Source organism: Paramagnetospirillum marisnigri (assembly GCF_001650715.1).
GTDB lineage: Bacteria > Pseudomonadota > Alphaproteobacteria > Rhodospirillales > Magnetospirillaceae > Phaeospirillum > Phaeospirillum marisnigri.
In genome coordinates this window covers 1-43368 of record NZ_LWQT01000052.1, presented here as the reverse complement: position 1 = coordinate 43368, position 43368 = coordinate 1, and the positions used below count along the sequence as shown (strand labels likewise).

Annotated in this window: 41 protein-coding genes and 2 tRNA genes; 22 read left to right on the top strand and 21 right to left on the bottom strand. The window is 64.2% G+C overall.

Annotated features, from left to right (window positions below):
* Positions 1-171 precede the first annotated feature (171 nt).
* Positions 172-471, bottom strand: a complete 300-nt coding sequence (locus tag A6A04_RS09480; RefSeq protein ID WP_068492230.1) for a hypothetical protein — start codon at positions 469-471, stop codon at positions 172-174.
* Positions 472-769: 298 nt separating this feature from the next.
* Here A6A04_RS09480 and A6A04_RS09475 point away from each other — a divergent pair, with 298 nt between their 5' ends.
* Positions 770-1210, top strand: coding sequence for a DUF6641 family protein (locus A6A04_RS09475; RefSeq protein WP_245651150.1), 441 nt, complete (start codon positions 770-772; stop codon positions 1208-1210).
* Between the two features lie 143 nt (positions 1211-1353).
* Here A6A04_RS09475 and A6A04_RS09470 read toward each other — a convergent pair whose 3' ends face one another.
* The 3 genes from A6A04_RS09470 to A6A04_RS09460 form a co-directional block, all read right to left on the bottom strand.
* The gene (locus A6A04_RS09470; RefSeq protein WP_068492228.1) at positions 1354-2670 is read right to left on the bottom strand and encodes a tyrosine-type recombinase/integrase; all 1317 of its coding nucleotides are present in this window, start codon (positions 2668-2670) and stop codon (positions 1354-1356) included.
* Positions 2671-2797: 127 nt separating this feature from the next.
* Positions 2798-2873: transfer RNA gene (locus tag A6A04_RS09465), tRNA-Thr, on the bottom strand.
* A 69-nt stretch (positions 2874-2942) separates the two neighbouring features.
* Positions 2943-3359, bottom strand: a complete 417-nt coding sequence (locus A6A04_RS09460; protein ID WP_068492235.1) for a tellurite resistance TerB family protein — start codon at positions 3357-3359, stop codon at positions 2943-2945.
* A 102-nt stretch (positions 3360-3461) separates the two neighbouring features.
* Between A6A04_RS09460 and A6A04_RS09455 the strand changes: the two genes are divergently transcribed.
* The 4 genes from A6A04_RS09455 to A6A04_RS09440 are packed head-to-tail and all read left to right on the top strand — an operon-like array spanning position 3462 to position 7397.
* On the top strand, positions 3462-3833 hold the full coding sequence (locus tag A6A04_RS09455) for a response regulator transcription factor (protein ID WP_068492227.1): 372 nt from the start codon (positions 3462-3464) through the stop codon (positions 3831-3833).
* The gene (locus A6A04_RS09450) at positions 3830-4465 is read left to right on the top strand and encodes a chemotaxis protein CheC (RefSeq protein ID WP_068492226.1); all 636 of its coding nucleotides are present in this window, start codon (positions 3830-3832) and stop codon (positions 4463-4465) included. The genes A6A04_RS09455 and A6A04_RS09450 overlap by 4 nt, the downstream gene beginning before the upstream one ends.
* Positions 4462-6972, top strand: coding sequence for a sensor domain-containing protein (locus A6A04_RS09445; RefSeq protein ID WP_068492225.1), 2511 nt, complete (start codon positions 4462-4464; stop codon positions 6970-6972). The genes A6A04_RS09450 and A6A04_RS09445 overlap by 4 nt, the downstream gene beginning before the upstream one ends.
* Positions 6973-6992: 20 nt before the next feature.
* Entirely contained in the window at positions 6993-7397 is a 405-nt protein-coding gene (locus A6A04_RS09440) for a rhodanese-like domain-containing protein (RefSeq protein WP_068492224.1), read from the top strand.
* Between the two features lie 133 nt (positions 7398-7530).
* Here A6A04_RS09440 and A6A04_RS09435 read toward each other — a convergent pair whose 3' ends face one another.
* Entirely contained in the window at positions 7531-8289 is a 759-nt protein-coding gene (locus A6A04_RS09435) for a CbiX/SirB N-terminal domain-containing protein (protein WP_068492223.1), read from the bottom strand.
* On the bottom strand, positions 8286-9071 hold the full coding sequence (gene cobA / locus A6A04_RS09430; RefSeq protein ID WP_068492222.1) for a uroporphyrinogen-III C-methyltransferase: 786 nt from the start codon (positions 9069-9071) through the stop codon (positions 8286-8288). The genes A6A04_RS09435 and cobA overlap by 4 nt, the downstream gene beginning before the upstream one ends.
* A gap of 139 nt (positions 9072-9210) precedes the next feature.
* Between cobA and A6A04_RS09425 the strand changes: the two genes are divergently transcribed.
* Positions 9211-10221: an ion transporter gene (locus A6A04_RS09425; RefSeq protein WP_245651149.1), complete on the top strand. Its 1011-nt coding sequence runs from the start codon at positions 9211-9213 to the stop codon at positions 10219-10221.
* Positions 10222-10224: 3 nt separating this feature from the next.
* Here A6A04_RS09425 and A6A04_RS09420 read toward each other — a convergent pair whose 3' ends face one another.
* Entirely contained in the window at positions 10225-11925 is a 1701-nt protein-coding gene (locus A6A04_RS09420) for a hypothetical protein (protein ID WP_068492220.1), read from the bottom strand.
* A 181-nt stretch (positions 11926-12106) separates the two neighbouring features.
* On the opposite strand from A6A04_RS09420, the gene A6A04_RS09415 reads away from it, so the two are divergent.
* Both A6A04_RS09415 and A6A04_RS09410 read left to right on the top strand, forming a co-directional pair.
* Positions 12107-12448 carry a hypothetical protein gene (locus A6A04_RS09415; protein WP_245651148.1) on the top strand — a complete coding sequence of 114 codons (342 nt, stop codon included), beginning with the start codon at positions 12107-12109 and terminating at the stop codon, positions 12446-12448.
* Between the two features lie 6 nt (positions 12449-12454).
* Positions 12455-14227 carry an O-linked N-acetylglucosamine transferase, SPINDLY family protein gene (locus A6A04_RS09410; protein ID WP_068492219.1) on the top strand — a complete coding sequence of 591 codons (1773 nt, stop codon included), beginning with the start codon at positions 12455-12457 and terminating at the stop codon, positions 14225-14227.
* On the opposite strand, the gene A6A04_RS09405 is transcribed toward A6A04_RS09410, so the two are convergent.
* Together A6A04_RS09405 and A6A04_RS09400 are read right to left on the bottom strand one after the other, a co-directional pair.
* The gene (locus A6A04_RS09405; protein ID WP_068492218.1) at positions 14216-14443 is read right to left on the bottom strand and encodes a DUF6967 family protein; all 228 of its coding nucleotides are present in this window, start codon (positions 14441-14443) and stop codon (positions 14216-14218) included. The genes A6A04_RS09410 and A6A04_RS09405 overlap by 12 nt on opposite strands.
* Positions 14440-15312 carry a TauD/TfdA family dioxygenase gene (locus tag A6A04_RS09400; protein ID WP_068492217.1) on the bottom strand — a complete coding sequence of 291 codons (873 nt, stop codon included), beginning with the start codon at positions 15310-15312 and terminating at the stop codon, positions 14440-14442. The genes A6A04_RS09405 and A6A04_RS09400 overlap by 4 nt, the downstream gene beginning before the upstream one ends.
* A gap of 228 nt (positions 15313-15540) precedes the next feature.
* Here A6A04_RS09400 and dsrA point away from each other — a divergent pair, with 228 nt between their 5' ends.
* The 14 genes from dsrA (at position 15541) to A6A04_RS09330 (ending at position 27832) form a co-directional block, all read left to right on the top strand.
* Complete coding sequence (gene dsrA / locus A6A04_RS09395; RefSeq protein ID WP_068492216.1) at positions 15541-16791, top strand: dissimilatory-type sulfite reductase subunit alpha; 1251 nt, start codon at positions 15541-15543, stop codon at positions 16789-16791.
* Between the two features lie 16 nt (positions 16792-16807).
* Positions 16808-17878 carry a dissimilatory-type sulfite reductase subunit beta gene (gene dsrB, locus A6A04_RS09390; RefSeq protein WP_068492215.1) on the top strand — a complete coding sequence of 357 codons (1071 nt, stop codon included), beginning with the start codon at positions 16808-16810 and terminating at the stop codon, positions 17876-17878.
* Between the two features lie 11 nt (positions 17879-17889).
* Complete coding sequence (tusD, locus tag A6A04_RS09385) at positions 17890-18249, top strand: sulfurtransferase complex subunit TusD (protein ID WP_068492214.1); 360 nt, start codon at positions 17890-17892, stop codon at positions 18247-18249.
* Positions 18250-18253: 4 nt separating this feature from the next.
* Complete coding sequence (tusC, locus tag A6A04_RS09380) at positions 18254-18634, top strand: sulfurtransferase complex subunit TusC (protein ID WP_068492212.1); 381 nt, start codon at positions 18254-18256, stop codon at positions 18632-18634.
* Between the two features lie 13 nt (positions 18635-18647).
* Complete coding sequence (gene tusB / locus A6A04_RS09375) at positions 18648-18956, top strand: sulfurtransferase complex subunit TusB (protein WP_068492209.1); 309 nt, start codon at positions 18648-18650, stop codon at positions 18954-18956.
* Between the two features lie 41 nt (positions 18957-18997).
* The gene (locus tag A6A04_RS09370) at positions 18998-19330 is read left to right on the top strand and encodes a TusE/DsrC/DsvC family sulfur relay protein (protein ID WP_068492207.1); all 333 of its coding nucleotides are present in this window, start codon (positions 18998-19000) and stop codon (positions 19328-19330) included.
* 91 nt (positions 19331-19421) lie between these two features.
* The gene (locus A6A04_RS09365) at positions 19422-20150 is read left to right on the top strand and encodes a respiratory nitrate reductase subunit gamma (protein ID WP_082914822.1); all 729 of its coding nucleotides are present in this window, start codon (positions 19422-19424) and stop codon (positions 20148-20150) included.
* 1 nt (position 20151) lies between these two features.
* Positions 20152-21651, top strand: coding sequence for a sulfate reduction electron transfer complex DsrMKJOP subunit DsrK (gene dsrK / locus A6A04_RS09360; RefSeq protein WP_068492203.1), 1500 nt, complete (start codon positions 20152-20154; stop codon positions 21649-21651).
* Positions 21652-21794: 143 nt separating this feature from the next.
* Positions 21795-23750 (top strand): NAD(P)-binding protein, encoded by a 1956-nt coding sequence (locus A6A04_RS09355; protein ID WP_068492201.1) that lies wholly within the window; start codon positions 21795-21797, stop codon positions 23748-23750.
* A 71-nt stretch (positions 23751-23821) separates the two neighbouring features.
* Entirely contained in the window at positions 23822-24244 is a 423-nt protein-coding gene (locus tag A6A04_RS09350; protein WP_245651147.1) for a cytochrome c3 family protein, read from the top strand.
* Positions 24241-24942, top strand: a complete 702-nt coding sequence (gene dsrO, locus A6A04_RS09345) for a sulfate reduction electron transfer complex DsrMKJOP subunit DsrO (protein ID WP_068492199.1) — start codon at positions 24241-24243, stop codon at positions 24940-24942. The genes A6A04_RS09350 and dsrO overlap by 4 nt, the downstream gene beginning before the upstream one ends.
* Positions 24943-24946: 4 nt before the next feature.
* A complete protein-coding gene (gene nrfD, locus A6A04_RS09340) occupies positions 24947-26146 on the top strand; it encodes an NrfD/PsrC family molybdoenzyme membrane anchor subunit (protein ID WP_068492197.1) in 1200 nt (399 codons plus the stop codon).
* Between the two features lie 131 nt (positions 26147-26277).
* A complete protein-coding gene (locus tag A6A04_RS09335) occupies positions 26278-27522 on the top strand; it encodes a hypothetical protein (protein WP_068492232.1) in 1245 nt (414 codons plus the stop codon).
* 7 nt (positions 27523-27529) lie between these two features.
* Positions 27530-27832: a DUF6156 family protein gene (locus A6A04_RS09330; protein ID WP_068492231.1), complete on the top strand. Its 303-nt coding sequence runs from the start codon at positions 27530-27532 to the stop codon at positions 27830-27832.
* A gap of 4 nt (positions 27833-27836) precedes the next feature.
* Here the strand turns inward: A6A04_RS09330 and A6A04_RS09325 are convergent, their stop codons facing one another.
* The 12 genes from A6A04_RS09325 to A6A04_RS21620 all read right to left on the bottom strand — a co-directional run.
* Positions 27837-29411 (bottom strand): glycosyltransferase family 39 protein, encoded by a 1575-nt coding sequence (locus A6A04_RS09325; RefSeq protein ID WP_245651146.1) that lies wholly within the window; start codon positions 29409-29411, stop codon positions 27837-27839.
* A 74-nt stretch (positions 29412-29485) separates the two neighbouring features.
* Complete coding sequence (locus tag A6A04_RS09320) at positions 29486-30697, bottom strand: TIGR03862 family flavoprotein (RefSeq protein ID WP_068492193.1); 1212 nt, start codon at positions 30695-30697, stop codon at positions 29486-29488.
* A 164-nt stretch (positions 30698-30861) separates the two neighbouring features.
* On the bottom strand, positions 30862-35343 hold the full coding sequence (locus A6A04_RS09315) for a DNA-directed RNA polymerase subunit beta' (protein WP_068492192.1): 4482 nt from the start codon (positions 35341-35343) through the stop codon (positions 30862-30864).
* 69 nt (positions 35344-35412) lie between these two features.
* Positions 35413-39588, bottom strand: coding sequence for a DNA-directed RNA polymerase subunit beta (gene rpoB, locus A6A04_RS09310; protein WP_068492190.1), 4176 nt, complete (start codon positions 39586-39588; stop codon positions 35413-35415).
* Between the two features lie 197 nt (positions 39589-39785).
* On the bottom strand, positions 39786-40160 hold the full coding sequence (gene rplL, locus A6A04_RS09305; protein WP_068492188.1) for a 50S ribosomal protein L7/L12: 375 nt from the start codon (positions 40158-40160) through the stop codon (positions 39786-39788).
* Positions 40161-40214: 54 nt separating this feature from the next.
* A complete protein-coding gene (rplJ, locus tag A6A04_RS09300; RefSeq protein WP_068492186.1) occupies positions 40215-40730 on the bottom strand; it encodes a 50S ribosomal protein L10 in 516 nt (171 codons plus the stop codon).
* A gap of 347 nt (positions 40731-41077) precedes the next feature.
* On the bottom strand, positions 41078-41770 hold the full coding sequence (gene rplA / locus A6A04_RS09295; protein ID WP_068492183.1) for a 50S ribosomal protein L1: 693 nt from the start codon (positions 41768-41770) through the stop codon (positions 41078-41080).
* A gap of 4 nt (positions 41771-41774) precedes the next feature.
* Positions 41775-42203, bottom strand: a complete 429-nt coding sequence (rplK, locus tag A6A04_RS09290; RefSeq protein WP_068492182.1) for a 50S ribosomal protein L11 — start codon at positions 42201-42203, stop codon at positions 41775-41777.
* Positions 42204-42355: 152 nt separating this feature from the next.
* Positions 42356-42889: a transcription termination/antitermination protein NusG gene (gene nusG / locus A6A04_RS09285; protein WP_068492180.1), complete on the bottom strand. Its 534-nt coding sequence runs from the start codon at positions 42887-42889 to the stop codon at positions 42356-42358.
* Between the two features lie 7 nt (positions 42890-42896).
* Positions 42897-43094 carry a preprotein translocase subunit SecE gene (gene secE, locus A6A04_RS09280; RefSeq protein WP_068492178.1) on the bottom strand — a complete coding sequence of 66 codons (198 nt, stop codon included), beginning with the start codon at positions 43092-43094 and terminating at the stop codon, positions 42897-42899.
* A 49-nt stretch (positions 43095-43143) separates the two neighbouring features.
* Positions 43144-43219: transfer RNA gene (locus tag A6A04_RS09275), tRNA-Trp, on the bottom strand.
* A 72-nt stretch (positions 43220-43291) separates the two neighbouring features.
* Positions 43292-43368: EF-Tu C-terminal domain-related protein (locus A6A04_RS21620; protein WP_211104280.1), on the bottom strand; the 77-nt coding region annotated here is incomplete at its 5' end.

Genomic DNA, 43368 nt, shown 5'->3' with positions numbered 1-43368 from the left:
GGCAGGAAAGCAAAAGTCCCAGTTACGTGTTGTCTGGGAAAAAGCTTTCGACAAAGAAGCCAAGCGCCTTGGGGCAGCCGATCCTCTGAAGATCCGGCTTTCCTGAGTTGGGAGAAATTTCACGCATCGAATGCCTCTTGTGGGTCACCTGCTGCCGTTCTGCTCGTCAAATCACCCAGCTACCGCCTTCTCCATCAGTAATCCAGCCTCAAGGCCAGCGGCCATGACGGCATCGCCCATCGGCCCGCGCACTTCCTCGGGCAGCGTCACTGCTGTTCGCCATGAGCCATCGGGCGCTCGGTAATTGGGAAGGGTGATTTCGGTCTTGCTGCCATCGGCACGGACCTGAATGCCGTGGATGACGATGGACACGCCATCAATAACCAGTTCCACATCGGCCAGCGCCAGCAAGCGGCCAGCATGAACGGGCGTGATGGTTAAAACGGTTATGGTGGCCGTGCTGGTTTCCATAGGGGCAGCATAGCACGGAGGCAGTGCTGCGATAACTTGTCGGGAATCCCGACAAGTTGGCCGAGCCACAACATACATCATGTATGTTCATCGGCGTGTCGTGTTACACGACACTCGTCCCGTCAGATTACTCATGCGAGCCGTATGTCGGAAAACCCGACAGCGCCTCCTGTAGGTTAAACCTACACCCAGTCCCCCCAGGCCAACTTGTCGTGTTTCCCAACAAGTGCCTTTCGGTTGTCCAGCTCGGCTATCAGGCCATAGCATGTTCGTCATGTGTTCCCAATTGGAGGATGTGATGATGAGTGCATTGGACAAACTGAAGCTGAGCGAGAAGACCCGACGTGCTGTTGCGGCCACGCCTGAAGGGCGCCTGCGGCACAAGCTGGTGGAGGCCATCAACCAGCAGATCGCTGCTGCGGAAGCGATGCAGAAGGGCGAGAGCTTTGAAGTGCGACGCAAGCGCTGGACGAAGGACAGCGAGGGCAACAAGACCCTGCAAGACCGACTGGTCAAATTTCGCCCCTGGTACTGGCAGGAGACCAATGGCGCGTTCATGCTGGAAGTGCGCTACGGCAACAAGATCGTGGAGATTAAGCCGAAGAAGACGGCCATTGAGATCGGTGATGTGGCGGAACTGGTTCCCACGCTGACGCTGGTGCGCGATGCCGTGGTGGCTGGTGAACTGGACAAGCAGTTGGCCGCGATGAAGGGACGCTTCGGCAAGAAGCTCGGCTAAGTCCTAAACAGCCCCGTACAAGCGGGGCTGTTTCCATGAGTGCCGTACTGCATTCCCAACAATTCCCCGGCGTGTACGACGCGCAAAGGCCCGCTGCGACGGTGGCCTATATATAAGGTGCCTCTGTCGTGTAACACGACAACTCAGGGCTTCTTTTTCGGATTGGGCGGTCGCTTCACCTTCTTCAGCTTCTCCGCATCCAGCGTCAGCCAATCAATGTCCGTGTTGAATTCGTTGGCCCTGCTCACCGACGTGTCGTGTCCGTAATAGCGGTGGATCATGTCGGGGCTTGTGCCCATGTTGATGGCGACCAGCCGATCCGAGACGCCCTCGTTGAGCTTCAGCGTGGCATAGGTATGGCGCAGGCAATACGGGGTGAAATGGTCGCCTTGCACGTCGGTTTCCATCTTCAGCGCCTTCAACATGGTGTTGAACTGCCGCTTGAATGACACGACGGCCTCGCCAGTTTCCTGATTGGCCAAGACGAAATCGTCCTCGCCATTGAATTTGCTGACATAGCGAAAACCCGACAGCATCGGCCACACGAAACTGTCGCAACGCACCAGCCTCGTGCCCGTTTTTGTCTCTTTCACAATGGTCAAATAGGCGTGCGGTACGTCATCAACGATCTTGAGGGAGAAGTGCTTCCACTTGATCGGCTGATGCTCTTTCCCTGGCCGAAGTCCCGTGCCGAGAACGAGGTGGATGAATGCGCCGAACACCAGCCGTTCGTTGGTGAGCTTTTCCGACTGAGTGTCGGGGAAGCTGTTGCAGTAGTCCAAGATGGCCTTGGCCTGTTCCTTGGTGAATGAAGGGCGTCGCTTCACAGCGCCCTTATCTCCTCGTGTCGTCTTTTGCCCGATGTTCGGCATGCGCGAACCATCAAGGAAGTCGTGGTTGACCGCGAATTTGAAGATTTGCCGCAGCACAGTGTCTTCCGCGTCGCCCTTGCCCCTGCTGGCGACCTTCTTTTCCCGCGTATAGGTGCTGCCATCGGCCCGTCGGATTGTCTCTTCCCGCTGCTCGGCACCAGGGCCTGTCTGCCAAAACGCCGCTCGCCATATCTCGTAATCGGCCAAGGTTTTTTGGGTGATCTGCGTGATCTTGTGCTTGCCGAAATACGGGATGTGGTAGCGCTTCACGATCTTCGTGTAGTCGCTGATCTTGCGGGGCTTGTTGGTCGGATCGCGGCCAATGGCAGCAAGCCAAAGCTCGGCAACCGACTTGAAGGACTTGGTGTGGGGATCAAGCCCTTGTTCAGTCAGCACCTCGGCCCGCATCTTCTCTCGCCGCGCCCATTCCACGGCCTTGTCAAAGTTGCGCTCGCCCGTGCTGCGCACAATGGCGTTGCCATCCTCCCTGACAATCCGCGCTTGCCACATGCTGCTGTTGGGCCGCTGGTAGAGCGCTATCGCCCTGTCATCAAGGTAGAAATATTCCGTCTTCTTTTCACGGGGCATTTCACACCAATACAAGTAATAATTGTAGTCACAGCTCGCGCACTCGCTGTGAGCTTATGTGAAAAGAGTGTGAAATGCAAAAAGCCGCTTTTCAGCGGCCCTGCATCATTGATTTCATTGGGAAAAATGGTGCCGGCGAAGAGACTCGAACTCCCGACCCGCGCATTACGAATGCGCTGCTCTACCAACTGAGCTACGCCGGCACGCCATGTGGGGCGGACGTTAGCGCCGCCCGACCGGATTTGCAAGCGCCCAACCGGGGGCGGCGAAAATCAGCTATGGACCGGCCCCACGGCGAAGCGGGCCCGCGCGCCGCGTTCGATGGCGGCGGCCACCAGCCGGTCGAGATCGAGGCGATGGCGGAACAGTTCCAGCAGGCGGCGCACCTCCTGATGGGGTTCGCGATCGGCGGCGGCGACGTCGCAGGCCAGGGCATAGGCGGTTTCGCGCAGGCGCGGCGGCAGGGCCGCCTTGATGGCCTCCAGCGCCCGGTCAAGCCCGTCGTCGGCATCCAGGGTCTCGGCGCAGGCCGCCGTGGTCCGGGTCAGGATCGCCGGGTCATAGTCGCGGAAGACGGGCAGGAAATTGACGATTTCCCCGATCATCCGCAATTCGGCATCGGTCATATTGCCATCGGCGGCGGAAACCATGACCATGACGTAAATCAAGGCCGCGTGGTGACTGATCATGACTTCCATCTCCTTGGGTTACCTGGGACTTTACCCTTGCGGCGAGCCGATGCGTCAAGCATAGATTTTCATGGCTCAGATGGGGCCGCGGCGGAGAGCGAGATGTCCGAGACAATTGTATTGGTGGTGGATGACAGCCGGGTGTCGCGCATGATGACCAAGTCGGCCATCGAGCGGCTGCGGCCCGACTGGGTGGTGCTCGAAGCCGCCAGCGGCGAGGATGCGCTGAGCGCCGTCGCCCTGGACCGGCCCGACTTCATCCTGATGGATGTCAACATGCCGGGCATGGGGGGGCTGGAGGCGGCGCGGCAGCTGCGCCCGCGCCTGCCCAAGGCGGGCATCAGCCTCTTGACCGCCAATATCCAGGATTCCATTCGCGACCAGGCGGCGGCCATGGGGGTGGGCTTCATGTCCAAGCCGCTCCGCGACGAGGATTTGGCCGCCTTCCTGGCGGCGGGACGCCCCCCGTCATGACCGATTTCCTGGGCGAGGTCGAGCGCGACGCCGTTACCGAAATCCTCAATGTCGCCATCGGTCGGGCGGCCGCGGCACTGTCGCGGCTGGTCACGGCCGAGGTCACCTTGTCGGTGCCGATGGTGGAGTTCCTGACCCCCGCCCTGGCGGCCGAACGCATCGACGCCGCCACCGGCAAGCAGGTCTCGGTGGCGGTGCGCCAAACCTTCCGCAGCAGCTTCAGCGGCGACATCCTGCTGATCTTTCCCGAAGGCAAGAGCCTCGATCTGGTGCGCTCCATGCTGGGTGATTCAGTCCCGCTGGATTCGCTGACCGAGCTGGAACAGGAAGCCCTGCTGGAGGTCGGCAACATCATCCTCAACGGCTGCCTTGGCAGCCTTGCCAACCAATTGGATATCGACATCGACAGCTCCTTGCCCACCTATGTCAGGGGGCGGGGTGCCCGCATTCTCGACTCCAGCCATCCCGAGGCGGAACTGGTGATGGTGCTACAAGTGGATTTCTCGGTGGCGGCCAAGGGCCTCGGCGGCTATCTCGCCTTCGTGATGGACATTGTCTCGGCCCGTCATTTCTCCGAATCGGTCAATGCCTTCGTCGCCAGAACCCTGGCGGGTGGAGCCGCCCCCGCATGATTGGCGATCCCTTCCTGCACGCCCTGACCGATGCGGCCGAATGCGGTCTTGTCCTGGTGGACCGGGACGGGCGGGTGGGACTGTGGAATTCCTGGATGGTCAAGGCGTCGGGCGTCACGGCAGCCTCGGCGATCGGACAACGCCTGGATGAAGTGTTTCCCGATCTGGCCGGAACCCGGGTCACCGACGCGGTGGCCCAGGCGCTGAATTCAGGCCTGTCGGCCATGCTGACCTCGTCCTTGAACCGGGCGCTGTTTCCCCTGACCCGCGACACCAGGGGGCCGGAACGCCCCGAATCCATGCACCAGATCGTGGTGGTCAAGCCGCTGGATTCGGCCTCTGGACGGCGAGGCCTGATCCAGGTCTTCGACGTTACCGCCATGGCCTCGCGCGAGGCCATGCTGCGCCAGCAGGCCCGCACCATGGAAGCGCTGGCCGAGAACTACCGCCTGTCCGAACTGCACAACCGCGCCATTGTCGACCATACCGCCGACGCCATCATCACCTTCGGCGAGGATGGCGCCATCGGCACCTACAATCCGGCCTCGGAACGCATTTTCGGCTACGATCCCTACGAAATCGTAGGCAAGAGCATCGCCGTCCTGATCCCTGAACTGGCCGATGCCGAGCGCAAGCTGCAGACCGAACGCTACCTGGATCGCAGGACCGAGGTCATCGGCCTGCGCAAGATTCGCGCCCGCTTCCCCCTGGAACTCTCGCTGGCCGCCATGGAATTGGGTGGTCAGCGCCTGTTCGTCGCCATCGGCCACGACATCACCGCGCGCAAGGCCAACGAGGAGGAGTTGCGCACCCAGAAGGAATGGCTGACCACCCTGATCAACGCCCTGCCCGACCTGATCTGCTTCAAGGACGGCAAGGGCCGCTGGCTGGTGGCCAACCAGTTCTACCTGGATCTGGTGGGGCTGCACGGGGTCGACTATGTGGGACGCACCGCCCACGAACTGGCGCGGCTGTCGCGCAGCCAGCAGGAATTCCTGATCAGTACCCGCGATACCGACGAGCGGGCCTGGCGCGAGGGAAAGCCGGTCAATTACGAGAAGGCGCTGGACTCCCATGAAGGCGCCACCCGCGTCTTCGACATGACCAAGATCCCGCTGTTCAATGCCGATGGCAGCCGCCGCGGATTGGTGCTGGTGGGCCGCGACGTCACCGAGCGCAAGCTGGCCGCCGCCCGCATCCAGCATCTGGCCCATCACGATTCCCTGACCGACCTGCCCAACCGGGTGCTGTTCCAGGAACGGCTGCGCCAGGCCCTGGCCCAGGCCAAGCGCTCTGGCTGGCGGCTGGGCCTGCTGTTCCTCGACCTCGACAAGTTCAAGGACATCAACGACACATTGGGCCACCATGTGGGCGACCTGCTGCTGAAGGCGGTGGCCAAGCGCCTGAAGCGCTGCGTGCGCGAGACCGATACCGTCGCCCGCCTGGGCGGCGACGAATTCGCCGTCATCCTGACCAATATCGAGGACCCCGAGGGCGCCAGCCGGGTGGCGGAAAGCATCATCGCCACCATCGCCGATCCCTTCGGACTGGACGACCACGAGGTGCTGACCAGCACCTCCATCGGCATTACCGTCTTTCCCGACGACGCCACCGATGCCGACCAGTTGCTGAAGAACGCCGACCTGGCCATGTTCCGGTCAAAGGCCGAGGGGCGCAACAACTACCATTTCTACGTCTCGGAGATGGATGCCGAGGTCCAGGCCCGCAAGATCGTCGAGCGCGACATGCGCCAGGCCCTGGGCACCGAACAACTGCAATTGCACTATCAGCCGCTGGTGGAACTGTCCTCGGGACGCATCATCGGCTGCGAGGCGCTGTTGCGCTGGAACCACCCCACCCGGGGATGGGTGCCCCCGGCCGAATTCATCCCCATCATCGAGCGCACCGACCTGATCGGGCCGCTGGGGCGCTGGATTCTGCATCGGGCCTGCATCCAGGGCCGCGACTGGCTGCGCCAGGGACTGCCCGCCATGAAGATCGCCGTCAACCTGTCGCCCGCCCAGTTCAAGCAGACCCAAAGCGTCATTTCCATGGTCTCGGATATCCTGGGCCAGACCGGCGTCGCCCCCGAGATGCTGCAACTGGAAATCACCGAGGGCATCGCCATGCAGAACGTGGATGCCACCATCGAGGTGCTGCAGGGTCTGCGCGCCATGGGACTGGTCATCTCCATCGACGACTTCGGCACCGGCTATTCCTCGCTGAACTACCTGAAGCGCTTCCCGGTGGACAAGCTGAAGATCGACCGCTCCTTCGTGGTGGATATCGGTCTGCATCCCGATAATGCCGCCGTGGTGGAAGCCATCGTCAATCTGGGGCACTCGCTCGGCACCCGCGTCAATGTGGAAGGCGTCGAGACCCGCGAGCAATTGGACTTCCTGATGGCCCACAAGGTGGACGAGGCCCAGGGATACTACTTCGCCAAGGCCCTGCCCGCCGATGACTTCGCCACCCTGGTGCGCGAAAAGAGTCCCTGGCCCCTGTAATCCTTGAAAGCACCGCCATCATGAGAGCCGCTGTTTTCGCCCTGGTCGCCCTGCTGCTATCGGCGGCGCCAGCCTTCGCCCAATCCCTGACCCATGTGGACAATGCCGCCCTTCAGGCCCTGATGGCCAAGGGCGTGCCGCTGGTGGACATCCGCACCCCGCCGGAATGGGCCCAGACCGGCACCATCAAGGGCGCCCATCGCATCATGGCCTTCGACGAGCGCGGCAAGCTGGCCCCCGACTTCATCGAGAAACTGGCGGCGGTGGCCAAGCCCGGCGAGGAGGTGGCCCTGATCTGCCGCACCGGCAACCGCACCGGCTTCCTGGGCAAGGCCCTGACCGAGCAGGTGGGCTACACCAAGGTCTACAACGTGGAAAAGGGCATCGTCCGCTGGATGTCGGAGGGCCGCCCGGTGGAGCGCTGACGGCACTTCATGCCAACGGCCGATTGATGTGACCCTTGCGGGCAGGATGCCCGCGCTCCGGCAAAAGCGGCTTTTCCTGGAGCGCGGCCGTCCCGGCCGCAGTCAAACGAGTCCGTCATTTCGCCGACCGGTATCAGCCCTCAGCGTCCACCACCAGATCCAGGATCACCTCCACCAGATCGGGTTCGGCGCCCAGGCCGGTGGCCAGCACCACCCGATGGCCCCGGGCCTCCACCGGCCCCCGGCTTCCCCCCGTCAGTCCGAACAGCGGCGGAATGTCCTGGCTGGCGTGCATGCCCTGGGCAACCAGCAGGGGCAGGGCCACCACATCGCGGCGCGTGACCCTTTCAGCCCAGGTTTCGGCCTTGGGCTCTTGCTCCAGGAACACCAGTTCCACCTGGGCGAAGCGGTTCATGGCCGCCATGGCGGCCGCGATGGCGCGCGGAGTCTCTCCCGCCCCGCCCGGCCGCCCGGAGCCATGGGCGATCAGCAGCAGCGAGCTTTCGGCCACGACCATCCCGGCGGCGGTGGCAACGCCTTCGGCGCGGCAGGCCATGATGCCGGGAATCATCCGGTGGGTTCCCGCCGGGGCGGTATAGACGAAGCGGCGCCCCGCCCGTTCGGTCACCCGGCCGGTCAGCCCCATCCCGCGCGGAATCAAGCTGTCGGTGTAATAACCCTTGCCCGCGAAGACCGGGACCACATAGACGGTATCCGCCGAGGTCATGAATTCGGCCTCGGCCAGGGTCGGGGGTTGCTTCATGAATACGGCCGAAACCTCGGCGAACAGGCCGCGCGCCCTGATATCCTCGGCCAGGGCGAGGACCGGCGCGGCACCATCGGGATGGCGGGCCGAGCCATGCCCCACCAGTACCAGGGCGGCATTCTTCATGAGCCGCCGCCTTCCGTCATGAACCAGTCCAACTCTCCGGCCAGCGAGACCACCTTACCGATGACGATCAGGGTCGGCGCCTGCAACCCGGCCGCCCGGGTACGCTCCGGCAGATCGGCCAGGGTGCCGATCACCCGGCGCTGGCGCGGCGTGGTGCCGTTCTCGATGGCCGCCGCCGGGGTATCGCAAGGCAATCCGGCCTTGATCAGCTCGGCCGAGGTCTCGGGCAGGGACTGCAACCCCATATAGATCACCAGGGTGGTATCGGGATCGGCCAACTTGTCCCAGCGCAGATCCAGGCCCTTGCCCTCGCGCAGATGGCCGGGGACGAACTGCACCCCGGTGGCCAGGCCGCGATGGGTGAGCGGAATACCGCCATAGCTGGTGCAACCCGCCGCCGCGCTGATGCCGGGCACCACCTCGAAATGAATACCGTGGCGGGCCAGATGCAGGGCTTCCTCGCTGCCACGCCCAAACACGAAGGAATCGCCTCCTTTCAGCCGCACCACGTCGCGGCCCGACCGCGCCAGGGTCAGCAGCAACTCGTTGATCTCGTCCTGGACCAGATGATGATGCCCTAGCGCCTTGCCCGCATAGATGCGTTCGGCCGAGGCGGGGATCAGTTCCATGATCTCGCGGCTGACCAGGCGGTCATAGACCACCACCTGGGCCGATTGGATCAGGCGCAGGGCCTTGACCGTCAGCAGGTCGGGATCACCCGGACCGGCACCCACCAGGGCCACCCGCCCGTGCTGCCTTCCGTCTTGCCCTTGTTCAGCCATGCCGCTCCCCGTGGTCCTTTTATTACCTGTCCCTGATATGATCACAGCCGGAAAAAGGACGCCACCCCTTCCCCAACCCGACCCAGGTCGGATATTGTCGGGCTCAAGCCGCCCTCGCCCTCTATTTCCGGCCAGTTTCGTGACAACCGCCCATCCCGCGCATCATCACCCCAGCCACCGCCACGCCCATCGTCGCCGGACGTTGCGGCGCACGGTCTATCACATGCTGGGTGGCGAGGGCCATTCCGACCTTCTGGTCAAGGTGGTGGACTTCTTCCTGATCGCCCTGATCGTGCTGAATGTCGGCGCGGTGGTGATGGAATCGGTGGAACACCTGTCCATCGCCCATGGCCCCGCCTTTCACGCCTTCGATCTGATCTCGGTTGCCATCTTCAGCCTGGAATACCTGTTGCGGCTGTGGACGGCGGTGGAAATCGACGACCCCCGCTACCATCACCCCGTCTGGGGTCGGCTGCGCTGGGCGACCTCGCCCATGGCGATCATCGACCTGCTGGCGGTGCTGCCCTTCTATCTGGGCCTGATGGTGGAAATGGACCTGCGCGCCATCCGGGTGCTCCGCGTGCTCCGGGTATTCAAGCTGGGCCGCTATTCCATGGCCATGAGCGTCATGGGCGCGGTGGCCCGCCAGGAGGCGCGCTCCATCGGCGCCGTGCTGTTCGTCATGATGGTCATCCTGGTTCTGACGTCGAGCCTGATCTATCTGTTCGAGCACCGTGCCCAGCCCCATGTGTTCAGCGACATTCCCACCGCCATGTGGTGGGCGGTGGTGACGCTGACCACCCTGGGCTATGGCGACATGGTGCCGGTCACGCCGTTGGGACGGCTGTGCGGCGCCTTCACCGCCATCCTGGGGGTGGGCATGATCGCCCTGCCCGCCGGTGTGTTGGCATCGGGCTTTTCCGAGCAGATGCGCATCCGCCGCGAGGAATACCGGGAAGCGGTGGAAAAGGCGCTGGAGGACGGACGCCTGAACCGCAGCGAGAAACGGGTGCTGGAAAAAACCCGCCGCTCGCTCCAGCTGTCCGACGAAGAGGCTTCGTTGATTCTGCGCCAGGCGGTGGAAAGCGGCCATCTCTGCCCGCATTGCAACCAGCCGCTCCGCCAGCACCACCGCTCGGAAGAGGAATAGCCCTCAGCCGAAACCAGCTTTCACCAGCAGTTGGTGGAAGTCGCGCAATGCCTTCTGGGCGCGCAGGGGATCGGTGAAACCATCGATGAAATGGGCATCGAAATTGGGCTGACGCAACAGCGCCAGAATGCGCTGACGAGCCCGGGTCATGGCCTTGCCCTCGGGCAGCACGCCGGCGGCGCAGAACTGCACCAGCCGCACCGCGCGATCACGCAGCGGCGAATCGTGGTGATCCAGCTTCTCGACGATCTGTTCGTCGATCAGGTAACGCTCCAGGATGCCGTCGATATGCTCGGCCAGTTTCTGCTTGGTCTCGGGCGGGAAGGTCGAGGCCATCACCGCGTGATGGGCGTTGGTGGCGCGGATCATCCGTTCCTTGGGCGGCAGGGTGCGCTCGCAGAACTCGCCGATGACGCGGGCGCGGAACACCATGCCCAACAGGTCGGCAATGGCGGCGGCATGTTCGGTGCCATAGGGCGTGGTCAGCATGTCGCACAAATAGATCAGGCCGAAAGCCCGGTCGGGCAGGATGCGGAACATGCTTTCCAGCGCCGCCTTACGCCCGGCCGATCCCCCCTGCTCCACCAGCCTGGTATAGCGGGTGGTCAGGGCCTCGGCGGTGTCGGCGCCACAGGCGAAGCCGGTCGGCGTCATGGTGCGGTGCAGGACCCGCTTGAACTCCTCGCCCTCCTTCTCGGACTCGCTGCGGGACAGCGGGTTGGGCGAGCGGATCTGGCGATGGGCGCGGTCCAGCAGGCAAGCCTTGCTGACCGGCAGCTTATTCTCGGCGAACAGTCGGTTCAGAACCTCGGCGGATTCGCCCGCATCGGTCTTTTGCACCTTCATCTTGCCCGCCGCCAAATCGAACATGGCGATGATGGCGGCGCCCAGGCCCGGCTGCCAGCCCAGCACGTCCTGGACCACATTGGAGCCCAACACGTCGGCGATGACGCCATCGAGCATTTCCAGCGCATGGGGATCGTTATCCGCGACGGCCAAGTTGCACAGCCGTTCAAGCTTGCCCACCCAGTTGCGCACATTCATCAGATCGCGCGACAGCACCACCATGGCCAGATAGTCGCGGTCCTCGTTCTCGCCCATGGCGGCGATCTTGGCCATGACCTCGCTGAAGCTGCCTTCCAGCTTGGGCAGTTTCAGGCTTTCCACCCGGCGGGCGCGATTGGAAATCTCGTCGATGGACTTGAAGATATCCTGGCTGCGGCTCTTGGCGTCCTGCTCGCCGTCCTTGGTCTGCAATTGGGCGACCCGGTCCACCGCCGAGGGAACCAGCGAATCCTTCTCCTGGAGGCGCTTCAACTCCTTAAAGGAGTGCATCAGCTCGGTCGGCGTCAGGAACTGCTTGTCGAGATAGGTACGAAACACCCGGTTGACCACGCCGCGCGCGCTGTCGCCCATGAAGTCCTCGGGCTTCTCGCACTTGACCTCGGGAACGGAATCGATGGGGGAAATGCGGATCGGCCCGTCATCCTTGACGGTGCGGGTCTCGCAGAAGATTTCGGATTCCACCATGGTGCCATCGGCACGCAACCAGTTGCGGACGATCTTGGCGCCTTCGCATTTCTTATCGGCGAGCAGCTTCTTGGCGAGGCCGCGCGCCTCGTCTTCCTTATAGACGATGGTATTGGTGGACCACCGCCCGTCCTTGGAAACCTGAACCTCGAAACTGGCACGATCCGCGACCATTCTGGTGCTGCCCTGCTTGCTTCCCGTTTCTGACGAGGCCCCTTGAAGCGCCCGCGAAGAGTCTAGCAATACCCGTGAATGATACAAGTTGTCACGGGATTCTTCGTATATGTGGAGTGTTGCGCCAAGATCGGGGAAGGAGGAGAATCAGCGCTGCATGGCCAATGAGGGGACCTTAGGGATGAGCTACCGGATTTCCTATATCAGGGCGGCGGGCTGGACCCGGTTGGGTGTCGCCGCCGGAGTCTGCGCCGCCTCGGCCACTCCCATGCTGTGGGCACTGGGCAGTTTCGGCGCCTCGGACGAGGCGCTGCACCGCGCCATCATTTTCGCGGTGGCGGGATTGTGGTGCTTCATCGCCACCGGTCTGGCCCTGGGTTGGGCGATCCAGGGCTTCGTCATCCGCCAGAAGGCGGCGGAAGAGGACAGCGACGAGCCCCCGGCCGCCAGCAGCCACCGCCCGCCGCCCTCGCCGCCGCCATCGGGTCGCCCACCCCATCCGTCCAAGCCCAGCGGCCACTAGGCCGACATGAGCAAGCATCTGGCGCAGGCCGAGGCCCTCTCGGCGCGGGCCGGGCAGGCGGTCGCGGCCCGCAGGCTCGACGAGGCGGAGTCCCTGCTGCGCCGTGCCCTCAAGCTGGCACCGGGCGAGGCGGCGCTGTGGTGCAATCTGGGCTCGGTCCAGGGTATGGCCGGGCATCTGGACGAAGCCGAACGCAGCTTTCGCCGCGCCAGCCAATTGGCGCCTAGCCTGGGCGACATCTGGACCAATCTGGGCCGCATCCAGTTGATGCGGGGCGACTTCGCCAGCGCCGAGGCCGATGCCCGCAAGGGCGCGCAGTTGGCGCCGAACTCGGCGGTGGCCGCCAAGACCCTGGGCGACGTGCTGCTGTGCCAGGGGCGGGCCGATGCCGCCGCCCTGGAACTCGGCCGCGCCCTGACCCTACGGCCCGACTGGGTCGAGGCCCTCAACAGCCTCAGTTCCGCCCTGAAGCAGACCGACCGGCTGGTCGAGGCGGTGGCGGTCTGCCGCCGCTCGCTGGCCCTGGCCCCCACCGACACGGCGGCGCGCAATCTGGTGCTGGCGCTCACCTATCTGCCCGATTGCGGCGATGACGAGCTGTTCCAGGCCCAGTCCGACTGGGCCGCGCGGGTGATGCCACTGCCCGGCGGCGGTCTGCCGCCCCCGGCGAACTCCCCAGACCCCATGCGCCGATTGCGCGTCGGCTATCTGTCGGCGGATTTCCGCAATCACCCGGTGGCTCGCAATGTCATCGAGGTCTTGCGCCATCACGACCGCGCCGAGGTGGAGGTCTTCGCCTATGCCCATCTCCCCGCCCCCGATGAGCTGAGCCGCGAGATCGAATCCCTGGTGGATGGCTGGCGCGACATCACCCGGATCAACGACCGCCAGGCCGCCAGGCTGATCCATGACGACGGTATCGACATCCTGGTCTCGCTGGCGGGCTGGACCGGCGACAACCGCCCCGGTATCTGCGCTTGGCGCCCGGCAGCGGTCCAGGTCAGCTACCACGATGTGGGCTCCAGCGCCTTGCCGGTGATGGATGCCTGGCTGACCGACGAGGCCCTGCATCCCGGGCACACCACCGAGCGGTTCAGCGAAAGGCTGATCCGCCTGCCCTGCTTCTACCTGCACGCCCCCATCGCCGACCTGCCGCCGGTATCGCCGCTGCCCGCCGGAACCGACGGGCCGATCACCTTCGCATCGTTCAACAACCCGGTAAAGGTGACGCCGCCCATGCTGGACCTGTGGGCCCGGGTGCTGGCGGCGGTACCGGAGTCGCGGATGATGCTGAAATACGCCGCCGCCTTCGCCGATGCCGCCATGCGCGAGCGCTTCATCCAGGCCTTCGCCAGCCGGGGCGTGGCGGCGGAGCGGCTGGTGTTCGGCCAGGACCGCCTGCCCCGCCCCGAGCATCTGGCGTTGTACCAGCAGGTGGACGTGGCGCTGGATACCTTTCCCTTCAACGGCAGCACCACCAGTTTCGAGGCACTGACCATGGGCGTGCCAGTCGTCACCTTGGCGGGAGGGCGCTTCGTCAGCCGGGTCGGGATATCCTTGCTGACCGCCCTGGGCCTGGAAGACCTCGCCGCCCAGGACGCCGACGGCTTCGTCGCCCTTGCCGCCGCTCTATGCGCCGACCGCCAGAAGCTGGCCGCGTTGCGGGCGGGTTTGCGCCAGCGGGTGCAATCCTCGCCGCTGCTCGATGCCCCCACCTATACCCGCCACCTGGAAAACGCCTTTCGCGACCTGTGGCGCCAGTGGTGCTCAGCCGCCTGACCACTGGTCCATCACCGCCCGCATGGCCGCCACCGTGGGCTGGTCCAGGTCGATGATGGTGAAGCGGGCGCGGCCCTCCTTGATGCGCATGCGCAGGATCTTCAGCCCGCTATCATGGTCCACTTGCTGGAAGGTGATCTCGCGGCTCCAAGGGGCATTGATGGTGGCCAGGGTGGCCACGGCCTCTTCCGGGTGGCGGATGGTATCGTCGCTCATTCGATCCTCTCGTGGTAACGGGCCCGATACAGCAACCTTGGCCGCTCCGGGTCATCGGTAAAGGGCTCGCGGGTGTGCAGCGGATTGTTGGAAACCAACCCCTGGCCCGCCTGCAGCACATAGCTCAGGACATGGGCGGCGCCACCGTCCAGCGCCTCGCGGATGGCCAGGGCCGCCGGGGCCGCCGTCTCGGACCAGATGGCATTGCGGGTCCGCGCGGTATAGCGGGTGTGCAGGTGCCCGGCCGCATCCACCGAAAAGACAGGCCCCACCGTGGCGGGGCGTTCCATCCCCTCTTCATCATTGCCGGGGATGGTCAACGCGTCGGGCGCCATCAGCATGCGGATCAGGTCCGGGTCGCGCTCGCGCAGGTGAATATAGAGCATCTCCGGGTCCAGCAGCCGGTTGGCGCCGCCAGTCGCGGCCGGGCGGACGCAATGCAGCAGCAAGGCGCGAACCGTGCGTTCGGGCGTGTTGTAATAGCCGTCGGTGTGCCAGGTGATGGGGCGCTCGGTATAGGGGATGTAGCGGGCCCGCTTGCCGTCGCGATGAACGCTCAGCGGCGTGATGCCGTCATCATCGGCCAACTGGTTGGAATCCAGACCGGTCAGGCCGAAGGACGAGGCCAGGGCCTTCAGCGCCGTCTTATGGTCGCGGTCGGGCCGGGGCGGCTCGGCGTAGACCGCCATGGAACAGCGACGGATACGGTCGAGCAGCGCCAGGCGCTCGGCCTGCCTCAGCACGGCGATGTCGGAGACCTCGACCACCAGATCCTCCACCGCTTCCGGCGCCGCCGCCCATTTGGCGTCACGCCAGCGACCATAGGCGGACGGGTCCGCAAGATCGAAAACCCCTTGATATTCTGCCATTTTTCCTCCCGCCTTATTTTCATGCAGATTTTCTAAAGAATCCACTTGGATCGGCGCGCACCATAATATTATGATCCAATAATGTAACGAGGCGCACAAGAACGACCTCGACGACAGGGACGGTCCGGGAAGCACGCTTCCACAGGATTCATCACACAGAAGAACCGCCGACCGAAACCGGACGGCGCCGCGCCATGACGCGCGAAGACGGGAAGGGAGCGAAACGCGATGTCGAAGAAATTGCCCTCCACGCCGATGCTGGACGAGTTGGAGAAGGGCCCCTGGCCCAGCTTCGTCACCGGCCTGAAGCGTCTTGCCAATACCGAGGGCAAGCCCCATGGCGACATCATGAAGGGCCTGCTGGGTCAGTTGGAGCACAGCTACCAGACCCGCAAGGGCTATTGGAAAGGCGGCACGGTCGGCGTGTTCGGCTATGGCGCCGGTGTTATCGCCCGTTTCTCCGAGGTGGCCTCGCAGTATCCGGAATCATCGGAATTCCACACGCTGCGCATCATGCCCGCCCCCGGCTTCTTCTATGACACCAAGACGCTGCGCCAGATGTGCGACATCTGGGAAGAGCACGGCTCGGGCCTGATCGCGCTGCACGGCCAATCGGGCGACATCATGTTCCAGGGCTGCCGCACCGATCAGGTCCAGCCCGCCTGGGACAAGCTGAACGAGATGGGCTTCGACATGGGCGGCGCCGGTGCCGGTGTCCGCACCGCCGCCAGTTGTGTCGGCCCGGCGCGCTGCGAGCAGGCCTGCTACGACACCCTGGCCGCGCACCGCGCCATCATCAACGACTTCACCGACGACATTCACCGGCCCTCGCTGCCCTATAAGATGAAGTTCAAGTTCTCGGGCTGCGCCAATGACTGCGCCAACGCCACCCAGCGCGCCGACGTCGCCATTCTGGGCACCTGGAAGGACGAGATGCAGGTCAACCAGACCGAGGTTCAGGCCAAGGTCAAGCAGCTGGGCCGCAAGGAATTCATCAACCAGGTCATCCGCATGTGCCCGACCCAGGCGCTGGGCCTGAACGATGACGACACCCTGGACGTGGACAACAAGTCCTGCGTGCGCTGCATGCACTGCATCAATGTCTGCACCAAGGCGCTGAAGCCGGGCAAGGAACGCGGCATCTGCATCCTGGTGGGCGGCAAGCGCACGCTCAAGGTCGGCGACCTGATGGGCACGGTGGTGGTGCCCTTCATGAAGCTGGAGAGCGAGGAGGATTTCGAGAAGTTGGTCGAACTGGCCCACAACATGCTCGACTTCTTCGCCGACAACGCCCTGGAACACGAGCGTACCGGCGAGATGATCGAGCGTATCGGCCTGGCCAACTATCTGGAAGGCCTGGGCCTTGCGCTCGACATCAACATGATCAGCCAGCCGCGCACCAATTCCTATGTCCGCACCGATGGCTGGGACGAAGAAGTGCGCAAGTGGAACGACGCCAAGTCCAGCGCGGCCGAGTAAGGGGGAGAAACAGGCAATGAGCGAACTTCGTCGTCCCAACGAGACCGGCGTTCCGGACTCCAAGCAGTTCATGCACCCCGCTTTGGTGCGCAATTACGGCAAATGGGCGTTCCATGACCGGCCCCGGCCGGGCGTGCTGCGTCACGTCTCCGATACCGGCGAGGCGGTGTTCACCGTCAAGGGCGGCACCCAGCGCCAGATGGACATTTTCACCATCCGCACCCTGTGCGATATCGCCGACAAGTTCTGCGACGGGCATCTGCGCTTCACCACCCGCTCCTCGGCCGAGTTCATGACCACCGACGAGACCAAGGTCAAGCCGCTGATCGAGGCGCTGGAAGCCGCCGGTTTCCCGGTGGGCGGCACCGGCAATTCGGTGGGCTTCATCAGCCATACCCAGGGCTGGCTGCACTGCGACATCCCCGGCACCGACGCCTCCGGCGTGGTCAAGGCGCTGATGGACGAGTTGGTGGACGAGTTCAAGAACGAGGAGATGCCCAACCGGGTCAAGATCACCACCAGCTGCTGCCAGATCAATTGCGGCGGCCAGGGCGACATCGCCATCAATGTCCAGCACACCAAGCCGCCGGTGATCAACCACGCCCTGGTGGCGGGCGTTTGCGAACGCCCCGCCGTCATCGCCCGCTGCCCGGTCGCCGCCATCCGCCCCGCCTTGGTGGACGGCAAGCCGAGCCTGGAAGTGGACGAGAAGAAATGCGTGTGCTGCGGCGCCTGCTATCCGCCCTGCCCGCCCATGCAGATCAACGACCCGGTCCACTCCAAGATCGCGGTCTGGGTCGGCGGCAAGCATTCCTCGACCCGCTCCAAGCCCATGTTCCACAAGCTGGTGGCGGCGGGCCTGCCCAACAACGCGCCGCGCTGGCCGGAAGTGGCCGAGGTGGTCAAGAAGATCCTGGCCACCTACAAGGCCGACGCGCGGCCGTGGGAGCGCATGGGCGAGTGGATCGAGCGCATCGGCTGGCCCCGGTTCTTCGAGATGACCGAGCTGCCCTTCACCAAGTATCACGTCGATACCTGGCGCGGCGGTCGCTCCAATCTCAACGCCTCGGCGCATCTGCACTTCTAGGAGGCTTGGACATGAAGTTCGGCATTCTGGTCAACGAAGGCCCCTACAATCACCAGGCCTCGGATTCCGCCTACCAGTTCGCCAAGGCGGCGCTGGAGAAGGGCCACGAGATTTTCCGGGTGTTCTTCTATTACGACGGCGTCAATAACGCCACCAGCCTGGGCCAGCCGCCCAGCGACGACCGCAACGTGACCAAGAACTGGCAGAAGCTGGCCGAGGACCACAAGGTCGATCTGGTGGTCTGCGTCGCCGCCGGTCTGCGCCGCGGCATCGTCGAAGGCAATCTGGCGCCGGGCTTCCGCATCTCGGGCCTGGGACAACTGATCGAGGCCGGCATCCAGGCCGACCGCCTCGTGACTTTCGGAGACTGAGGCCATGGACGAGATGGATAGCGGAATCGTCAAGAAGTTCATGTTCGTCAACCGCAAGGCACCCCATGGCACGGTCTATGCCCTGGAAGTGCTGGAGATGGTGCTGATCTCGGCGGCCTTCGACCAGGACGTCCACCTCGCCTTCATCGACGACGGCATCTACCAGATCAAGAAGGGCCAGGCGCCCGCCGAGATCGGGGTCAAGAACTTCTCGCCCACCTATCGGGCGCTGGAAGGCTACGACATCGAGAAGCTGTACGTGGAAGCCGAGGGCATGGCCGAGCGCGGCCTGACCGAGGACGACCTGCTGGTCCCCGTCGAGGTTCTCAGCCGTGCCGAAATGGGCAAGCTGATGGCCGAGATGGACGTGGTTCTGACGGCGTAAGGAGAGAGTTGGAATGAGCGTTCTTCACACCGTCAACAAGTCGCCCTTCGACCGCAACAATCTGGACTCCTGTTTGAACCACGCCCAGCCGGGCGACGCGATCCTGCTGATCGAGGACGCGGTCTTCGCCGCCATGGCGGGAACCGCCGTCGCGGGCAAGATGGCCGATGCGGCCAAGACCTTCCGTCTGCACGTCTTGGGTCCGGACCTGAAAGCGCGCGGCTTCGATCCCGCCGGTGTCGTGACGGGCGTGACCGTTGTAGACTACGGCGGATTCGTGGAATTGGCGGCACAGAACAAGGCGATCAACGCCTGGCTGTGACCATCGGAAAAAACAAGAGACCATAGAGGAGAGTAACGACCATGGCTTATACCAGCAACGGCACCGCCATCGAGGCCGATGAAGAGGGCTACCTCATCAACATCAACGAGTGGACCGAGGACCTGGCCGGACAGATCGCCAAGGACGAGGGCATCACCATGAGCCCCGAGCACTGGGAAGTGGTCAACTTCCTGCGCGAATACTATGCCGAATACCAGATCGCCCCGGCGGTGCGCGTCCTGACCAAGGCCATCGCCAAGAAGATGGGTCCGGAAAAGGGCAACAACAAGTATCTCTACGAGTTGTTCCCCTATGGTCCGGGCAAGCAGGCCTGCAAGATCGCCGGTCTGCCCAAGCCCACCGGCTGCGTGTGATCGTTTCGCGGTGAATCGTCATGGCCGGGCTTGACCCGGCCATCCATGGACCCCCGGGCCAGGCCCGGGGGTGACGGGGAAGGGTGTCGTCGTGTCGATTCTGTTCGCCATAATCTTCTACGCGGCCGCGCTGATCCTGGTCGTCGGACTGGGCGTCAAGATCGCCCAATACGCCCGCACCCCGGCGCCCCTGAAGATTCCCACCACCCCGGCCCCATTGACCAAGGGTGGTGTCGCCTTTCGGCTGGCCCGCGAGGCGGTGGTGTTCGAAAGCCTGTTCAAGGGCAACAAGCCGCTGTGGATCTTCGCCATCCTGTTCCATTTCGGCCTCGCCGTGGTCCTGATCCGCCACGGCCGCTATATCCAGGGCGAGATCGGGCCGCTGGTGGCGCTGGTGCAGCCGCTGGCCATTCCCGCCGGGCTGGCCATGCTGGTGGGGCTGCTCTGCCTGCTGGGCCGCCGTCTGGTGATCGAGCGCATCCGCTACATCACCGGCCCGTCGGACATCCTGATGCTGGCGCTGCTGCTGGGCATCACCGTGACCGGCATGTTCATGACCAAGCACATCCATACCGACGTGGTGATGGTGAAGGCCTTCTTCACCGGCCTGCTGTCGTTCCAGCTTCGCCCCCTGCCCGACGACCCGCTGCTGATGGCGCATCTGCTGCTGGTGGCGGCCCTGATGATCGTCTTCCCGTTCTCCAAGCTGCTGCATGCGCCGGGCCTGTTCTTCAGCCCCACCCGCAACCAGACCGACACGCCGCGCGAGCACCGCCATCTGTGCGACTGGGCCGCCCGGCTGGAAGGCAAGGGGAACTGATATGGCCGCCCCCTTCGACACCCCCGAACTCGGCAATGTGGACGAGCGTCGGATTCCGGCCCTCAAGCCCGGCGCCATGGCCGAATCCAAGCCCTATGTGGCCGCCGCCGCCCATCAGGAGCCGCTGGGCTTCCCCGGCGTGCTGGAAGACGGCTGGGAGGCCAAGGCCATCGGCCATATGGGCGAACTGCTGTCCAAATACCGCTCGCTGCAGGTGTTCATGGACATCTGCGTCAAATGCGGCGCCTGCACCGACAAGTGCCACTACTTCCTCGGCACCGCCGACCCCAAGAACATGCCGGTGGCGCGCCAGGACCTCTTCCGCTCGGTCTATCGCCGCTATTTCACCCCCATGGGCAAGATCGCGCCTAGCCTGGTGGGCGCCCGCGACCTGACCAAGGACGTGCTGGACGAGTGGTACAACTATTTCCACCAGTGCTCGCAATGCCGCCGCTGCTCGGTCTTCTGCCCCTACGGCATCGACACCGCCGAGATTTCCATGGCGGCGCGCGACATCATGGACCGCATCGGCCAGGGCCAGAAATACTGCAACGAGATCATCGGCAAGGTTCACAAGATCGGCAACAATCTCGGCCTGCCCGCCCCCGCCCTGCTCGATACACTTGAGGGGCTGGAAGAGGATATCGAGGCCGATACCGGCGTGGCGGTGAAGCTGCCGGTAGATGTCCAGGGCGCCGAGGTGCTGCTGGTCACCCCCTCGGCCGATTTCTTCGCCGAGCCTCACATCCTGGGCCTGATCGGCTATGCCAAGGTGTTCCACGCGGCGGGAGTGTCGTGGACACTCTCCACCAAGGCCTCGGAAGCCGGCAATTTCGGCATGTTCATCGGCAATTACGAGCAGATGCGCAAGATCAGCCTGCGCATCCGCGAGGCCGCCCAGGAACTGGGCGTCAAGCGCATCATCTTCGGCGAATGCGGCCATGCCTGGCGCGTCGCCTATTCCTTCCTCAACACCCTGGCCGGTCCCTGGGACTTCCTCGACCCCCGCTATCCGGTGCCGCAGCATATCCTGGAATTCACCAACGACCTGATCAGCCGCAAGGGCATCAAGCTCGACAAGTCCGGCAATGACGGCATGGTGCTGACCGTCCATGATTCCTGCAATGTGGCGCGCGGCGCCCGCATGGGCGACAAGCCCGGCGGCCAGTTCACCATTCCGCGCGCGGTGATCCAGGCCAGCGTGCCCAAATTCGTCGACATGCATCCCGACACCATCTGCGAGAAGACCTTCTGCTGCGGTGGCGGAGGCGGCCTGCTGACCGACGAGTTGATCGAACTGCGGGTCAAGGGCTCGGCGCCCCGCATGGAGGCCCTGAAGGATGTGGTCGAGCGCGAAGGCGTCACCCACATGGCCGCCATGTGCGCCATCTGCAAGGCCCAGTTCACCAAGATCCTGCCCTATTTCGGGCATGACCGGGAAATGGTGGTCAGCGTTCACCAACTGGTGAGCAACGCCATCGTCCTCGGCGATAACGACTAAGACATGACAACGAGCGGAGCCATTCCTTTACGCCGTCATGCCCGGACTTGATCCGAGTATCCATGGACCCCCGGATCAAGTCCGGGGGTGACGGACAGGGGAAAAGGCATCCGCCGGAATGAAAAGATAGGGAGAGCGACACCATGGCTGCCAAGTCCAGTGCCAAGGCCACCACCGAGGGCCGGAACTATCGCCGCTACAAGGACGGCGATTCCAAGCCCAATGCCTGGCAGGAAGAGATCTTCAAGGCCGGTTGGTCGCATAAGTGCCCGACCTATGTGCTGCGCACGCCGCCGTGCTCGGGCTCGTGCCCCTCGGGCCACGACATCCGCGGCTGGCTGGATATCGTGCGCGGTGTCGAGAAGCCGCCGGAAGGGATCACCTGGCAAGAATACGCATTCCGCCGCATGACCGAGGCCAACCCCTTCCCCGCCGTCATGGGCCGTGTCTGCCCCGCTCCCTGCGAACAGGGCTGCAATCGCAACATGGTCGAAGAGCATGTGGGCATCAATTCGGTGGAGCACTTCATCGGCGACTGGGCCATCGCCAACAAGCTGAGCTTCCCCAAGCCCGGGACCGAGACCGGCAAGAAGGTGGTGGTAATCGGTGGCGGCCCGGCCGGGCTTTCGGCCGCCTATCACCTGCGCCGCGCCGGTCACGCGGTCACCTTGCTGGAGGAAAAGGCGGAACTGGGCGGCTATGTCCGCTACGGCATTCCCGGCTATCGCACCCCGCGCGAGGTGCTGGATGCCGAGATCAACCGTATCATCGACCTCGGCATCACGGTGCGCACCAAATGCCGGGTCGGCACCGACATCACCGTCTCGGAACTGGAAGACAAGTTCGACGCCATTTTCTGGGGGGTGGGCACCCATTCCGGCCGCGGCCTGCCGGTACCGGGCTGGAAGGACACCGCCAACTGCGTCTCGGGCGTCGCCTTCCTGAAGGCCTTCAACGAGGGTCGCCTGCAGCATGTCCCCGGCCGCATCATTGTGGTCGGCGGCGGAGACACCTCCATCGACGTGGCCTCGGTGGCCCGTCGCCTCGGCCATATCAAGCAGGTCTCGGACCAGGACCGGGTCGACCATGTCATCCTGGGCCAGGTGGCCCACGACGTCGCCGCCTCGGCCTCGCGCGAAGGCGCCGACGTCACCCTGACCTCGCTGTTCCCGGTGGAGAAGATGTTCGCCGCCCAGCGCGAGATCGACGACGCCAAGCGCGAAGGCGTCGACATCAAGGGCGGCATCATGCCGCTGGAGGTGATCAAGGGTGCCGATGGCCGCGCCACCGGATTGAAGCTGTGCCAGTGCACCATGGACGGCATGACGCCCAGCCCCATCGCCGGAACCGAATTTGTGATGGAGGCCGACCTGATCGTCTCGGCCATCGGCCAGAGCGGCGATCTGGCCGACCTGCCCGAGATCGACAACGGCAAGGGCTTCATCAACGCCGACAAGACCATGCGGGTGCCGGGCAAGCCCAAGCATTTCGTCGGCGGCGATATCGTGCGGCCCCATCTGCTGACCACCGCCATCGGCCATGGCCGGGTGGCCGCCGCCGGGATCGGCGAGTTCCTGGACAAGGGCGAGGTGGGCAAGCGGCCCAAGGTGGACGTGCACCATTTCGACCTGCTGGCCAAGCTGCGCGAGGCCAATCTGTCGCCCGCCCCCTATGACGCCGGGGCGACGCGCGGCACCGATAAGTCCAAATTCGCGCTGCATAATTTCGAGAATCGCGGCCCCAACGAGGTCATCCCCCACGAGGACCTGTTCCTGGGCCACTTCCTCCACACGCCGCGCCATCATCGCGAGGAAGTCCATATCCAGGCCGATCAGGTCATCGGCAATTTCTCGGAACGGCTGGTGCCGCTGTCCGACCAGACGGTGGTGGACGAGGCCAAGCGCTGCATGTCCTGCGGCCTGTGCTTCGAATGCGACAACTGCGTGGTGTTCTGCCCGCAAGGGGCGGTGGAGCGGGTCAAGAAGTCCGAGCGCACCACCGGCCGCTATGTGGAAACCGATTATTCCAAATGCATCGGCTGCCACATCTGCCACGATGTCTGCCCCACCGGCTATATCCAGATGGGGCTGGGGGAATAGGGATGCGAAGCATGCAAAATGATCCCCCTCGCCCCCCAAGGGGGGGAGAGGGTTGGGGTGAGGGGGGCTGGATGCGTCCGAAGGCCCTCACCCGGCTCGCTTTGCTCGCCACCCTCTCCCGCCAGCGGGCGAGGGTGATCATTGCCATCCTGCTTGCCCTCCTCACCCTGCCCGCCCTTGCCGCCGAGCCGCCCGCCCCGCCCAAGGCCAAGGCGGGCACCACCTGTATCGAATCGCCCTCGGTGATGCGCCGCGACCATATGGAGATGCTGAAGCACCAGCGCGATGACACCCTGCGCCTTGGCATCCGGGGCGCCAAGGCGTCGCTGAAGGGCTGCGTCGACTGCCATTCCACCACCACCGCCGAAGGGCGCCCGGTGCCGGTCAATGCCGAAGGCCAGTTCTGCCAGTCCTGCCACGCCTATGCCGCCGTCAAGCCCGACTGCTTCGAATGCCACGCCACCACCCCCGCCGTGAAGGAGGCCGCCCGATGACCGCGCTTTCCCGCCGTCAGGTGGTGCTGGCCTCGGGCGCGGTGTTGATCACCGGCCCGGCTCTGGCGCGGTCGCCTGGCGCGCCCGCCAGCCCGGCCAATCGCTGGGGCTTGCTGATCGACACCCGCAAATGCGCCGCCGACTGCACCGTCTGCGTCAGCGCCTGCAAGGCGGAGATGGGGCTGTCCGGCCATGACCGGCCGCTCACCGACGCCCAGTATATCCGCAAGATCGAGGTCAGGGACCCGGTCGGCGGCAAGCTCCATTCCCTGCCGGTGATGTGCCAGCATTGCGCCAAGCCGCCCTGCGTCGATGTCTGTCCCACCGGCGCCTCCATGAAGCGGGCCGACGGCATCGTGCTGGTGGACCGCCATATCTGCATCGGCTGCCGCTACTGCATGATGGCCTGCCCCTACAAGGCCCGCAGCTTCGCCCACGAGGAGCAGACCGGCCAGCAGCCCCATCTGCCGCGCGGCAAGGGCACGGTGGAATCCTGCACGCTCTGCGTTCATCGGGTGGACGAGGGGCGGCTTCCCGCCTGTGTCGAGGCCTGCGCCGCCAAGGCCAAGGGCGCCATGCTGTTCGGCGACCTGAACGATCCCGCCAGCGAGATCGCGCGTCGGGTCGCCTCCGAGGCCACAACGCGGATTCGCGCCGATCTGGGGCTCGACCCCGGCGTGCGCTATCAGGGAATTTGACGCCATGACCGCGAAGACCGTCTATCTGGAAGTACGGCCCTATACCCGAGGCTGGCTGGCGCTGGCGGCGGCCTTGGGCGCGGTGCTGGCCGCCGCCCTGGCTGCCGTCTGGTATATGGAGCATCAGGGCCACTGGGTCACCGGCATGACCAATCAGGTGGTGTGGGGCATGCCCCATGTCTTCGCCGTCTTCCTGATCGTCGCCGCCTCGGGGGCGCTGAACATCGCCTCCATGGGCTCGGTATTCGGGCGCGAGGCCTATCAGCCGCTGGCCCGCATGTCCGGTCTGGTGGCCATGGCCCTGCTGGCCGGGGGGCTGATGGTGCTGGTGCTCGACCTGGGGCGGCCCGACCGCCTGATCGTGGCCATGACCCATTTCAACCTCAAATCCATCTTCACCTGGAACGTGGTGCTGTATTCCGGCTTCTTCGCCGTGGTCGCCGCTTATCTGTGGACCATGATGGACTGGCGCCTGAAGCGCTTCTACAAGCCCGCCGCCCTGGCCGCCTTCCTCTGGCGGCTGGTGCTGACCACCGGCACCGGCTGCATCTTCGGCTTCCTGGTGGCGCGCGAGGCCTATGGCGCCGCCGTGATGGCGCCGCTGTTCATCGCCATGTCCTTCGCCTTTGGCCTGGCCGCCTTCATCCTGGTGCTGCTCTATGCCGCCAAGACCACAAGGCGGCCGCTGGACGAGGCCCTGCTGGGCCGCATGGTGCGGCTGCTGGGGCTGTTCGTCGCCGCCAATCTCTATTTCGTTGCCCTGCATCACCTGACCCAACTCTATTTCGCCGGGCGCGGCGGGGTGGAGGCCTTCATCCTGGCGGGCGGCACCATCCACACCCTGCTGTTCTGGGGCGTCCAGGTGGGATTGGGCGGCGTGTTGCCGCTGGTGATGGCCTTCGGCGGCTGCCGTCATTCGGTGCGCAAGCGCGCCACCATGGCCTCCCTTCTGGTGGTCCTGGGCGGCATGGCCCAGGTCTATGTCCTGATCATCGGCGGCCAGGCCTGGCCGCTGGACCTGTTCCCCGGCATGGAAGTCAGCTCAAGCTTCGCCGATGGTCGCATCCACGCCTATACCCCCACCCTGCCGGAAGTGGTGCTGGGCCTGGGCGGCATGGCCGTGGCCGGACTGATCATCCTGGTCGGAATCAGCGCGCTGCGTCTGCTGCCCGCTGAAATTCGAGATTCGACTCCCAACCGATAAATTGACCGATGTCAAAAAATCTTCATCCCGGAGGCGCCGAAAGTTAACATTTTATTGATATCCGTCACAAAAAAATGCAAACCTATCCCTGGGAATAGCGGGCGTGATGTCACTGCATCTTGGGGGGCAAGGTGAAGAGTTTCAATCTCGCGGTCGACGCACAGCCGTCGCAAAATCATCTCGATGCCATTCGCGCCGCGTTGCGGACTCAGGTTTCGGACATTCTCCGCGCCAATGTCTCGATGTTGTCGGACGTGCCGCCGCATCTGGTCTATGACCATGTCCTGAATACTCCCGAGCTGCTGCACGAGTGTTTCCAGGTCTTCCGCTCGCAGCCCGACCTGTTCAAGCGGGTGGTGATGCGCCCCGACAAGCGTCCGCCCACATCGGACCAGGATGAACTGTGGTGCGGCCGTTCGGTGGATGACGTGGTGCGGCTGGTGGTGCGGGCCTCGGCCAAGCGCTATTTCCGGGCAAGCCTGCCGTCATTGCCGCCCGTGGTCCAGGCCCCCAGGGCCGAGTCGCGGGGCGTGCTGCAACAGACCGCCATCCGCCTGAAGCTGAAGAAAGCACCGCCGCCGCCAGCCCCGGTGATCCAGCCCCCCGCCCCCGCCGACGAGTTGTACGGGGCCTACCGCTCCAACCTGCTCTATGAGTGGCAGGTGCCGCTGATCCCCCATTACGCCCCCATCGACCTGCCCACCGTCACCCGGCTGGGCGCCCGGGTGCTGGACTTCCGCGAACCAGCCCAGTTGAAGATCCTGGCGGAGGAAGGCGTCAGCATCGACGGCCGTCTGCCGCTGGTGCTGGACGATGCCAAACGGCTGGTCGGGCCGGACGGCAATGTGGACCCCCACGTCCTGAAGGACGCCTTCGTCAAGTTGGGTCTGGACGCCATCTTCCCTGACCTGGCCGAGAATGGTGGCCGCCGGGCGGCGGCGCTGATCGGCACCATGGACTTGCGCATTTTTCAAATCTTGCAGCCGGCCTGGAATTACGAGTTGAAGCTGACCGCAGTCTTCCTGTTCACCGCCCTGTCGCGCATGGGGGAAAAGGCCTTCCGTCAGGGATTCGGCGCCACCGGCGCCATCTGGGCGATCCAGAAGCTGGCCAAGCACCTGGAGAGCTGCCGTCCTTGGCCCCGCTCGCTGCCCGGCCTGCGGCAGGCTTGCGAGCGTGCCATCGCCTTCGCTATCGATCTGAACAGCGGCCTGCCCGCCCAGAACGCGGTCAAGACGGCGACGGCGGTCCCCGCTCCCGCCGCCGCGCCACCCGCCCCCAAGGTTCTAGCCAAACCCGGTCCCGTTGGCCCTGCCGGTCCCGCCCGTGCCTCGCGGGCGCCCACGCCCATGGTCTCGGCCCCCTCACGTCGGTAAGTTGGATATGTCACAACCCGCAGGAACCGTTCTTCGCCATTTCCTGTCCTATTCCGGGGTAAAGCTGCCCTTGAAGCTGGTCAGCCCCCTGGAGGACTCCGATCTCGGCCACCGCAATACCTTCATGCGGGCCTATTTCGATCCTGAGGAGCGGTTGGTGGGGTGCGACAAGATGGTCTATGGCGATATCCAATTGTCGCATCGCTACGACTATCACCCCAATGGAATGCTGAAGCGGGCGGAAATCGTGATGGACGATGAACTGACCGTCATGGAGTTCGCCCCGGACGGTGCCCGACTGACCGGCTGAAACTTCAGCGGCAGGGCTTGGCAGGCGGAATCACCGCGAATCCCAGCCGCAGCGGCGGCAGTGTCACCGGTGGCGGATAAGGGAAGGTGGCGTCCGCAAGACCCAAAAGCGGCCCGAAGCGACGCCCCATCTCTTCCAGTCCGGGAAACCAGCCAATACGACCAGCCTGGCCGATTTCCTCCTGGTGATCCAATTCGCGGAATTGGGTGGGGTTATCCATGTTCCAGACCACGACACCACCGCTATCCTGGACGTCTTCATCCGATAGCCACGGCGCCATGAAGGAGTCGGCCTCGGTATAAACCCGGGGACGCCCGGGCAACCGGTAGGAAGCCGTTCCCGCCAGCCACGAATCGGAGACGATCACCGGCACCGGCCCGGGGCAGACCTTGGCCCAGCTTTCCGAGATTGCCGCCGCCACCGCCCGATCGGGAAACCGCGACCACTCGCCTTCCGGCACCTGATTGATCCAACCGCCGAAGATCAGCACGAAGGTGGTCATCATGGCGGCATTCAGCCCCGCCACCCAGACCATGAACCGGCGCAGCCGAGGCCCATCGGGCGCGGCATAGAGATAGCGGAGCAACACAATGGGAAGGGTCGCGAAGAAGGTGGTCGCCCACTCCACCCGCATCTCGCCGCCGGAGATGGCCGACAGCACCACCACCGCCACCGCCGGTCCAAAACTCACCGCCATCAGATAGTGCTCGGCGCTGGAAGCGGGCCGTCCCTGCAGCCGGGGCAACCCCAAAGCCCCCACCATCAACAGCAGCAGCGAGCCACACATGCCGACCATCATGGCCAGATTCGTCAGCGGCGTCAGCAGATGGCGCTCGGCAAAGCCTCGGCTGTCCAGTCCCGCGCTATCGGCCAGATAGGTCAGCGGCGCGAACTCGCTGTCCACCAACCACCCCAGATGGGGCGACGCCACCAGCAGGCACAGTCCGACCCCCAGCCAGACCCAGGGATCGCGGAGCAGCGGCCAGTGCTTGCGGTGGCCGAGGACATGGCCCAGGAAGACCAGGGGCAACAGCAAGATGGTGTATTTCGTCAAGATGCCGATGCCGAGCGCCAGCCCCAAGGCGGGCCAGGCGGCCTTGCGCCGTTCCTCCAGGGCCTCGTAGCCAAAGACGATGGACAGGCACCACGGCAGAAGCAGCAAGACATTGTGATTCAGCGCCGGGATCACATAGCTGAAATAGCCCATCACCGTCAGGGCCGCCACCGCCATCGCCGAGCGCAGCGGCGACACATAGCGAAGCGCGAAGCGATAAACCACCCAGAAGGCCAGCAGGGTCAGGGCCACGCTTTCCAGGTAATAGACCACGTCCAGCGGGCCAAACAGCAGGAACAGCGGCTCGTTCAGCCAACTGATCAAGGGAGGATGCTTGAAATAGCCCAATTCCCATTCCTGACCCCAGTAAAGGATCTGAATGGTGTCGCGATGCAAGGTGGTGCTGACCAGCGACGGCAGCACACCCCAGCCCAGGCCAAAGGCCACGAACAGGACAATCACCGCCCTCCTGGGGAAGGAGGCCGAGCCAAGTGCCTCGGAAGTGACCGGAAACGGTCGCGCCATTATGAATTCCGTATCATGTCGTGAGGCGAGAATAGCCTGACCCGGCCCATCCCGAAAGAACCATGATCATGGGATCAGTCCCTCTTCGCCATCATGGTGCTGGCCGCTCCCAGCCCGGCCCGCCGTCCGGTGGCGAAACATCCGGTCAGCAGATAGCCACCGGTCGGGGCCTCCCAATCCAGCATCTCCCCGGCCACGAACACGCCCGGCATGCCCTTGATCATGAGGTTATGGTCCAGATCCTCGAATTTCACGCCGCCGGCCGTGGAAATGGCCTCGGCCACGGGACGGGGACGCATGAGGGGCAGCGGCAGTGCCTTGATTTCCGATGCCAGGCGCAGGGGATGGTCCATATCCTCCTTGCGCAGCAGTTCGCGCAGCAGCCCCACCGCCACGGGATCCAACCCGGTCACCTTGCGCAAATGGGTGGAAAGCGAGCGAGATCCCCGGGGACGCGAAATGGCGTCCAGCAGACGCTCCTCGCTCCAGTCCGGCATCAGGTCCAGGGTCGGCAGGGCGATGCCGTTGGTGGCGATGGCATCGCGCAGGCTGGCCGACAGGGCATAGACGCAGCCTCCCTCGATGCCGTTGGCACTGATGGTGATCTCGCCGCGCTGGGTGCGGCCGTCAAAGGACAGTTCCACGGTCGGCAATCGGCAGCCCGCGAAGCGCTCGACGAAGCGAGGGCTCCAGTCCAGGTCGAAACCGCAATTGGCGGGAAGCATGGGGGCGACATCCACCCCATGGGCGGCCAGGATACTTTCCCACGAACCATCGGAGCCCAGATGGGGCCAAGACGACCCTCCCAGGGCCAAGACCACCACCTCCGCAGTCGCCGTCACCTCCCCCTTGGGGGTGCGAAACCGCAACCGCCCGTCATCGCTCCACCCCAGCCAGCGATGACGGACATTGAACTCCACCCCAAACTCCCGCAGGCGCTTGATCCAGGCCCGCAGCAGGGGCGCCGCTTTCATCTCCGATGGGAACACCCGACCGGACGAACCGACGAAGGTGTCGATGCCCAGCTCCTTGGCCCAGTTGCGCAGGTCGACGGGGCCGAACTCACCCAGCAGGGATTGGAACAGGCCCGCCCGGGCGCCATAGCGGGGGATGAAACTGCCCAGGGCCTCGGAATGGGTGAGGTTGAGGCCACCCTTGCCCGCCAGCAGGAACTTGCGGCCCGGCGACGGCATGGCATCGAACACCGCCACGGGAAGCCCCCGTTCGGCAAGCACTTCCGCCGCCATCAACCCCGCAGGCCCACCGCCGATGACAATCGCAGCCATGGCTTGATCCTTCCGTGGGCGCCCGATCCCTGCCCTTCAATATAGCAGGCGAACCCCGCCTCGTCGCGTCGGGAAGACGCAAGGCCAGGGAAAACCAAACGCATGACCGGGCAGAAAAAACCCCCGCCGGTTGCCCGGCGGGGGTATGACGGACGCCAACCGGCCTATTCGGCGGCGGGCGGAGCACTTTCGGCACCGGGGATCGCCGGGACCTGGGCACCACCGTCCACTTCCTGCATGTCCTTGTCGCGCTTGGCGGCAATGGCCCGCAGGCGGTTCATCACCGCGCCGGTACCGGCGGGGATCAGACGACCAACGATGACGTTTTCCTTCAGCCCCTGCAGGCTGTCGACCTTGCCGGACACGGCGGCTTCGGTCAGCACGCGGGTGGTCTCCTGGAACGAGGCCGCCGAGATGAAGGAGTGGGTCTGCAACGACGCCTTGGTGATGCCCTGGAGCACCGGAGTGCCCGAGGCGGGGCGGCCCTGCTCGCGGATGGCCTTCGAGTTCTCGATATCGAACTCGACGCGGTCCACCTGCTCGCCCACCAGAAGGGTGGTGTCGCCGGGATCGGTGATCTCGACCTTCTGCAGCATCTGGCGAACGATCACCTCGATGTGCTTGTCGTTGATCTTCACGCCCTGCAGACGATAGACCTCCTGGATCTCGTTGATGAGATACTGGGCCAGGGCTTCCACGCCCAGGACCTTCAGGATGTCGTGCGGCACCGGATTGCCGTCCATCAGCGGATCGCCACGGCGGACATAGTCGCCTTCCTGCACGCTGATATGCTTGCCCTTGGGGATCAGGTATTCCACCGGATCGCCGTCCTCGGGGACCACCATGATCCGGCGCTTGGACTTGTAGTCCTTGCCGAATTCGACGCGGCCGTCGATGTCGGAGATGATGGCGTGGTCCTTGGGCTTGCGCGCCTCGAACAGTTCCGCCACACGCGGCAGACCGCCGGTGATGTCGCGGGTCTTGGACGATTCGCGCGGGATGCGGGCCAGCACGTCACCGGCATTGACCTTGGTGTTGTTCTCCACCGACAGGATGGCGTCCACGCTCATGAAGTAGCGGGCTTCCAGGCCGTTGGCGAGCAACACTTCCTCGCCCTTCTCGTCACGGAGCGTAATGCGCGGACGCAGTTCCGAGCCCCTGGGCTGCTGCTTCCAGTCGATCACCACCTTGCTGGTGATGCCGGTGGCTTCGTCCATGACCTCGCGCATGGACAGACCTTCGGTCAGATCCACGTAATGGGCCACGCCCGAGCGCTCGGTGATGATGGGCAGGGTGTAGGGGTCCCATTCGGCCAGCTTGGTGCCGCGGGTGACCTTCTGGGCCTCGTCCACCAGCAGCTTGGCGCCGTAGGGAACGCGGTGACGGGCACGCTCGCGGTTGTTGTGGTCCAGCAGGGCCACTTCGCAGTTACGGCTCATGACGATGGAGGCGCCCGAGGAGTTCACCACCAGGTTCCGGTTGATCACCTGGACGGTGGAGTCGATGGAAGCCTCGATGGACGACTGCTCGGCACCGCGCTGGGCGGCGCCGCCGATGTGGAAGGTCCGCATGGTGAGCTGGGTGCCCGGCTCGCCGATGGACTGCGCCGCGATGACGCCCACCGCCTCGCCCACATTGACGCGGGTGCCGCGGGCCAGGTCACGGCCGTAGCAGGTGCCGCAAACGCCCTCTTCCGAGTCGCAGGTCAGCACCGACCGGATGACCACGGTCTCGATGCCGGCGGCGTCGATGGCCTCGACCTCCGACTCCTGGATCATCTGCGCCGCCTTGACGAGGACCTCGCCGGTGGCCGGGTTGACGATGTCGCGCGCCGCCGAGCGGCCCAGGATACGTTCGGCCAGCGAAGCGATGACCTCGCCGCCCTCGATCACCGGCGACACGGTCAGGCCGTTGGTGGTGCCGCAATCTTCCTCGTAGATGATAGCGTCCTGGGCCACGTCCACCAGACGACGGGTCAGGTAACCCGAGTTGGCGGTCTTCAGCGCGGTATCGGCCAGACCCTTACGGGCGCCGTGGGTGGAGTTGAAGTACTCCAGCACGGTCAGGCCTTCCTTGAAGTTCGAGATGATCGGCGTCTCGATGATTTCGCCCGAGGGCTTGGCCATCAGGCCGCGCATGCCGGCCAGCTGCTTCATCTGGGCGGCGGAGCCTCGCGCGCCGGAATGGGCCATCATGTAGATGGAGTTGATGGGCTTGCCCGGCAGCAGCGACGAGATCTGCTTCATCATGGCGTCGGCGACGTCGTCGGTGCACTTGGACCAGGCGTCGACCACCTTGTTGTACTTCTCGCCCTGGGTGATCAGGCCGTCCTGGTACTGCTGCTCGTATTCCTTGGCCTTTTCCTCGGTCTCGCCCACCAGGCTTTCCTTTTCCGGCGGGATGACCAGGTCGTCCTTGCCGAAGGAGATGCCCGCCTTGAAGGCGTTGGAATAGCCCAGGCCCATGACGCGGTCGGCGAAAATCACGGTCTCTTTCTGGCCGCAATGGCGATAGACCACGTCGATGACGTTCTGGATTTCCTTCTTGGTCAACAGCCGGTTGATCAGCGAGAACGGCACGTTCTTGTGCTTGGGCAGGATCACCGACAGCATCATGCGGCCGGGGGTGGTGTCCACGATCTGGGTGACCGGGGTGCCCTCGGAATCGACGGTGTTGAAGCGCGCCTTGATCTTCTGGTGCAGCGTGATGGTCTTTTCGGCCAGCGCTTCCTCGATCTCCGCCATGTTGACGAACACCGGCACCTTGAACAGCAGCGCCTTGCCCGCCTTGATGGCCTTGTCGGCATCGTCGGCATTGGGGAACACCAGGGCGGTGCCAGGCTTCTCGATGTTGAACAGGCGCAGCGCGCCGCTCTTCAGACCGGCCTCCAACGCCTCCTTGTTGGGGAGGTTGACGCGGCGATGGGCCGAGACCTCGCGCCGGGCGATGCGGCCCAGCAGAGCGTCCAGATCATTGGTGTCGATCTTGGCGGCCGGATCGGTCGGGCAATAGAACAGCACCGAATTGTTGGCGATGGCACCCTTGAGCTCGTCCAGCGAGCGGATCCGCAGGCTCTGGCCGGGCATTTCGTCCCGTTCCATGGTGATGTAGTAGATACCCAGCACGATATCCTGCGACGGCACGATGATCGGCTTGCCGTTGGCGGGCGACAGGATGTTGTTGGTGGACATCATCAGCACGCGGGCTTCCAGCTGCGCTTCCAGCGACAGCGGAACGTGCACGGCCATCTGGTCGCCGTCGAAGTCGGCGTTGAAGGCGGTGCAGACCAGCGGATGCAGCTGGATGGCCTTGCCCTCGATCAGCACGGGCTCAAAGGCCTGGATGCCGAGGCGGTGCAGGGTCGGCGCGCGGTTCAGCATCACCGGATGCTCGCGGATGACCTCTTCCAGGATGTCCCACACCTCGGGACGTTCCTTTTCCACCATGCGCTTGGCGGCCTTGATGGTGGTGGCCATGCCGTAGAGTTCGAGCTTCGAATAGACGAAGGGCTTGAACAGCTCCAGCGCCATCTTCTTGGGCAGGCCGCACTGGTGCAGCTTCAGCTCGGGGCCGACCACGATGACCGAACGGCCGGAGTAGTCGACGCGCTTGCCCAGCAGGTTCTGACGGAAGCGGCCCTGCTTGCCCTTCAGCATGTCGGACAGCGACTTCAGCGGACGCTTGTTGGCGCCGGTGATGGCGCGGCCACGACGGCCGTTGTCGAACAGGGCGTCCACCGCCTCCTGCAGCATGCGCTTCTCGTTGCGCACGATGATCTCGGGGGCGCGCAGCTCGATGAGGCGCTTCAGACGGTTGTTACGGTTGATGACGCGACGATAGAGGTCGTTGAGGTCGGAGGTGGCGAAGCGGCCACCATCCAGGGGCACCAGCGGACGCAGTTCCGGCGGAATCACCGGAATTACTTCCAGGATCATCCATTCCGGGCGCGAGCCGGATTCCATGAAGGCTTCCACCAGCTTCAGGCGCTTGACCAGCTTCTTGCGCTTGGCTTCCGAGGTGGTTTCCTTGAGGTCGATCTTGAGCTGGGCCTTCTCGGTCTCCAGGTCGATCACCGACAGCATGTCGCGGATGGCCTCGGCGCCGATCTTGGCGGTGAAGGCATCCTCGCCGTATTCGTCCACGGCGCGCATATACTGCTCTTCAGTCAGCAGTTCGCGCAGCTTCAGCGGGGTCAGACCGGGTTCGACCACCACGTAATTCTCGAAATAGAGAATCCGCTCCAGGTCCTTCAGGGTCATGTCGCACAGCAGGCCGATGCGCGAAGGCAGCGACTTCAGGAACCAGATATGGGCGACGGGCGAGGCCAGCTCGATATGGCCCATGCGCTCGCGCCGGACCTTGGCCAGGGTGACCTCGACGCCGCACTTCTCGCAGATGATGCCGCGATACTTCATGCGCTTGTACTTGCCGCACAAGCACTCGTAGTCCTTGATCGGACCGAAGATGCGGGCGCAGAACAGGCCGTCGCGCTCCGGCTTGAAAGTCCGGTAGTTGATGGTCTCGGGCTTCTTGATCTCGCCGAAGGACCACGAGCGGATACGCTCGGGGCTGGCGATGGAGATACGGATCTGGTCGAAGGCCTGGGTGCCGCTCGCCTGACCAAAGATCTTCATAAGTTCGTTCATGTCATACTCCCGTGAGACCTTGCGGGTGCGGCGGGGGGCGTGAAATCCCCCCGCGCCGGGTCCGTATCCTTAGAAGTCGCGCGAAGTCAGCTCGACATTGAGGCCGAGGGACCGCAGTTCCTTGACCAACACGTTGAACGACTCGGGGATGCCTGCCTCGAAGGTGTCGTCGCCGCGCACGATGGCCTCGTAGACCTTGGTGCGGCCGGAAACGTCGTCCGACTTGACCGTCAGCATCTCCTGCAGCGTATAGGCTGCGCCGTAGGCTTCCAGCGCCCACACTTCCATTTCACCGAAGCGCTGGCCGCCGAACTGGGCCTTGCCGCCCAGCGGCTGCTGGGTGACCAGCGAATACGGGCCGATGGAACGGGCGTGGATCTTGTCGTCCACCAGATGGTGCAGCTTCAGCATGTAGATGTAGCCCACGGTGACCTTGCGGTCGAAGGGCTCGCCGGTCCGGCCGTCCACCAGGGTGACCTGACCCGACGAAGACCGGTTGGCCTTGGTCAGCATCTCGACGATATCGCTCTCGCGGGCACCGTCGAACACCGGCGTCGCGATGGGCACGCCGTGGTTCAGGTTGGTGGCCAGCTCGATGACCTCGTCGTCGGACAGTTCCGAAATGTCCTCGGCATAGGTCTCGTCGCCATAGACGAATTTCAGCTTGGCCCGAAGGTCGTCCAGGGTGGCGGTGTTGCGCTTGTACTGGTCCAACATGCCGCCGATCTGCTGGCCCAATCCGGCGCAGGCCCAACCCAGATGGGTTTCAAGGATCTGCCCCACATTCATGCGCGACGGCACGCCCAGCGGGTTCAGCACGATGTCCACCTGCTGACCGTCTTCCAGATAAGGCATGTCTTCCAGCGGAACGATGCGCGAGATGACGCCCTTGTTGCCGTGACGACCGGCCATCTTGTCGCCGGGCTGCAGCTTGCGCTTCACCGCCACGAACACCTTGACCATCTTCATCACGCCGGGCGGCAGTTCGTCGCCGCGCTGCAGCTTCTCGACCTTGTTCTCGAACCGCTCCTGCAGCTTGTCCACCTGGGCGTCGAAGGCGCGCTTCAGCGCCTCGGCATCGGCCATGACGGCATCGTCGTCGATGGCGATGTTGCGCCAGGCGCTGGGGTGCAGTTCGTCCATGTTGGCGTCGGCCAGCACGGTCCCGGCCTTGAGGCCCTTGGGTCCGGACACGACCTTCTTGCCCAGCAGCAGGGCCTTCAGACGGGCGAAGAACGAGCGTTCCAGGATGTGGCGTTCGTCGTCGCGGTCCTTGGCCAGACGCTCGATTTCCGCCCGCTCGATGGCCAGCGCGCGCTCGTCCTTCTCGACGCCGCGACGCGAGAACACCCGCACCTCGACGATGGTGCCCGACACGCCCGGCGGCAGACGCAGCGAGGTGTCACGCACATCCGAGGCCTTCTCGCCGAAGATGGCGCGCAGCAGCTTCTCTTCCGGGGTCATGGGCGATTCACCCTTGGGGGTGACCTTGCCCACCAGGATGTCGCCCGGCTTGACCTCGGCGCCGATATAGACGATGCCGGCCTCGTCCAGGTTCTTCAGGGCCTCTTCACCCACATTGGGGATGTCGCGGGTGATTTCTTCCTGGCCCAGCTTGGTATCGCGGGCCATGACCTCGAATTCCTCGATATGGATCGAGGTGAACACGTCGTCGCGGACGATGCGTTCGGAGATCAGGATGGAGTCCTCGAAGTTGTAGCCGTTCCAGGGCATGAACGCGACCAGCACGTTGCGGCCCAGGGCCAGTTCGCCCAACTGGGTCGAGGGACCATCGGCGATGATGTCGCCCTTCTTGATCAGATCGCCCACCTTCACCAGCGGACGCTGGGTGATGCAGGTGTTCTGGTTGGAGCGCTGGAACTTCAGCAGGTTGTAGATGTCGACGCCCGAGGCCGAGGCCTGGGTTTCCTCGGTGGCGCGGATGACGATACGGGTGGCGTCCACCTGATCGACCACGCCGGTCCGCTTGGCGGTGATGGCGGCGCCGGAGTCACGCGCCACCGCCTGCTCCATGCCGGTGCCCACCAGGGGGGCTTCGGCGCGGATCAGCGGCACGGCCTGACGCTGCATGTTCGAGCCCATCAGGGCGCGGTTGGCGTCGTCGTTTTCCAGAAACGGAATCAGGGCGGCGGCCACCGAGACCAACTGCTTCGGCGACACGTCGATCATGTTGATTTCGCTGGGGGCCACCATGACGAACTCACCGGCCTGACGGCAGGAGACCAGGTCATGGACGAAGCGGCCCTCGGCATCCAGTTCGGAATTGGCCTGGGCGACGGTGTAGCGGCCTTCCTCCATGGCGGAGAGATAGACCACGTCCGAGCTGACCACGCCGTCCTTGACCTTGCGGTAGGGCGCCTCGATGAAGCCGTACTGGTTGACGCGGGCATAGGTGGCCAGCGAGTTGATCAGACCGATATTCGGACCTTCGGGGGTCTCGATCGGGCAGATGCGGCCGTAATGGGTCGGGTGCACGTCGCGCACCTCGAAACCGGCGCGCTCACGGGTCAGACCGCCCGGCCCGAGGGCCGACAGACGCCGCTTGTGGGTGATTTCCGACAGCGGGTTGGTCTGGTCCATGAACTGCGACAGCTGCGAGCTGCCGAAGAACTCGCGCACGGCCGCGGCCGCAGGCTTGGCGTTGATCAGGTCGTGCGGCATCACCGAGTCGATGTCCACGCTGGACATGCGCTCGCGGATGGCGCGCTCCATGCGCAGCAGGCCGACACGGTACTGGTTTTCCATCAGCTCGCCCACCGAGCGGACGCGGCGGTTGCCCAGATGGTCGATGTCGTCGATCTCGCCCTTGCCGTCCTTGAGCTCGACCAGCACCTTGATCACGCCCAGGATGTCTTCCTTGCGCAGAACGCGCACGGTGTCGGCAACCTCGGGGGTGTTGAGGCGCGAGTTCATCTTGACCCGGCCCACGGCCGACAGGTCATAGCGCTCGCTGTCGAAGAACAGGCCGTTGAACAGAGCCTCGGCGGTTTCCAGGGTCGGGGGCTCGCCCGGACGCATGACGCGATAGATGTCGATCAGCGCTTCCTCGCGGGACGAATTCTTGTCCACCGCCAGGGTGTTGCGCATATAGGGGCCGACATTGATATGGTCGATGGCCAGCACCGGCAATTCGGTGATGCCCGCCTTCTCCAGCTCGGCCACCAGGGCATTGGTCAGCTCGTCACCGGCCTCGGTGAAGATTTCGCCGGTCAGCTCGTTGATGATGTCCTCGGCCACGTACTGGCCGATCATGTCCTCGGGCGCCACCAGGATGTCGGTCAGACCGGCTTCCTTCAGCTTCTTGCCCAGGCGCGGCGTCATCTTGGTGCCGGCATCGGCCACCTTCTCGCCGGTCTTGGCGTCGATCAGGTCATAGACCAGCTTGACGCCCTTCATGCGGTCGGTATCGAACGGGGTCTTCCACCCCTTGGGGCCACGGGTATAGGTGACCTTGCCGTAGAAATAGGACAGAATCTCTTCCGAGGTCATGCCGCGAATCTCGGACTGCTCCAGGCCGCGGCCATCGGCGGCGCGGGTCTTGCGGAGAGCGGCGGTGACGGCACCGTCCAGGGCGTAGAGCAGGGTGGTCACCGGCAGCTTGCGGCGACGGTCGATGCGCACATAGACCAGGTCCTTGGCATCGAACTCGAAGTCCAGCCACGAACCGCGATAGGGGATGACGCGCGCCGCGAACAGATACTTGCCCGAGGAATGGGTCTTGCCCTTGTCGTGATCGAAGAACACGCCGGGAGAGCGGTGCATCTGGGAAACGATGACGCGCTCGGTGCCGTTGATGACGAAGGTGCCATTGGAGGTCATCAGGGGCATGTCGCCCATATAGACGTCCTGCTCCTTGATGTCGCGGATGGAGCGAGAGCCGGTATCCTCGTCGATGTCCCACACCACCAGGCGCAGGGTCACCTTGAGGGGGGCGGCGAAGGTCATGCCGCGCTGCTGGCATTCCTCGACGTCATATTTGGGCTGCTCAAGCTCGTAGCGGACGAATTCCAGGGTTCCCCGCTCGGAGAAGTCCTTGATCGGGAAGACGGACTTGAAGACCTCTTGCAGGCCGACATTGGCGCGGCTTTCCGGCGCGACATCCATCTGCAGGAAATGATCGTAGGAGCTCTTTTGCACCTCGATCAGATTCGGCATCGGCGCAACGGTGGGAATCCGCCCGAAGCTTTTGCGCACACGCTTGCGACCCGTATAGGATTTAGCCATTGCCGCTCCTCGTCCTCATCTTGCGGGAAGTCCCGCATCCTCGTCCGTCCCCGGTTGCAACCGGGATGCCTCATCGAGGCAGCCACCCTTTCGGGTGGTAATTCCCCACCTGAATGGCGGGGCCGATAAAAGCGCCAGAAGGCCGGGAAGCGAGAAATCCGCATCCCGGCCCCTGGTCAATACGCCAAAAGGCGATCTTACTTGATCTGGACCTTGGCGCCGGCCTCTTCCAGAACTTTCTTGATCTTCTCGGCTTCGTCCTTGGACGCGCCTTCCTTGACGGCCTTCGGAGCGGCTTCCACCAGATCCTTGGCTTCCTTCAGGCCCAGGCCGGTGATGGCGCGGACTTCCTTAATGACGTTGATCTTCTTCTCGCCGGCATCGGCGAGGATCACGTCGAACTCGGTCTTCTCTTCGGCAGCCGGAGCAGCGGCACCGGCGGCCACGGCGGCCACGGCCACCGGAGCGGCGGCGGAAACGCCCCACTTCTCTTCCAACATCTTGGACAGCTCGGCGGCTTCCAGAACGGTCAGGGCCGACAGATCGTCAACCAGCTTGGCAAGATCAGCCATTTAAACAACTCCTAGTATCTAAAGCTTGAAGCTTGGGTATTGCAGGGAAAAATCTCACGCAGCGTCCTTGTCCGCCTTGGCCTTCAGGACCCGGGCCAACTGGCCTGCGGGCGCCTGGAGCACACCGGCGATCCGGGTAGCCGGAGTCGAGATCATGCCGATCAGGCGGCCACGCAGCTCGTCGAGCGACGGCAGGGTGGCGAGCGCCTTCACGCCGTCGACATCCAGACGATTGCCGCCCAGCGATCCACCCAGGATCACCAGCTTGTCATTCGTCTTGGAGAATTCGGCGGCGACCTTGGCGGCGGCGACCGGATCGCGCGAAACGGCGATGGCGGTCGGGCCGACGAACAGGTCAGCGAGGTTCTCGAACTCGGTACCAGCAAGGGCAAGCTTGGTGAGACGGTTCTTGGTCACCTTGAAGCTGGCTCCGGCCGCGCGCATCTTGACGCGGAGATTGGTCATCTCGGCCACCGTCAGACCCTTGTAGTGGGTGACGATGACGAGACCGACGTCTCCGAGCTTTTCATGCAGCGACCCGACCCAATCTGCTTTCTGTGTCCGGTCCACTTTCGTCTCCAAACATAGAGCCGAAGCCCACGCCAGGGACAGTCCCCGACGAAAACCCCGGTCCATTGCCCATGGCCCCATCGGATGACGACGCCATCCCTCGGGGCCGGTGGCCTGTCCCAGAAGCTTCAAGCCGTGTTCCGCGCGGCCCTTTGTGGGGCTGGACGGAATCGTTCTTTTACCTCTGTCTCGGTAGGCGGGAGCTCCCATCAAGCCTTGAAGCGGCACGCCACTCCTTGGCACCTACGGTCTCGGACAGGTGCGGACCCATCCCCTTTTGGAGAGGAAGGGCCCTGCTCCCCTCCCCGTTTGACCGGGGAGGGAAATTCAGTCTTCCCGCGACGCCCTTAGGCGCCGATGGAAGCGACGTCCAGCTTCAGGCCGGGGCCCATGGTGGACGACAGCGACACCTTCTTCAGATAGGTGCCCTTGGCGCCCTGGGGCTTGGCCTTGTTGATGGCGTCGACGAACGCCTTGACGTTGTCGGCCAGCTTCTCTTCCGAGAACGAGGCCTTGCCGATGCCCGCATGCACGATACCGGCCTTCTCGACGCGGAACTGCACCTGACCGGCCTTGGCGGCGCGGACGGCTTCGGCGACGTTGGGGGTGACTGTGCCCAGCTTCGGGTTCGGCATCAGGCCGCGCGGGCCGAGAACCTTACCGAGACGGCCCACCAGGCCCATCATGTCCGGGGTGGCGATGCAGCGGTCGAAGTCCATCTTGCCGCCGTTGACGATCTCGAACAGATCCTGCTCGCCGACGATGTCGGCGCCAGCCTTGCGGGCCTCCTCGGCCTTGTCGCCCTTGGCGAACACGGCGACGCGCACGGTCTTGCCGGTGCCGTGGGGCAGTTCCACCACGCCACGGACCATCTGGTCGGCGTGACGGGGATCGACGCCCAGGATCATGGCGATCTCGATGGTCTCGTCGAACTTGGCCACGGCGCGCGACTTGATGGTCTGCACGGCGTCGGTCAGGTTGTAGAACTTGTCGCGGTCGATGCCTTCATAGGCCGCCTTGAGGCGCTTTCCGATAGCCATGGGATTACTCCACCACCTTGAGGCCCATGGAACGGGCGGAACCGACGATCATGCTGCTGGCAGCTTCGACGTCATTGGCGTTGAGGTCGACCATCTTCTTCTCGGCGATCTCACGGATCTGAGCCATGGTGACCTCTCCGACCGTGCCCTTGCCGGGGGTGGTGGTGCCCTTCTGGATGCCAGCGGCCTTCTTCAGGAAGTAGGTCACCGGAGGGGTCTTGGTCACGAAGGTGAAGGTACGATCCGAATAGGCGGTGATCACCACCGGAATCGGCATGCCGGGCTCCAGGCTCTGGGTCTGGGCGTTGAAGGCCTTGCAGAATTCCATGATGTTCAGGCCGCGCTGGCCCAGGGCCGGGCCGATGGGCGGCGAGGGATTGGCCTTGCCGGCCGGGACCTGGAGCTTGACGTAGCCCACGATTTTCTTTGCCATCTTACAATCCTCTGTCAGTCGTCAGAGTTGGCGGTACGGCCAATGGCTGGCCTTCCGCCGACGAACCCGCATGAAGACATCCCCATGCGGAAAGCGAAAACACCCCCACGCCGCCCCGCCAGCACTGGCGGAGCGGCGTGGGGACGCGAAACTCAAACTTTCTCGACCTGCGAGTATTCCAGCTCCACCGGAGTGGACCGCCCGAAGATCGAAACCGCCACCTTGAGGCGGGCCTTTTCCTCGTCGACTTCCTCGACGAGGCCGTTGAACGAGGTGAAGGGACCATCGCACACCCGCACCTGCTCGCCCACCTCGAAGATGATGGAGGGCTTGGGGCGCTCGACGCCTTCCTGGACCTGCTTGATGATCCGTTCGGCCTCGGACTCGGTGATCGGCACGGGGCGGCCCTTGCCGCCCAGGAAGCCGGTCACCTTCGGCGTATTCTTGACCAGATGCCAGGTATCGTCGGTCAGCACCATCTTCACCAGGACATAGCCCGGGAAGAACTTGCGCTCGGCGTTCACCTTGGCGCCACGGCGAACCTCGACCACCTCTTCGGTGGGAACCAGAACCTGCTCGAACAGTTCGGCCATGCCCTTCTGTTCCGCCTGTTCGCGGATCGACTGGGCGACCTTCTTCTCGAAGCCTGAATAGACGTGAATCACGTACCAGCGGGCGGTGGCCATTTTGCCGTCAGCCTCCCAGGCCGAAAATGAGCTTAACGCTCCAAGCGAAAATCTGGTCGACGACCAGGAAGAACACAGCGGAAAGCATCACCATCACGAACACCATGGCGGTGGAGATGGAGGTTTCGCGCCGAGTGGGCCAAGTGACCTTGGCGACTTCCTGGCGGACCTGCTTGAAGAAAAGAGCCGGAGACGTCTTTGCCATATTCTCTACTGTCAAACTTGCGTCCAACCTGAGGCTAGGCCGAACGACTTGGCAGGAGTGGAGGGGCTCGAACCCCCAACCCCCGGTTTTGGAGACCGGTGCTCTACCAGTTGAGCTACACTCCTGCAGCCGTCACCGGTCCCCGATCAGGGGACCGGCATTCGGGCCCGGCGAGACCGAAGCCACGCCTTATACAGCTACTCGACGATCTTGGCAACCACGCCGGCGCCGACGGTCCGGCCACCCTCACGGATGGCGAAACGCAGGCCTTCGT

Coding starts and splice junctions, on each gene's coding strand:
- A6A04_RS09480 (WP_068492230.1), bottom strand. CDS start 471: ATGGAAACCAGCACGGCCACCATAACCGTTTTAACCATCACGCCCGTT.
- A6A04_RS09475 (WP_245651150.1), top strand. CDS start 770: ATGATGAGTGCATTGGACAAACTGAAGCTGAGCGAGAAGACCCGACGT.
- A6A04_RS09470 (WP_068492228.1), bottom strand. CDS start 2,670: ATGCCCCGTGAAAAGAAGACGGAATATTTCTACCTTGATGACAGGGCG.
- A6A04_RS09460 (WP_068492235.1), bottom strand. CDS start 3,359: ATGATCAGTCACCACGCGGCCTTGATTTACGTCATGGTCATGGTTTCC.
- A6A04_RS09455 (WP_068492227.1), top strand. CDS start 3,462: ATGTCCGAGACAATTGTATTGGTGGTGGATGACAGCCGGGTGTCGCGC.
- A6A04_RS09450 (WP_068492226.1), top strand. CDS start 3,830: ATGACCGATTTCCTGGGCGAGGTCGAGCGCGACGCCGTTACCGAAATC.
- A6A04_RS09445 (WP_068492225.1), top strand. CDS start 4,462: ATGATTGGCGATCCCTTCCTGCACGCCCTGACCGATGCGGCCGAATGC.
- A6A04_RS09440 (WP_068492224.1), top strand. CDS start 6,993: ATGAGAGCCGCTGTTTTCGCCCTGGTCGCCCTGCTGCTATCGGCGGCG.
- A6A04_RS09435 (WP_068492223.1), bottom strand. CDS start 8,289: ATGAAGAATGCCGCCCTGGTACTGGTGGGGCATGGCTCGGCCCGCCAT.
- cobA (WP_068492222.1), bottom strand. CDS start 9,071: ATGGCTGAACAAGGGCAAGACGGAAGGCAGCACGGGCGGGTGGCCCTG.
- A6A04_RS09420 (WP_068492220.1), bottom strand. CDS start 11,925: ATGGTCGCGGATCGTGCCAGTTTCGAGGTTCAGGTTTCCAAGGACGGG.
- A6A04_RS09415 (WP_245651148.1), top strand. CDS start 12,107: ATGAGCTACCGGATTTCCTATATCAGGGCGGCGGGCTGGACCCGGTTG.
- A6A04_RS09410 (WP_068492219.1), top strand. CDS start 12,455: ATGAGCAAGCATCTGGCGCAGGCCGAGGCCCTCTCGGCGCGGGCCGGG.
- A6A04_RS09405 (WP_068492218.1), bottom strand. CDS start 14,443: ATGAGCGACGATACCATCCGCCACCCGGAAGAGGCCGTGGCCACCCTG.
- A6A04_RS09400 (WP_068492217.1), bottom strand. CDS start 15,312: ATGGCAGAATATCAAGGGGTTTTCGATCTTGCGGACCCGTCCGCCTAT.
- dsrA (WP_068492216.1), top strand. CDS start 15,541: ATGTCGAAGAAATTGCCCTCCACGCCGATGCTGGACGAGTTGGAGAAG.
- dsrB (WP_068492215.1), top strand. CDS start 16,808: ATGAGCGAACTTCGTCGTCCCAACGAGACCGGCGTTCCGGACTCCAAG.
- tusD (WP_068492214.1), top strand. CDS start 17,890: ATGAAGTTCGGCATTCTGGTCAACGAAGGCCCCTACAATCACCAGGCC.
- tusC (WP_068492212.1), top strand. CDS start 18,254: ATGGACGAGATGGATAGCGGAATCGTCAAGAAGTTCATGTTCGTCAAC.
- tusB (WP_068492209.1), top strand. CDS start 18,648: ATGAGCGTTCTTCACACCGTCAACAAGTCGCCCTTCGACCGCAACAAT.
- A6A04_RS09370 (WP_068492207.1), top strand. CDS start 18,998: ATGGCTTATACCAGCAACGGCACCGCCATCGAGGCCGATGAAGAGGGC.
- dsrK (WP_068492203.1), top strand. CDS start 20,152: ATGGCCGCCCCCTTCGACACCCCCGAACTCGGCAATGTGGACGAGCGT.
- A6A04_RS09355 (WP_068492201.1), top strand. CDS start 21,795: ATGGCTGCCAAGTCCAGTGCCAAGGCCACCACCGAGGGCCGGAACTAT.
- A6A04_RS09350 (WP_245651147.1), top strand. CDS start 23,822: ATGCGTCCGAAGGCCCTCACCCGGCTCGCTTTGCTCGCCACCCTCTCC.
- dsrO (WP_068492199.1), top strand. CDS start 24,241: ATGACCGCGCTTTCCCGCCGTCAGGTGGTGCTGGCCTCGGGCGCGGTG.
- nrfD (WP_068492197.1), top strand. CDS start 24,947: ATGACCGCGAAGACCGTCTATCTGGAAGTACGGCCCTATACCCGAGGC.
- A6A04_RS09330 (WP_068492231.1), top strand. CDS start 27,530: ATGTCACAACCCGCAGGAACCGTTCTTCGCCATTTCCTGTCCTATTCC.
- A6A04_RS09325 (WP_245651146.1), bottom strand. CDS start 29,411: ATGGCGCGACCGTTTCCGGTCACTTCCGAGGCACTTGGCTCGGCCTCC.
- A6A04_RS09320 (WP_068492193.1), bottom strand. CDS start 30,697: ATGGCTGCGATTGTCATCGGCGGTGGGCCTGCGGGGTTGATGGCGGCG.
- A6A04_RS09315 (WP_068492192.1), bottom strand. CDS start 35,343: ATGAACGAACTTATGAAGATCTTTGGTCAGGCGAGCGGCACCCAGGCC.
- rpoB (WP_068492190.1), bottom strand. CDS start 39,588: ATGGCTAAATCCTATACGGGTCGCAAGCGTGTGCGCAAAAGCTTCGGG.
- rplL (WP_068492188.1), bottom strand. CDS start 40,160: ATGGCTGATCTTGCCAAGCTGGTTGACGATCTGTCGGCCCTGACCGTT.
- rplA (WP_068492183.1), bottom strand. CDS start 41,770: ATGGCTATCGGAAAGCGCCTCAAGGCGGCCTATGAAGGCATCGACCGC.
- rplK (WP_068492182.1), bottom strand. CDS start 42,203: ATGGCAAAGAAAATCGTGGGCTACGTCAAGCTCCAGGTCCCGGCCGGC.
- nusG (WP_068492180.1), bottom strand. CDS start 42,889: ATGGCCACCGCCCGCTGGTACGTGATTCACGTCTATTCAGGCTTCGAG.
- secE (WP_068492178.1), bottom strand. CDS start 43,094: ATGGCAAAGACGTCTCCGGCTCTTTTCTTCAAGCAGGTCCGCCAGGAA.